At 47.8% G+C, this 57,671-nt stretch carries 43 protein-coding genes (1 of these 43 only partly in view); 31 read left to right on the top strand and 12 right to left on the bottom strand.

Annotation, left to right across the window (positions count from 1 at the left end; genetic code table 11):
- Window positions 1-367: 367 nt before the first annotated feature.
- Window positions 368-1,078 (bottom strand): choice-of-anchor E domain-containing protein, encoded by a 711-nt coding sequence (locus QL234_RS12095; RefSeq protein WP_281558097.1) that lies wholly within the window; start codon window positions 1,076-1,078, stop codon window positions 368-370.
- Window positions 1,079-2,468: 1,390 nt separating this feature from the next.
- Window positions 2,469-3,767, bottom strand: coding sequence for a DUF5690 family protein (locus QL234_RS12090; protein ID WP_281558096.1), 1,299 nt, complete (start codon window positions 3,765-3,767; stop codon window positions 2,469-2,471).
- Between the two features lie 212 nt (window positions 3,768-3,979).
- On the opposite strand from QL234_RS12090, the gene QL234_RS12085 reads away from it, so the two are divergent.
- From QL234_RS12085 to QL234_RS12040, 10 genes are all read left to right on the top strand, one after another.
- Window positions 3,980-4,534: an HD domain-containing protein gene (locus tag QL234_RS12085; protein WP_281558095.1), complete on the top strand. Its 555-nt coding sequence runs from the start codon at window positions 3,980-3,982 to the stop codon at window positions 4,532-4,534.
- 434 nt (window positions 4,535-4,968) lie between these two features.
- Complete coding sequence (locus QL234_RS12080; protein WP_281558094.1) at window positions 4,969-5,529, top strand: PEP-CTERM sorting domain-containing protein; 561 nt, start codon at window positions 4,969-4,971, stop codon at window positions 5,527-5,529.
- 226 nt (window positions 5,530-5,755) lie between these two features.
- Window positions 5,756-10,321: an Ig-like domain-containing protein gene (locus tag QL234_RS12075; RefSeq protein WP_281558093.1), complete on the top strand. Its 4,566-nt coding sequence runs from the start codon at window positions 5,756-5,758 to the stop codon at window positions 10,319-10,321.
- 47 nt (window positions 10,322-10,368) lie between these two features.
- Entirely contained in the window at window positions 10,369-12,528 is a 2,160-nt protein-coding gene (locus tag QL234_RS12070) for a type I secretion system permease/ATPase (protein WP_281558092.1), read from the top strand.
- The gene (locus QL234_RS12065; protein ID WP_281558091.1) at window positions 12,525-13,898 is read left to right on the top strand and encodes an HlyD family type I secretion periplasmic adaptor subunit; all 1,374 of its coding nucleotides are present in this window, start codon (window positions 12,525-12,527) and stop codon (window positions 13,896-13,898) included. Before QL234_RS12070 ends, QL234_RS12065 begins: the two co-directional genes overlap by 4 nt.
- Window positions 13,899-13,956: 58 nt before the next feature.
- On the top strand, window positions 13,957-15,354 hold the full coding sequence (locus tag QL234_RS12060) for a TolC family outer membrane protein (RefSeq protein WP_281558090.1): 1,398 nt from the start codon (window positions 13,957-13,959) through the stop codon (window positions 15,352-15,354).
- Window positions 15,347-15,997, top strand: a complete 651-nt coding sequence (locus QL234_RS12055) for an OmpA family protein (protein WP_281558089.1) — start codon at window positions 15,347-15,349, stop codon at window positions 15,995-15,997. Before QL234_RS12060 ends, QL234_RS12055 begins: the two co-directional genes overlap by 8 nt.
- Before the next feature lie 93 nt (window positions 15,998-16,090).
- Window positions 16,091-16,720 carry a transglutaminase-like cysteine peptidase gene (locus tag QL234_RS12050; RefSeq protein ID WP_281558240.1) on the top strand — a complete coding sequence of 210 codons (630 nt, stop codon included), beginning with the start codon at window positions 16,091-16,093 and terminating at the stop codon, window positions 16,718-16,720.
- Window positions 16,721-16,724: 4 nt separating this feature from the next.
- Complete coding sequence (locus QL234_RS12045; RefSeq protein ID WP_281558088.1) at window positions 16,725-18,671, top strand: EAL domain-containing protein; 1,947 nt, start codon at window positions 16,725-16,727, stop codon at window positions 18,669-18,671.
- A gap of 148 nt (window positions 18,672-18,819) precedes the next feature.
- Window positions 18,820-19,095 carry a hypothetical protein gene (locus tag QL234_RS12040; protein WP_281558087.1) on the top strand — a complete coding sequence of 92 codons (276 nt, stop codon included), beginning with the start codon at window positions 18,820-18,822 and terminating at the stop codon, window positions 19,093-19,095.
- Between the two features lie 231 nt (window positions 19,096-19,326).
- Here QL234_RS12040 and QL234_RS12035 read toward each other — a convergent pair whose 3' ends face one another.
- Window positions 19,327-20,139: an SDR family NAD(P)-dependent oxidoreductase gene (locus tag QL234_RS12035; protein ID WP_281558086.1), complete on the bottom strand. Its 813-nt coding sequence runs from the start codon at window positions 20,137-20,139 to the stop codon at window positions 19,327-19,329.
- Window positions 20,140-20,217: 78 nt separating this feature from the next.
- Window positions 20,218-21,216, bottom strand: a complete 999-nt coding sequence (locus QL234_RS12030; RefSeq protein ID WP_281558085.1) for a zinc-dependent alcohol dehydrogenase family protein — start codon at window positions 21,214-21,216, stop codon at window positions 20,218-20,220.
- A gap of 101 nt (window positions 21,217-21,317) precedes the next feature.
- On the opposite strand from QL234_RS12030, the gene QL234_RS12025 reads away from it, so the two are divergent.
- Window positions 21,318-22,211, top strand: coding sequence for a LysR family transcriptional regulator (locus QL234_RS12025; RefSeq protein WP_281558084.1), 894 nt, complete (start codon window positions 21,318-21,320; stop codon window positions 22,209-22,211).
- Between the two features lie 51 nt (window positions 22,212-22,262).
- Here QL234_RS12025 and QL234_RS12020 read toward each other — a convergent pair whose 3' ends face one another.
- The 5 genes from QL234_RS12020 to chrA all read right to left on the bottom strand — a co-directional run bounded on the left by QL234_RS12020 (window position 22,263) and on the right by chrA (window position 28,091).
- Window positions 22,263-22,709 (bottom strand): STAS/SEC14 domain-containing protein, encoded by a 447-nt coding sequence (locus tag QL234_RS12020; protein ID WP_281558083.1) that lies wholly within the window; start codon window positions 22,707-22,709, stop codon window positions 22,263-22,265.
- Between the two features lie 81 nt (window positions 22,710-22,790).
- Complete coding sequence (locus QL234_RS12015; protein WP_281558082.1) at window positions 22,791-23,078, bottom strand: hypothetical protein; 288 nt, start codon at window positions 23,076-23,078, stop codon at window positions 22,791-22,793.
- Window positions 23,079-23,292: 214 nt separating this feature from the next.
- The gene (locus QL234_RS12010; protein WP_281558081.1) at window positions 23,293-23,997 is read right to left on the bottom strand and encodes a hypothetical protein; all 705 of its coding nucleotides are present in this window, start codon (window positions 23,995-23,997) and stop codon (window positions 23,293-23,295) included.
- A gap of 504 nt (window positions 23,998-24,501) precedes the next feature.
- Window positions 24,502-26,142 (bottom strand): methyl-accepting chemotaxis protein, encoded by a 1,641-nt coding sequence (locus QL234_RS12005; RefSeq protein ID WP_281558080.1) that lies wholly within the window; start codon window positions 26,140-26,142, stop codon window positions 24,502-24,504.
- Between the two features lie 818 nt (window positions 26,143-26,960).
- Window positions 26,961-28,091 carry a chromate efflux transporter gene (gene chrA, locus QL234_RS12000; protein ID WP_281558079.1) on the bottom strand — a complete coding sequence of 377 codons (1,131 nt, stop codon included), beginning with the start codon at window positions 28,089-28,091 and terminating at the stop codon, window positions 26,961-26,963.
- 104 nt (window positions 28,092-28,195) lie between these two features.
- Between chrA and QL234_RS11995 the strand changes: the two genes are divergently transcribed.
- The 10 genes from QL234_RS11995 to hisC all read left to right on the top strand — a co-directional run bounded on the left by QL234_RS11995 (window position 28,196) and on the right by hisC (window position 41,826).
- A complete protein-coding gene (locus QL234_RS11995) occupies window positions 28,196-29,131 on the top strand; it encodes a LysR family transcriptional regulator (RefSeq protein WP_281558078.1) in 936 nt (311 codons plus the stop codon).
- A gap of 804 nt (window positions 29,132-29,935) precedes the next feature.
- A complete protein-coding gene (locus QL234_RS11990; protein WP_281558077.1) occupies window positions 29,936-32,044 on the top strand; it encodes a TonB-dependent siderophore receptor in 2,109 nt (702 codons plus the stop codon).
- Between the two features lie 125 nt (window positions 32,045-32,169).
- Entirely contained in the window at window positions 32,170-32,907 is a 738-nt protein-coding gene (locus QL234_RS11985) for an ABC transporter ATP-binding protein (protein WP_281558076.1), read from the top strand.
- Window positions 32,901-34,301: a DUF3526 domain-containing protein gene (locus QL234_RS11980; protein ID WP_281558075.1), complete on the top strand. Its 1,401-nt coding sequence runs from the start codon at window positions 32,901-32,903 to the stop codon at window positions 34,299-34,301. Before QL234_RS11985 ends, QL234_RS11980 begins: the two co-directional genes overlap by 7 nt.
- Window positions 34,298-35,770 carry a DUF3526 domain-containing protein gene (locus QL234_RS11975; protein ID WP_281558074.1) on the top strand — a complete coding sequence of 491 codons (1,473 nt, stop codon included), beginning with the start codon at window positions 34,298-34,300 and terminating at the stop codon, window positions 35,768-35,770. Before QL234_RS11980 ends, QL234_RS11975 begins: the two co-directional genes overlap by 4 nt.
- The gene (locus QL234_RS11970) at window positions 35,767-37,131 is read left to right on the top strand and encodes a lysine/ornithine decarboxylase (RefSeq protein WP_281558073.1); all 1,365 of its coding nucleotides are present in this window, start codon (window positions 35,767-35,769) and stop codon (window positions 37,129-37,131) included. Before QL234_RS11975 ends, QL234_RS11970 begins: the two co-directional genes overlap by 4 nt.
- A gap of 85 nt (window positions 37,132-37,216) precedes the next feature.
- Window positions 37,217-38,260, top strand: a complete 1,044-nt coding sequence (locus tag QL234_RS11965) for a cysteine synthase family protein (protein ID WP_281558072.1) — start codon at window positions 37,217-37,219, stop codon at window positions 38,258-38,260.
- Window position 38,261: 1 nt separating this feature from the next.
- A complete protein-coding gene (locus tag QL234_RS11960; protein ID WP_281558071.1) occupies window positions 38,262-39,269 on the top strand; it encodes an ornithine cyclodeaminase in 1,008 nt (335 codons plus the stop codon).
- The gene (locus QL234_RS11955; protein WP_281558070.1) at window positions 39,263-40,654 is read left to right on the top strand and encodes an MATE family efflux transporter; all 1,392 of its coding nucleotides are present in this window, start codon (window positions 39,263-39,265) and stop codon (window positions 40,652-40,654) included. Before QL234_RS11960 ends, QL234_RS11955 begins: the two co-directional genes overlap by 7 nt.
- Window positions 40,654-41,826 carry a histidinol-phosphate transaminase gene (gene hisC / locus QL234_RS11950; protein ID WP_281558069.1) on the top strand — a complete coding sequence of 391 codons (1,173 nt, stop codon included), beginning with the start codon at window positions 40,654-40,656 and terminating at the stop codon, window positions 41,824-41,826. The genes QL234_RS11955 and hisC overlap by 1 nt, the downstream gene beginning before the upstream one ends.
- A 55-nt stretch (window positions 41,827-41,881) precedes the next feature.
- On the opposite strand, the gene QL234_RS11945 is transcribed toward hisC, so the two are convergent.
- Together QL234_RS11945 and QL234_RS11940 are read right to left on the bottom strand one after the other, a co-directional pair.
- Window positions 41,882-42,805: a DUF1015 family protein gene (locus QL234_RS11945; RefSeq protein ID WP_281558068.1), complete on the bottom strand. Its 924-nt coding sequence runs from the start codon at window positions 42,803-42,805 to the stop codon at window positions 41,882-41,884.
- A 246-nt stretch (window positions 42,806-43,051) separates the two neighbouring features.
- Window positions 43,052-44,287 carry an aspartyl protease family protein gene (locus QL234_RS11940; RefSeq protein WP_281558067.1) on the bottom strand — a complete coding sequence of 412 codons (1,236 nt, stop codon included), beginning with the start codon at window positions 44,285-44,287 and terminating at the stop codon, window positions 43,052-43,054.
- Between the two features lie 447 nt (window positions 44,288-44,734).
- On the opposite strand from QL234_RS11940, the gene QL234_RS11935 reads away from it, so the two are divergent.
- Window positions 44,735-45,046 (top strand): hypothetical protein, encoded by a 312-nt coding sequence (locus QL234_RS11935; RefSeq protein ID WP_281558066.1) that lies wholly within the window; start codon window positions 44,735-44,737, stop codon window positions 45,044-45,046.
- 480 nt (window positions 45,047-45,526) lie between these two features.
- Entirely contained in the window at window positions 45,527-48,334 is a 2,808-nt protein-coding gene (locus QL234_RS11930) for a ricin-type beta-trefoil lectin domain protein (protein WP_281558065.1), read from the top strand.
- Between the two features lie 313 nt (window positions 48,335-48,647).
- On the opposite strand, the gene QL234_RS11925 is transcribed toward QL234_RS11930, so the two are convergent.
- Entirely contained in the window at window positions 48,648-50,153 is a 1,506-nt protein-coding gene (locus tag QL234_RS11925) for a membrane dipeptidase (RefSeq protein WP_281558064.1), read from the bottom strand.
- A 122-nt stretch (window positions 50,154-50,275) separates the two neighbouring features.
- Between QL234_RS11925 and QL234_RS11920 the strand changes: the two genes are divergently transcribed.
- The 8 genes from QL234_RS11920 to QL234_RS11885 all read left to right on the top strand — a co-directional run.
- The gene (locus QL234_RS11920) at window positions 50,276-50,479 is read left to right on the top strand and encodes a hypothetical protein (protein WP_281558063.1); all 204 of its coding nucleotides are present in this window, start codon (window positions 50,276-50,278) and stop codon (window positions 50,477-50,479) included.
- Between the two features lie 137 nt (window positions 50,480-50,616).
- Window positions 50,617-51,330, top strand: coding sequence for a glutathione S-transferase family protein (locus QL234_RS11915; RefSeq protein WP_281558062.1), 714 nt, complete (start codon window positions 50,617-50,619; stop codon window positions 51,328-51,330).
- Window positions 51,331-51,625: 295 nt separating this feature from the next.
- Window positions 51,626-52,993: a glutathione-disulfide reductase gene (gorA, locus tag QL234_RS11910; RefSeq protein ID WP_281558061.1), complete on the top strand. Its 1,368-nt coding sequence runs from the start codon at window positions 51,626-51,628 to the stop codon at window positions 52,991-52,993.
- Window positions 52,994-53,025: 32 nt separating this feature from the next.
- The gene (locus QL234_RS11905) at window positions 53,026-54,072 is read left to right on the top strand and encodes a PLP-dependent cysteine synthase family protein (RefSeq protein WP_281558060.1); all 1,047 of its coding nucleotides are present in this window, start codon (window positions 53,026-53,028) and stop codon (window positions 54,070-54,072) included.
- Between the two features lie 50 nt (window positions 54,073-54,122).
- A complete protein-coding gene (gene soxC, locus QL234_RS11900; protein ID WP_281558059.1) occupies window positions 54,123-55,370 on the top strand; it encodes a sulfite dehydrogenase in 1,248 nt (415 codons plus the stop codon).
- Window positions 55,360-55,929 carry a cytochrome c gene (locus tag QL234_RS11895; RefSeq protein ID WP_281558058.1) on the top strand — a complete coding sequence of 190 codons (570 nt, stop codon included), beginning with the start codon at window positions 55,360-55,362 and terminating at the stop codon, window positions 55,927-55,929. The genes soxC and QL234_RS11895 overlap by 11 nt, the downstream gene beginning before the upstream one ends.
- Window positions 55,930-56,093: 164 nt before the next feature.
- Window positions 56,094-56,801: a glutathione S-transferase family protein gene (locus QL234_RS11890; protein WP_281558057.1), complete on the top strand. Its 708-nt coding sequence runs from the start codon at window positions 56,094-56,096 to the stop codon at window positions 56,799-56,801.
- A 179-nt stretch (window positions 56,802-56,980) separates the two neighbouring features.
- Window positions 56,981-57,671, top strand: partial view of a hypothetical protein gene (locus tag QL234_RS11885; protein ID WP_281558056.1) — the start only. The gene runs 1,475 nt beyond the window's last position; only the first 691 of its 2,166 coding nucleotides appear in the window; the start codon lies at window positions 56,981-56,983; the stop codon falls past the right edge of the window.

Here is a 57,671-nt window from a genome sequence, read left to right as displayed (position 1 = left end):
GACAGGCATGAAAAGAAGGGCATAATTCATGCCTGCTTAATAAAAACAAACAAGCCCAACATGTTAAAGCCCTGTCCAGACTTTTCTGACCGCATGATTGTAAAATATTTCAACAATAGCCTTATTTATCGAGACAGGGAGATTCCGGCGACGCATATCAAAATTAGCGTTAAAGAAGGAGAGCCCTTTCAGAAGATAGCTTTTAAATGCAAGCCGCACTTGAGTAACATTTTTCAAATGCATACAAAAGCACCCTAGGGTGCTTTTGTAATAACAATTTTGACCAACCAACAAAATTGGCCGAGAACGATAACAGTGTTTATTCAGTTTTGACCTTGTTAAAGACGTAGCAATTAACTAAAAAGTACTACCTCTGCTTACGACGTAAACCCAAACCTAACAAACCAGCAGTCAACAGAATCAAAGCCCCAGGCTCCGGCACTGGTGCTGCATCATAGGTATAAGTTGCCACTATTTTCCCCCAGGCACCGGTATTGGAGGTATTTGCAAAAGTTTCTCTACCTGCATCAGTAAAGTTGCGGATAACCGTCTCAGCTCTAAAATTAAATCTAAAATCAATCATCCCATCGGTAGTGAAGGCTGAATAATCAATGATCGACATATCACCACTTCTTTCACTGCCCATATCGAAGCTAAAAAGATCTCCCGGAGCCATATCATAATCTCCTGAGGAGGAGCTTTCGGCAGCATCAAGAAAGCTAGAACCTCGCGCAAAAACAAAATCATGGGTGACGCCCGAAACGACCCCCCAACTTCCTAATGTCCCTAAGGTAGCAACGGTATTGCCATTCTCTGAAGTATTATTTTGTGAAGTTCCGGTAGCATTAATTTGACCAAACGCAGTAAGAGTAACCCCTGTTAAGGTTCCTAAGCTGGAATTAAAGCCAGCAATTGACAAAATCGCTGATTCCTGGCCAACATCCACTGCCGTGCTACTGCCCATAACCCCAAAACTATCTTCAACCGTTATCATAGCTGCCAACGCGTTGGAGCTAGCCAGACACAATGCGGTCGCGGCGATTGCTCCTTTAATAGACATCCCTTTTAATTTTTTCATTTTTATTCCTCTAGATAGTTAAAAACATAAATATTGTTTTAAAACAACAAGAGAAACCCACGTAAGCAGATGATATTTAAGGGCTTCCTTGCTGTAACAACCTGATTAGCAATACGCACACCAAGCATTTAACATACTGATTTTAAATACTTTTTATATTTTCTGGTTTGTCATATTATAAAATTGCAAATAAAGCTGACACTCTGCCCATCTGTACAAAAATTTATCAATTTGTTATTCCCTCAATCGAAAAATTCGCCATGACAGGAAATATGTAACAAATATGCAAATAAATAATGTCAAATTTGTTTTATGCGAGAAGAAATATAACTTATGGACTAATAAATAGTATTACCCGATATTACATCGCCTGATGAAGATGCTTATGAGGCGTCATCAACCTATTTGCATCGCAACATTGTCGGTTTTCAAAAAACCAGTAAGGCTGGAGCGATATTGTTAAATGCATGCTTAAAATGGCGCGTTAATAACCCATGGGGATAAATAGAGTTGGATGAAGAGGTGCCTTGATATATGTCCAGCACAACTTGCTCATCCTGGAACAGGATAATTAACTGCAGACTCCGACAGCAAAAAATAAAAGAAATTCTCTAATAACGTAAAATCTCTTCCCGAATAACGAATAATAAGGTGGCTTTCATCTATGCCTAAAAGTCACCTTACGATGTAAGAGATATCTCACAAAGAGGTGCGAGATAAAGGTATTTTTTGCCAATCCATCTTGGGGTTAACAAGATAAGCAGCTGATAATAAACAACAAAATATTAGATGAGAAAATATAGCTAATCAGAATTCAAAAAAATTTAACAACACCTACCTAATAATAAAGTTACATTCGCGTAATATTACCTTTGTCAGGACGGCACAGGGCAGGAAGCTCTACAAGGAAGACTTTAGGATAAAGTCAGGTGGCAGGAAGTCACAAAGGAAGTAATACACGGAAGTATGTCGGTCAGGGAGACCGATAAGCACAGGATAGCTTGGAACCCGCAGCAATGTGGGTATGCATCGGGAAGATGCTGACCCGGGAAGGGATATGGAAGTGACAGGAGTCACGAAAATGAACTAGGGACAGGCTGTTCAAGGAAATTCAGGATAGAATGCGGACACTAAATAAGTGCAGGATGCGCTAAGCTAGTTAAGAAAATGCGACTCTTTTGAGTTGCATTTTTGCTTTCTGGCCTTTGAAAAATCTTCAATATTTTATTAGAGACTGATAAGCCAGCAAAGAATACTTCCCGTAAATGAATCATAGGTAACGGTTTGTTACCCTGGCAGGTTAATTTTCATCTCACAACGCCGTTATTATCACCGACCACCAAGTTACTGCTAACTGTCCTGTGATCACAACATCAATTAATTTAACGCCCTAGCCGGGTTGCGGGTGCAAGCTCAAAGGTTTCATCACTTTAACATGAAAATACCAGGCCGAGATTAATACCAGAGTGCAACCGGTTATGCTGATCAAATATGAACTGCTGATCATAAAATTTAGCCAGCTAAGCTCAACATCAAAAAAGCTTTTATAAAGCAAAATACCAACACTACCTGCATAACCCATGGCGTCAGCGAGATAAATCAAAAAACCGGCATTGCCTTTATCCTTGATCACCGACAGCATGCGATCAAACAACAGGCAATTAAAGGGGATATAGGCAAGGTAAATGCCGGTAGAGTGGGCGATCATCCATGCCTGACCGGACAAATAACCGCCCTGATAAACCAGGGTACTTAACCCTATCATCGCAATGCCGATAAAGATAAAAGCATGGTTGGCCATAAAAGCGCGCATATTGTTTTTCACAAACATCAACAGGCTTAAAGTCAGTAAAATAAAAAGTGAGGTATAAAGGGCCGCGCTAGAAAATATTGCCGGTGTATTACCAAAACCCAAACTTGACCACAGCTCAGCGGCAAAGTTATCAGTGTAATCACGGATCCCGGTTAATAACATGTAGGTGAGGATCAAAGCGATTAACCCCGGAGCATATTTAATAAAAAATGCCATACGGGCTTTGCCGTCCATGGGTTTTCGTTCATGGCGTGCGGCAATGTCCTGCGGCGAAGGTTTAGGTATTTGCATTAAAAAGAATACCGAGACAAACAGGGGCAGGGTGAATACCGCTCCTGTGATGGCGGGCATCCAAAACTCGCTGATCCCGTGGCTGAGCATCAACCATTGACCTACGCTTTTGACCACCCCGGAAGAAACAATAAAACTGACGCTTAAACCGGCGCCTAAAATTTCAGAAACCCGCCGACCTTCCAAAAAGCTGAACACCAGGCCCCAGATCATGCCAAGGGGCAGGCCGTTTAAAAACAAGGTCAACAGCTTCCAGTTTGGCGGTGCAAGAGCAAACAGTATCAGGGCAAGTTCAGCAAACATCACTAAGGTTAAAATAGCCAGCGCCCGGCGACCTGCGTTCATTTCAGATATTACCTTAATGCCGATAAATTTCGACAGGGCATAACCGAGTACTTGCGAAAGAATCAAGGCGGTTTTGAAATCAATGCCGTAAGAAAAGTCCGCCATACCCTCATAATTGCTGACGGTAAAAGGTTTGCGAAAGGCATACATGCAAAAGTAGGTCATAAAGGCGGCCATAGTTGCATAAACCGTGAACCACAGCGTGCTGCATTGGCTTAACCACAGGGAAATTCGCTTCATATTCTGCTCATGTCATTTCTAAATAGCCGCTAGCTTAGCGAAACTTTATGACAGAAATATTGTGGTATATACCAGGCTGATTATGAAGTTTTTATGACCATGCTTGCTCACTGCTTGTGCCTGGAAATCAAGTTAAATAGACTACATTAAAACCTGGTATATACCAAAAACATCAATCTGACCAGAACCTGACCAAGGATATAGAAGTTGTTATGAATCAAACCATTAAAGAAGTTGAAGCGCTTTATCTGGATTATGGCAGCCAGACATATGAAGAAAAATGCAGTCAGCTGCAACATGCGCAGCAATGCGGCACCCTGGCAATTGAACAGGGCTTTGATAATGAGCTGGCATTAGCAGCATTTTTACATGACATAGGGCACTTCGTTGCCCAGCGCGACAATACCGGAGGTTTCACCGACTTTGGCCACCCGGCGCATGATGACATCGGCGCCGCCTTTTTGGCAAAGCACGGTTTTTCCAACCGTATTGTCATGCTGGTAAAAGAACATGTGAAGGTCAAACGCTATTTAGCCGCCAGCCGACCGGGATATCTCGAGCAGTTATCCCATGCCAGCACAGTAACCCTGGCGCAGCAGGGAGGGGCTATGACAGCACAAGAGGTGGAAAACTACCAGAAGATTAAGCACTTAAAGGATATCATCACCTTACGCACGCTCGATGACAGCGGCAAACTCCCCCAAATGACCTGTAAACCGTTGAGTTACTGGCTTATACAAATAGCTGAAAATTTACACTGCAAGTAGTGCAAGTCGGGGTTACTGCATATTTTCTATGCTAGCTCTCCTCAAAATCATCACATCAATCCAGACTGTAATCAATGAATGTTTAGGGTGCTTTACCCTTATATCGACCATGCCTGAGCATTAATAGCGCTCCTGTACAAGCATTTAGCCAGCCCGGGCCAAGAAGGCAACACTTTCTGGAAAGAAGACTAAATTTAATATTGTCAAAGGCTTATATAGTAACACTCTCGTAGTTTTACCATCACTGCCGAGTAATAAAGCGTAATATTTTTTTATAATAATTCTGCTAAAGTAGTCTAGAAGGAGTTGCTACTTCTCCATGGATTTGGACCGTCGTTCAGTGCCCGCCTCTTGTTGTATGGATATCGCCGTAACTCTGTTACAACACATATAAAATCTAATAAATATTCAATGCTTTCAACGGAAGGAAAAGTATGATGAATGCTAAATGTTTAAAATCTGCTTTAGTGGTATTTATTTTCTCTGTTACCTGTTTGGCGGGTAAAGCCAATGCAGGGTTAATTGTCGGTGAACTTTATACCGACGCCTCCGGCATTGCCTGGGAGTACGTGGGATCTTTTGATTTGGCGGCGGGCCCCAACTGGCAGGAAGTCAACCAGAGCACTGAGCATAAACCTTATAACGGCATAGAAGCCGCTGAGCTGCTTTTCGGCGAGTTGGCCCCGGGGAGTGAATACGCCCTCAGCTCCAATGTCTTTCAAACAACCGAAACCTATCAAATCAACCATATGGCCTGGTACGACGGCATAATCTCCTATATTCACGAAAAGAGCGAGTCCCTGGCGGCTGATAAATATAATGACGGCCTTTACCGTGATCAAGGAGACTTTTCCGCCTATATCTCAGACCGCGGCGTGCTAGGGGAGAATATCAACCATGTCTTTAAAACAGCAAACGTTCCAGAGCCATCCACCTTAGTGCTGTTAACGTTTGTTTTAACGGGATTGGCATTTCGTCGTTTAAAATACCGCTAAAAAACATAATATTTACTGCTTTGCTTATTCAGATGAGAAAAGCTGAAAACTCCTAGCTTCGCGTATAGGGTTTAATATTTACTATACTGAGTAGGTACCTGAAAAACGTGTAAGCCTGAGTAATTACGGGTTGAAAGCAATCTGAATAATACGCATAGCAAACTGTTCAAGTTGGCTGTAATCGCTAAGTTAGCAGGGAGTTGCAAATGATTAGGGATCTTGTTTCATGGAAGAGAACAGCACGTCAAAAAATGTCCAGAAAATAACTCATTTTGGTGAGAACAGCTCCCGGTCGGGTGAAAAAGTAATACAGCAAGCCGGTGATGTTATTGAAGCCGGCCATTTACCGGACCCGGAAAAAAACAATGAAACAACTTTTGCATTTGCTGATGCCAGCGGCCAACAAGACTCCAGCCTTGCAGAGCCCGAAGAGAGTGCTGTTCCTGAAGCAGCACCGGCACTTGCCACAGATACGCTTTCGGCTGATGAAACAGCAAATAGTGTTATCGATGACATTGCGGCGCTGCAAGATCTTATTGAATCCGGTGACGATATTGAGTTGCCTGACACAGCTGCCGGGGGCCTGACCGGCAATGAAGGCACCAGTTTTGTTACCCTAAACAGAACCGGTGACGAAACCCTTGCCCAAGCAGGTTATGACACTACAGAGCAAGAAAATACCCTGCTGCCCAGGGATAACCCCCAGCCAGATTCAGCGCAGCCCACCATCACCCAAAGCGATGAAAATATTGCCGAGGAAGATCAAGCCGTCACCGGGAATGTGCTTGATAACGACAGCGATGGCGATGATATCTTAACCGTGCAGTCTTTTACCGTGAACGGTGATGCCAATGTTTATGCCAGCGGCCAAACGGCAATGGTCGAAGGAGGCAGCTTAACAATAAATAGCAACGGCAGTTACAGCTTTATTCCTGCCGCAAACTGGAACGGTGTTTTGCCTGTTGTCAGCTATACCACCAATACCAATGCAAGCGATACCCTAACCATCACCCTGACTCCGGTTTCTGATCTCAGCGATAATGATGAATCGGCCAGCACCAATGAAGATACCGCGCTAAACGGCAATATCCTGGTTAATGCCGCCAGCAGCGACGGTACTCCCGAAGTGCTCAGTTTTACCGTAGCGGGCACCAGCTTTGAAGCCGGCGCAACAGCCATCCTTGAACAGGGGGAATTAACCCTTAACAGTGACGGCAGTTATACCTTCATTCCCGGGGATAATTTCAACGGTGATGTGCCGGTTGTCACTTATAGCGTCTCTGACGGGCTAAATACCGATACCTCCACCCTGACCATAGAGGTGCTGCCGGTTTCAGACCTGAGCGACGATGATGAAACAGTTAGTACCGATGAAGACACTCCAGTAAATGGCAATATTCTGGCTGATGCCGCCAGTAGCGATGGCATACCTGAAATCACGGGCTTTTTTGTCAACAACAGCAACTTTGAAGCCGGTTCAACCGCAGCTCTAGAGCAGGGCCTGTTAACCATCAACAGTGACGGCAGTTATAACTTTATCCCCGGTGAAAACTTTAACGGTGATGTGCCTGTGGTCACTTACACCGTCTTTGACGGGATTAATACCGAGACTTCCACCTTAACCATTGAGGTGCTCCCGGTTTCAGACTTAAGCGACGGGAATGAAACGGTCACCACAGATGAAGATACGCCAATAAATGGCAATATTCTGATTAATGCCGCCAGCGCAGACGGCATACCTGAAGTTACCAACTATTCCGTCGCAGGCAGCAGCTTTGCAGCAGGTACAACAGCAACGCTGGAGCAGGGCACTTTAGCCGTTAACAGTGACGGCAGTTATAGCTTTATTCCCGCTGAAAACTTTAACGGTGACGTACCTGTGGTCACTTATACCGTGTCTGACGGGATAAATAACGAAACTTCCACCTTGACCATTAAGGTACTGCCGGTCTCAGACTTAAGGGACGAAGATGAAGCGGTCAGCACCAATGAAGATACAAGCGTAAACGGTAATGTTTTGGTCAATGCCGCCAGCACAGACGGTATACCTAAAATCACCGGTTTTACTGTCAACAACAGCAACTTTGAAGCTGGCTCCCAGGCAATACTGGCAGAAGGGGTGCTCACCCTTAACAGTGACGGCAGCTATTCTTTTATTCCCAGTGATAACTTTAACGGCAATGTGCCGGTTATCACCTATACCGTCTCTGACGGCACAAATAGCGACACCTCCACCTTAACCATTAACGTCATCCCGGTTTCCGATTTAAGGGACGGCAATGAGTCGGTAACCACCAGTGAGAACAGCCCTGTCACCGGTAGTGTCCTGGCAAATGCCAGCAGCAGCGACGGCACGCCACAGGTAACCGGCTTTTCTGCCGCCAATACCAGTTATGCCATAGGCGCTACCGCATCACTCGAGCAAGGCTTATTAACCCTAAACAGTAACGGCAGTTTTAGCTTTATTCCCAATAATAACTTTCACGGCAATGTGCCGGCCGTAACCTATACCGTCTTTGACGGTATCAATACAGACACCTCTACCTTAACCATTAACGTGGTCGAGGTGAATACCAGACCTGTGGCGGCCGATGACAGCTTTAGCGTTACCCAGGGAAGTAGTGTGGAGGGCAACATCATCAGCCATGATGACGGTGATGGCATCACCGACAGCGATATTGACGGCGACAGCTTGAGTATTATCCGGATCAACGATACTGACCTGGTTTTTGACAGCCAGGGTTATGCCCAGCTTGATGTCGAAGGCGGCATATTAACCATTAATCGCCAGGGTGATTTCAGCTATACCAATAGCGGTTTTATCCTGGGTTCGGACATGCCAACGTTTGACTATACCTTAAGCGACGGCCAAGATAGCGATACCGCCACGGTAACCGTTAACGTGCTTGATTCGGCGCCGGTCGCCAATGATGATCAGAATTTTATCTTACTGCAAGGCACCGATGACGGCAAAGCAAGTGGCAACAGCATTCGAGGCAATATTATCGGTGATAACCTGGCAAGTTCAGGGGATCGGGCCGATACCTCACCCGACGGCACAGTGATCTTCACCCGGATTCATTTTGACGGCAGCTGGTATACCTTTGATGCCGCCGATAATGATATCGTCATAGAAACTGACTACGGCAACTTGACCATTGCCATTTCCGGTGAATACCAGTTCGAACCAAAAGATGGCATGGAGATGCCAGGAGCACGGCAAGAGCTTGTTTTCGATTACGAGATCAAAGACGGGGATAGCAATCATTTCGAAACAGATTCAGCGACACTCACCCTAGTGATCATACCGGATTTAACGGACGCCAATGAATCGGTAACTACCCGGGAAGATGAGCCGGTAGATGGCAATGTCCTAGCCAATGCAGTTAGCCCCCATGGCACGCCACACGTGACAAGTTTTACTGTCGCAGGCACAGACTATGCCCCGGGAACTGGGGCAGGTATTGAACAAGGAACTTTGACGATTAACAGTGACGGTAGCTATACCTTTGTACCGACAGAAAACTTTCACGGTGATGTCGCGGTAGTCACCTACACGGTATCAGACGACTTAAATACCGATACCTCCACTTTAACCATCAGCGTCTTGCCCGTGAATGACAAGCCTATTGCGACCGATGACAGCTTTAGCATTTTTCAGGGAGAAATAGCCTTTGGCAATGTGATTACCCATGATGACGGTGACGGCATAACAGACGGCGATATCGACAACGACAGCCTGACCGTCACCCACATCAACGGCATTGCTCTTGATTTTGGCGCCGATGGTTATGCACAAAGGAATATCGACGAGGGGACCTTACACATTAATGCCCTGGGCGAATTTAGGTATGAAAATGACGGTTTTGACTCTAACACAAATCCACCGAGTTTTGATTATACTCTAAGTGATGGCAGTGCCAGCGATACCGCCACAGTTACTATCAACGTTGATGATACCGCGCCGGAGGCTAATTATGACATTAACTACATCATGCTTCAGGCAGCAGGGGGAGGGAAAGCCATTGGGCACAGTGTCCAGGGGAATATCATCGGCAGTAACCAGGCAAGCTCCGGAGACAACGCCGATACCTCGCCTGACGGCACAGTGATCTTCAGTAAAATCAGTTTCAATGGTACCTCGTATATCTTTGATGCCGACAATACCAGTTTTGAAATTCCAACCGAGTACGGCACCTTAAATATCTTAAACTCTGGAGAATATGTCTTTGAGACCATAGGAATCATCGATATGCCAACTCAAAATCAGTTGCTTGTTTTTGACTATGAGATCGTGGACGGGGATGCCATGTACCCGGAAAAAGATGCCGCAACCCTGACCATAGATATCAGGATCCCGACGACATTGACTTTTGCGAGCCAGGATGAAAATGAACTATTAATCCAGGAAAGTAACGAGCAGCCCTTGTTGCAAGATACCTTGTCCGATGGTGCGCTGATCGATGTTTATAGCGGTGAAACAGATGATCCCGCTACCCTCCAGTCCCAACTGGAAAATTCTCCCCCGGAGAATGTCCCTGAGTTAACAGATGTGTTAACAACAAAGCAGGACGAGAGCCTGGATCAATATTTCCCGGCAATAACTGAAGGGGAAAATGAAAACCCCGAACAGACGCCAGGCCTGGAAAATGATGAAGAGAGCGATGCTGAAGAAACCAATGCTGGAGGGAGCAATGATAATTTAGTGTTTGATGGTGCCCAGGCGGGCAGTGAAAGTTTACCGGCTGCAGCTCCGCTTGACGACTTAAACACGCCGGATGTTTTGTCTTAACAAACAACGCGGTTTTTAATGGATTTTTTAAAGGGACTTAATACATAGTGCAACAGACCAGCCAATGGGCCATTAATGCATCACAGCCTTTATCAGCAGCCCCCTTGCTCGATAGCTTAGTCCTGCTTTGTCAGCACTTTGGCAATCCCTGTTCGGCGGAAGCCTTATCCGCCGGTCTGCCGGCAAACGGTAACGATTTAGCTCCCGAGCTATTGCCACAAGCCGCCGCCCGCGGAGGATTAAGCGCCAAACTTGTCCGCAAAGGCTTAGATGAATTACCCGCAATGCTGCTGCCTTGTATTTTACTGCTTAAAGATAAAGATGCCTGCGTATTACAAGAGCTGAACCTGGCAGAAAACAAAGCTGTCATCTCCCGACCGGAAACCGGCGGAGAGCAGCGGATTACGGTTGCCGAGCTCGAAGCGAATTTTGTCGGTTATCTGTTTTTAGTCAAACAAATCTACCGGGGCGACCGGCACTTTGATGTCCATATTCATGACTCAGCCGAGCACTGGCTGTGGCAACACCTAAAAGGCGCAACCCCTATCTACCGTGATGTACTTATCGCCTCAGTCATGGTCAACATTTTTGCCCTGGTGTCGCCGCTTTTTGTCATGAACATTTATGACAAGGTGGTGCCCAACCTGGCGTTCGAATCCCTGTGGGTGCTGGCGATAGGGGCGGGCATCGCCTTTATCTTTGACTTTGTGCTCAAGCAGTTACGCGGTTATTTAATCGATGTCGCCGGGAAAAAAATAGATCTCGATATCTCGTCGAAATTATTTGCCAAGGCCATCGGCATACCGCTGGAAAAGCGCGCCGCCAGTGTCGGCGGCATGGCAAAGCAGCTCACGGAATTTGACAGCATCAGGGAGTTCCTATCCTCGGCAACCATCACCGCCCTGGTAGATTTACCCTTCGCCGTATTGTTTATGCTCTGCATTTACCTGGTCGCCGGCGATCTAGTGTTATTTCCCCTGGTCGCCTGCGTGCTGATTATCGGCTATACCGTCTTTTGTCAGCCGAAACTGCGCGCGGCGATCGAACAGAGTAATAAATTCTCCGGTTTGCGCCACGGCCATTTAGTCGAATGCTTAAGCGCACTGGAGCCGATTAAAGCCAACGGTGCAGAAGGGGTGGTGCAAAATAGCTGGCAACAAATGACCGGCCACAGCGCCAGCTGGTTGCTAAAAGCCAAAATGATCACCAATTCAGTGATCAACTTTGCCGGCTTTATCGTACAAGTGTCCATTGTCGGCGTGGTTGTGCTGGGGGTTTACCGGGTTTCCGATAACCTGATCTCTATGGGGGGCATTATCGCCTCCGTAATGTTAACCGCCCGGGCAATCGCACCGATTGCCAAACTTGCCGGACTGATGACCCGCTCCAATCAGGCCGTCAGCGCCCTAAAACAGCTCGATGCGCTCATGGGACAGGAGGGGGAATTTGAAGATAAAGCCCATTTGCCCAGCCGGAGCAAACTGAGCGGCAATATCACCCTGGATAACCTTAGTTTTACTTACCCGGGTGCCGGTAGCGCCAGTTTGCAGCAAGTCTCCTTGAGCATCAAACAGGGAGAAAAAATAGCCATAGTCGGCAGCAACGGGTCGGGAAAAAGCACCCTGGCCAAACTGTTGTGCTCCCTGCTGCAACCAAGTAACGGCAGCCTGCAATTTGACGGCATCAATCATCAGCAAATCCATCCCGGCGATCTACGGCGCAATTTAGGTTATTTGCCCCAGGACATCACCTTATTTCACGGCACCATACGCGATAATATTCTCTTCGGCACCCGGCAAATCACCGAATATCAACTGATCCGGGCGGTGCAGCTTTCCGGCGTACATGCCTTCACCGATCAGCAAACCTCGGGCTTAGATCAGCAGGTCGGGGAAAACGGCCGCGCCTTATCCCGGGGGCAGCGCCAGTCGGTCGCCCTGGCCCGGGCCATTTTGAACAGTCCGCCCATTTTATTATTGGACGAGCCTACCGCCAGTTTAGATGCCCGCGCAGAAAAACAATTTATGCAATCTATCAGCGCCACCGCCAAAGACCGCACCTTGTTGCTGATCACCCATAAAATGGAGTTATTACATCTGGTGAACCGCATCCTGGTATTAGATAAAGGCAAGTTAGTGATGGACGGCCCCAAAGAGCTGGTTTTACAAAAGCTCGGCGAACAGGCAAAACAAAAGGTGAGCCTATGAAAATCAGCCAGCAAGATTTATCCATGGCGGACGATGTGTATGGCGCCATGTTGATACAGGCGCCGGGCTTGCACAAGTTAACCATTTGGGCCATGGCAGCCCTGGTATTGAGTTTTCTTATCTGGTCGCATTTCTCCGCCTTAGAGCAGTTTACCTCGGGCACGGGCAAAGTGATCCCTTCCTCCCAGGTACAGATTATTCAAAGCCTGGACGGCGGTATCTTACAGAAGCTGTTTGTCCAGGAAGGCATGCAGGTGAGCAAAGGCCAGGCCATTGCCAGCATAGATGACACCCGGTTTCGCTCGGATGTCGCCGAGCAAAAACAGGAGCTGAACAGTCTACGGGCCAATATCATCCGCTTAAGAGCCGAGCTTGCCAGTATTTTTATCGGCGTGGATGACAACTGGCAGCAGCAAATCAAGATCACTAAAAAAGTGCCTGAGTATCCGCAAGATCTCAATACCCAGGCGCCGTTAATGGTGAAACAGCAACAGCAGGAATACTCGGGGCGGCTGGACAATCTGATCAACCAACTCGCCATTCAAAACCAGCAGATACAGCAGAGAAAACAGGAAATCGCCGAGCAGAGCTCAAAAATCAAAACCCTGGAAGTCAGTTACCGCTTGGCCAGTAAAGAACTGGAGTTGACCCGGCCGCTGGCACAAAAAAATATCGTCTCGAAAATCGAATTATACAAACTCGAGCGCAGCGTCAACGAACTGCAGGGAGAGCTAAGCGCCATCCGGTTATTAACCCCTAAACTGAACTCCGCCTTTGAAGAAGCGGTGTTAACACGTCGCGACAGCGCCTTAACCTACCGCAGGGAAGCCCGGGCCGAGCTTAATGAATTGCAAAACAAACTATCAAAAATGAATGAAGCCCAGGTCGGTACCCAGGACAAGGTCACCAAAGCGCTGATTCTCTCTCCCGTGGTTGGCACCATTAAAACCATACATATTAATACTTTAGGTGGGGTGGTAAAACCCGGGGAAACCATAGCCGAAATTGTGCCGACACAAGACAGGTTAATGGTGGAAGCAAAAATCAAACCCAGGGACATAGGGTTTATTTATCCCGGCCTGCCCGCGGTGGTCAAAATTACCGCCTATGACTTTGCCCGTTACGGCGGTTTAACCGGCAAGGTCGAGCATATCAGCGCCGATACCACCCAAGATGATGAAGGCAACAGCTTTTACCTGATCCGGGTGCGCACCGACGCATCCAGCATTAAAAATAAAGACAATGAAGAAATGCCGATCATTCCGGGCATGATGACAAATGTCGACGTGATCACCGGAGAGCGTACCATCTTAGAGTATATTTTAACCCCTATTTTAAGGGCCAATAAAGCCGCGCTCAGGGAAGGTTAAACCCGGGGCCTGCTAAAACAGTTAACGACAACCAATAACACTAAAAAATGGAATTGTTATGAATAAGGTTATTTTTACACTCAACAAAAGCGCGGTGACTTGTCTATTGGCGTTATCTGCTTTGTATTCAGCAAATATCAAGGCACAAAGCCTGGAGCAGGCAGTTGCCCAGGCACTGGACAGCCATCCCCAGATACGCCAGGCTTTTGCCCGCTTTAAATCCAAAGAAGAAGATGTCAACCGGGCCAGGGCTAACTATTTGCCGACGATAGATTTAACCGCGGGTTATGGTTATGAATATACCGATTATCCGGGCAACCGCAGAAGCGCAGGTAACCATGACGACGGGAAAACCGAACTGCAACGGGGGGAGTTTGGTATCAGTCTGCGGCAGATGATTTTTGACGGTTTGTTTTCCCCCAATGAAATTGACCGTACCCTGTATGAAGCCAGTGCCGAGCAGTGGACGCTGATGAGCACGGCGGAAGATCTCGCCCTTGAAGTCAGCAAGGTCTATTTAACTTATTTAAAAACCCGGGAACTGGTCACCCTGGCGGAAAAGAACATCGCTTCGCACCAGGAAATTCATGCGCAAATCAAAGAGCGTACCGACTCGGGGTTGGGCAGTATTGCCGACTTGTCCCAGGCATCCGGCCGCCTGGCCCGTGCCCAGTCTAATTTGATCGCCGCCCGCAATAATGCCCTCGATGCCAGAACACAGTTTTTCCGTTTAACCAATACCCCGCCAAAAGATTTGGTGCGGCCGGTGCCGGATGCCGATATGCTGCCCAAAAACAGCAACAGCGGTTTAACCCTGGCCATAACGCGCCACCCGGTGATTAAGTCGGCACAACAGGATATCAACGCCGCCCGCTCATTTAAGCAGACGGTAAAGGCCAATTACTACCCGACCCTTAGTTTTGAACTCAGTGCCAATGCCGATAACGATATCGGCGGTGAAAAAGGCTTCAGCTCAGATGACGGCGGACACCGCAATGATGTCACCGCCATGCTGCGCCTGAGATATAACCTGTTTTCCGGCGGCAAAGATAGCGCACAGGAGCGCAGCGCCGCTTATAAGGTTTCAGAGGCACAAGAAATCAACTATAGCGCCCATCGCCAGGTCACCGAGAGTTTTGGCCTGGCCTGGAATGCTTTTGAAATGCTGGCGCGGCAGAAAAAATACATCAAGCAGCATATTATCGCATCCAAAGAAACCCAGCTAACCTATAAAGAACAATTTAGCCTGGGGCAACGGAGCTTGCTCGATTTACTCGATACCGAAAATGAACTGTTTCAGGCTCGCCAGGATTACCTTGAAGCCGATTTTGATGAGCTGAGCGCGAGATACCGGTTATTAAATGTCACCGGCCAGTTACTCGACTCCCTGCGGATCACCCGTTCGGCCACCTGGCAGGGAGAGCATAACTACACTCAAGGAGCTAACAATGAATAACCGGCAAGTTGTGCACCTTCACTCAAGTAACGGCCCAAGTAGCCGTTTGTTTGCCTTAACCCTGCTGGCATTGCTCATAAGTGCTTGCGCCCGGCCGCCGATAGTCGTCATGGAAACTAATGTCGCCCAGGTAAACAATTTACATGACTTTGACAGTGACGGCGTGATCAAAGCACGTGATAAATGCAAAGCAACGGTATTGGGCGCCAGCATAGACAATAACGGCTGCGGCACACAAACCGCCAATATTCAGCCCCTGAACATCAATATCAAGTTTGCCAATAATTCCTATGAGATCCCGGGTACCGGCTATGCCGAGATTAAAAAACTGGCAGATTTTCTCAATAAACATCAAACCTTAGACGTGGTTATTGAAGGGCACACCAGTAAAACCGGCAGCGCAGGATTGAATCAAGCCTTGTCGGATAATCGTGCCAATGCCGTGGCCGAGGTTCTGGTCAACAGCTTTAATATTCCCAAGTACCGGGTATCTTCGGTTGGTTTTGGTTTTAAGCGCCCCGAGCAAGTGGGAGACAGTGAAGCGGTTCATGCGGTTAACCGCCGTATCATGGCAGAGCTGGCCTATACCGATCACCAGGATGAGATGATGTGGACCATTTATACCGTAGATCAAACAGAGTAGTGGTTAGCGCATAAGATGAGGCTCAGTTGTATCTTAACAGCAAAACTATCCGGGGCGGTGCAAGTCTTGATACTGACGCTCGGCTTGTTGGGCATGCTCTATGCCAAATCCGAGCCTGAATTAGACGGGCAAAGCATATTGGCTTCACTGGAGAAAAGCTATGGTAAAAGGGCACAAAAACGTGGTAAAGCCTGGCTGAAATTAATGAAAAGTGAGGGTGAAAACACCGAACTGGAGAAACTGAATAAGGTGAACCGCTTTTTTAACCTGTTTCATTTTATTGATGATATCAAGCTCTGGGGAAGCGAGAATTACTGGGCAAGTCCGCTGGAGTTTATCGGGGTCAATGGCGGCGATTGTGAAGACTTTGCCATTGCCAAGTACTTTACCCTCAGGGAGCTGGGCATAGCCGATGAAAAAATGCGCATTACCATGGTCAAGGCCGCCAGCATCAGAAAATATCATATGGTGCTCGCCTATTACCAGACCCCGGGGGCGGTGCCGCTCATTTTAGACAACCTGGACGGTGCAGTGAAAACAGCAGATAAACGTAAAGACCTGATTCCCGTCTACAGCTTTAACGCCAGTCAGTTATGGCTGAACAAAGAAAAGGGCAAGGGTTTGCTTTCCGGAAAGGCTTCCCGGTTAACCCTATGGCGAGATCTGCGCCAGCGTATCAGCGCTGCCACCCTAAAACAACCTAAGCTAAAACTGGAGTTTTAACGCGATGACCCTGTTTAAAGAAATAAACTCATTACTGTTTGGACTGTTTTTGTTGGTAATGACAAGTCTAGTTTATTTTCAGTTTACCCAGGCCCGTGATTTTATGAGCCAGCAAATGGAGTCCGATCTCAATAACACCATGACCTCATTGGGGCTCATGCTGAAGCCACACCTGGAAACCGGCGATATCGCCAGCGCCGAAACCCTGGTCAATGTGATCTTCGAGGGCGGATTTTATCAGAAGGTAACGCTCAAATGGCTGGTAGACAACAAGGAGCAAACCTGGAGCAATCCCGTGGTGATTAAAGGGGTGCCGCAATGGTTTATCGACCTGGATTTGTTTGAGGTACAAAAGAAAGAAAGTTTAATCACCTCGGGCTGGATGCAACTGGCCACCCTTGAAATAGAAGGACATCCGGCACTGGGTTACCGGGAGTTGTGGCGGGTCATGAACGATACCCTGATGATCTTATCCCTGATGTTTATCCTGTGTATCCTCATCGTGAGGGTAAGGCTTAACCGCATCCTTAAACCTTTGCATCAAATCGCCCGCCAGGCAAAAACCATCGCACAATGCAAGTTCGGCCAGGATATTGATGTCCCGAAAACCCGGGAATTAAAAGATGTCGTTAACGCCATTAATTCCATGTCGGGCCAGCTAAAGCACGTATTTTCAACATTGGACGGCGAAATTGACGCCCTCAAAGCGGACAAGCTGCTTGACCGGGTGGCGGGTTTACCCAACCGCCAATACCTGTCGGCGCAAATGCATAACTGGTTAAATGAACCCGGCTACGGCGGGCTGATTTTAGCCAAGTTTGACTGCCTGGAAGAGGTTTATGCCAAATATGGCTACCAGGGGCGGGATGAAATTATCAAAGCGCTTGCCGGGCGCATGCGTCTTGAGTTGCCGGAGATCACCGACAGTATCATTGCCCGCATTGCCAATACTGAGTTTGCCTTTTTGCTGACCAGGGCAGAGCGACATCAAATGGAGCTTTATCTGCAAACCCTGATCCGGCTGATCAACCAGGAAATCAGCAAAGCCGGTTGTCCCCCCAACAGCCAGTTTGCCTTGGGAGTCAGCCAGCGCGTCGCCAATATGACGGTGGCCGATCTCATGTCACAATCGGATAATGCCCTGCAACAGGCCCGCAGAGACAATAAAGTCAGCCAATGGCTCGATACCGGGCAGACACAAAAATATAGCCGCGAGCAATGGCGCACTAAACTGCTCGAGGCGATCAACAACAAGCAATTTAGTTTCCAATGGCAGGCAATATCCGGGGTAAACAGGCAAGAGATTATTCAGCGGGAAATGTACTGCCGCTTAACCATAGACGGCCAGGCGGTCAGGGCCTTTGAATTTATGCCTTTTGTTGAACTCCTGTCATTAGGCAGCCGGCTTGACCGCTGTTTACTGGAGTCGATTGAACAACAGAAACTGTTAAAATCAGCAGATCAGCCCGTGGCGATTAACCTCACCCACGACAGTCTGCTTGATGCCGACTTTGTCCTGTGGCTGAGCCGGTTTCTGAAAAAATCACCGGATGTCGGCCAGATGCTGTTTGAAATACCTGAATCGGCGGTACTGGCCGCATTCGGCCGTTGCCGCTATCTGGCGGAAACCGTCAGGAGCGTGGGGGCAAAAGTCGGGATTGACCAGTGCGGACGCCAGCTCGGCTCCCTTGACTATTTGCAGAAGTTGCAACCGGATTATATCAAACTGGATCAGTCTTTTGTCTTTTATGAAAAGTCCAACCAAAGCCTGGAATTGTGCCGTGCCTTAATCAATGTCGCCCGGGGCTTAAACATCAAAGTGATCATTACCGGCATTGAAGACCAGCTGCAAATGGAGCACTTTGCCAGTTTAAAAGCCGACGGTTATCAGGGATATATTTCGACCCCTGAAGATGTGCTGCCCCAAACAGAGGCCGATAAGGTGCTCTAGTGTACTTTTGACTCTCCTTGGGCTATACATTTGCTAATGTACGCGGCAACTATCTTTGACAGCTGCGGGCACTGTGGAATAAGCGGATGTTAACTCTTTGCCTGGCTGGGGGAGCCAGGGGAAATTGATAAAATGGAGGAAACGCGAGATGAAAACCATTAATGTAGCCGATAACATGTATAAGTATGCAGCTGAACTTTTGCAGAAAAACAAACTTGAAGGGCATGTTATTGAGGAAATCCAGGAAGGGGATTATGTCTATAAAGCAAGTTTAACCTTTAATCCGATCTCTATAACCGCCAACAAAGAAAAAAAATATCAGGTCACCGCGATTGAACGCAACAAGGGGGAATACGGGCAAGATATTTATCATATCGGTAAAACCCAGCGGCTTGACCGTTTGACGGCACTTAAGGCAGATTAACTTTATTCTGCTTTTTTACGTTAAGAATAAAAATAACTAACAGAGCACTCTTTGCGTAATATTATGCGATTGCGGCCAATTCCTGAATTCACCTAAATAATCAAGTGCGGTTTTATCAAATCAGGTCTATTTGTCGGTTACACAAATAGGGCGATCGCTGATAACTTTTCATAGGCCACGGCTTCACTTTTCAATTCATTCAGGCATTAATCGGGCATTTTTCTGACATACCTAATGTCGATTGATATCCGCCACTAGGGTATCAATGGCCCTTACAATGGCTTCGGATTTTTGTCTATCGAGCACATCCGGATGCGGTGAAGCAAACCGGCCGTGATCATTATCGAAATACAGTCCGCCGGCATCGGAAAATTGATCATCAACCGCCGCAAGCGCCAGAATTTTTGCGCCAATTTGAATATCACCGCCGGTAACAGAAAATGCCTGTTTTACCATTTTACTGCCCAGCATAGAGCCGGGATTAACGGCGATAATTGCCGGACCTTGCCCTTGTTGCGATATTGCCATAGTGCGAGACCAGGCCGTCAGGGCCAATTTGCTTTGCGCATAGGCCGCTGCGTCTGACAGCTTAACTGTCCCGGCTAACGCTTCCAGGTTAACCGGAGCCTGGGCAGCAGAGGAGAGATTGATCACCCTGGCACTCTTGCCCAGCAGCGGCATCAGATCTTTTGTCAGCAGATAGGGAGCAAGTGTATTAACAGCAAACCTGATATCAAGCCCATCCTGGGTGATCACTGCCGGAGCCTGATAAACACCGGCATTATTTATCAGTACATCTAATTTTCGATGCTTTTCTGTAACCGCTTTGGCCAGCGCCTCAACATCGGACATCAGCGATAGATCCGCCAGGTAGCTTTCCAGCCGCCCGTTGCCGGCTATTTCAGAGAGTGTTTTTTTCACCTGTTCAAGCTTGTTAGGATTTCGCCCATGAAGCAGTACCTGATGCCCTTGCAAGACCAGCATTTTAGCGGTTGCCAGCCCTATACCATCGGTTGCGCCGGTAATAAGAATCGATTTTTTCATCTCTTAACCTCGTTTCATCAGTGAAATGCAGCAATATGTCAATATCGGTATCCTGTGCGTACAGGGCTAGTTAACCGTTTATTTTTCGACCTCTATTTCGACGACTACCTTACCCATGGCTGCTCCGCTGGATAAACGGGCATGTGCCTGGCCAACTTCTGTCAATGAAAAGCGTTTTTCATCCAGCACCGGGCGTAAACCACCGGCTTCGATAATTTCACTCAGCTTGCTAAGTATTTGGCCGTGTTGTTCGCGCCGGTGATCATGGAGCATAGGGATGAGCATAAATACCACATGCAGTGACAGCCCTTTAAAGTGTGCCTTTGATAGGTCCAGTTCAACCATAGCAACTGTGGTCGCAATCTGGCCGTTTAAAGCGGCAGCCTCAAAAGAGTTGGCCATATTAGCACCGCCAACCGAATCAAAGACAAGGTCAAAACCGGCTCCCCGGGTGTGCTGTGCAACATAGTCGGCAACGGTTTCTGTGTGATAATTGATGCTTTTGCCGCCCAGGTTTCGGATCAAAGCAAGCTGCTTATCCCCTCCGCCCGTGGCATACACATCCGCCCCCATATAACGCGCCAGCTGTAAGGCTACATGGCCAACGCCACCGGAACCGCCATGGACTAACACCTTTTGCCCTTTACTGATCCCCGCCCTGAACAAGCCTTCATAGGCCGTAATTGCCACCAGAGGCAAGGCTGCGGCTTCACGCATCGACAAGTTTTCAGGTTTACGGGCAATTAACCGGACATCGGCTAGCATATATTCTGCTAATGCCCCCGGCAAATCCGCTAATCCACCGGCACAACCATAGACTTCATCGCCTGCTTTATACCCGGTGACCCCCTCGCCAACGGCTTCAACGGTACCGGCGAAGTCCATGCCTAAAACCGCCGGAAGTGCAGGGGAAATAGGCAAATCTTTCCCCATTTGACGTATCATGGTATCGACGGTATTCACGCTATTTGCTGCAACACGCACCAATACATGTCCCGCTTTAACTTCCGGTTTAGCCAACTCGGCACCTTCAAAGACTTCTGGGCCACCAAAACTTTTAATGATCATTGCTTTCATAACAATATCTCGTTGCTTGATTGATGGTTTTAAGTATATTTACCAAAGTTAATTTTGATAATATAGTGTTCTGCACAATCAGTTTATAGTTTTCGTTGATAATGAATATTGAACACCTCAAACTCTTTGTGCGCCTGGCAGCAACCAATAACATCAGCGCTGCCGGCCAGGAATTAGCTTTGTCCCCGGCAGTCGCCAGTGCCCATATCAATAAACTGGAGCAGGGACTTAAAGTACGCCTGGTACATCGCACCACCCGGAAAGTTTCACTGACGGAGGAGGGGCTCGCTTTTTTACCGCATGCAGAAGAAATACTTGCTCAAGTTGAAGCGGCCCGCGCATCCGTTGGCGTTGGAAACAGTTCACCCGGCGGTACCTTAAGGGTCGCAGCACCGGCTTCTTTTGGCCGCATGCATTTAGTGCCGGCATTGAAAGAGTTTTTATCATGCTACCCCGATCTCAAGTTAGACTTCCGCCTTTCAGATACTATGGTCGATCTGGTCGAGGGAGGTTTTGATATCGCCATTCGTAATGCCGAATTAAGTGATTCAACCTTGGTTGCCCGAAAATTAGCAGCCGATAAACGGATTGTTTGCGCATCGCCCGATTACCTCGAAAAGTTTGGTGAGCCCCGGACCCCGGATGATTTGCCAAACCATCAATGTATTCATTTAAGCGGTCTGGAAAGCTGGCTATTTGCTGGCACCAATGGCCCCTTGACAATTAAAACAAAGGCATGTTTTCGAACCGATAACGGTGAAGCGGTCAGGGACGCAGCCGCTGCCGGCCTGGGGATCACCATTGGCTCAACCTGGAGCCTGTATCAACATCTTCAGCGGGGTAAACTGGTACAGATACTTAAAGAGTATCCCTTGCTTTCCGATACCGCAATTTGGGCCGTTTATCCCAGCTCCCGGTTATTGGCGCCAAAAGTAAGAGCCTTTATCGACTTTTTTGCCGAGCGTTACGGCAATATACCTTACTGGGATCAATAACCTCCTTGCAGGGAAGCTTAAGTCGTTTTTAAGAGACAAGTGATTTTTCTCTCAGGATGCGGAAAGGGCTGACTTTGAAAAAGTTTGCCATGCCTGGCTCTCAATAACAAAACCCAAACTTTCCAGCCATTGCTTCGCATCATCAAATGAGTCAAAGAATTGAACATTAAAATCCGGGCTTCCCTGGTATAACTTGTTTATTTGCTGACGGGTAATGGCAATGTAATCCGACTCCTTTATAACAAACGCTATTGTTTTCAAGCCAAGAGCAATACGGCTGGCTAAGGACTTTTGAAAGCTGGTAAAGACTTCTGGCGTCATAATATTTTCGCCCTCCAGCATCACTAAGATGGCATATTTTTTATGCTCTTTTTTCTCAAGTAATTTATTAAGCCCGGCATTATAGCGATCAAATGTTTCTTTATTGCCCGGACCTTTCAACCACAAGAAGATAACATTCTTCGAGTGCGCCAGCTTAAAGTATCCATGTTCATTCATTAGAAGTTCTGCCTAAAGTAGCATATGTGATGGCTTAGCCATTTTGAAATGGTAACCACTATCCCTGCTATGAAAAAATCTTTAATTCCCTGCGCCGCTTTCTTTCTCAAGCAATTGCCAGGATGCAAACTCTTTCTTTTTTGCTCCCTCGGACAATTCCCGCCCAACCAGCCGACAGCCTTTCTTCTGGGGGTGAGTCTTGATAGCAACGTAGGCCCGAACCAGGTTCGCCACCGTAGCCTCTTGCAGGATCAGCTCTTCCCCCGAATGGAGTTTTATCGTGGCACGCAGGTGCAGATGTCCTCGCGGAGCCCCCAGGACTATTTCAGCAATATCAGTATTGGCCAGGATACGCCGCTTCTCTCTCATAGCTACTTCCCCCTGATGTATCTAACAACTTCCGACTCTGGCGACAAGGATCACTAAAAGAATAGCATACGAGGGCACTTAGGATTTATGAAGGAGAGCTGGTCTTGCTTTGCCTCTGCTCAAGATAAAACGGCGGCACAAAATAGCCCCTTATTGGCGGCCAAACTTCTTATCTGCACCTGAGTTTCTTCATTTATCCGACAAACTCACCTGGTTACTTAGCATTGCGTAAGTAATAATGCGCTTTAGCCTGTTGATTATAGGCATCTAAAAGTGACTTATTACCGTTAGCCTCTGCCAGGTCGACTAAATTGATTTTCAGTTGTCCTTTATCATCAAACTGACTGGCGAAGGTTCCCATGTTTGGCATATCAATACGCCAGTCAATAAGCAAACCAATAACATGGTTAGCAAATTGAAACGCTTCATATTCATTAAGCAAAGTCAGAAAATCACTAAAGGAATAGCCGCTTAACCCGGCTTGGGCGGTAAATGCCGCTTTATAACCTTTTGCCAGTAATGACTGTTGAGAAAAGCCCAGTTGAAATTGGTAAGCATGCCGGGTTTCATGAATTAAAAAGGCAAGCGGTGCATAAACTGCCATATCCTTGAGCTTATCAGGATTAAGAAAAACCAAACCTGAACCGGGAAAACGTACGTCAAAAACAAAGTTTACTGCTCGTGTCGGGTATAAGCTGTTATTTATCACCAGCTCAGGACAAACCATGTCCAGTATCTGGCATTCAACCTTAAACACTAAAGGCAATAGCGCCATTCTTTGTTCAAATGACAAGCTTTGCCATTTTTGCAGCGAGTTAAATAACTTCTCTTCATTTTTCAGTGCATTAAAAAAGCGTTGCGCATCTTGCTCTCTTTGATGATGAGCGTCTTTCAACCATAACTGGTTTGACTCAGTCAAAGCGAATGCGGCAGGTGACTTTGCCTGCAAATCAGGGGTTGCATAAAACTTATCGGGATTTGCTTGTGACAAAGGTAAGTAGCTTATAAGGGCAGCAACCAGGCAAGACTTTACCAAGGTTACTTTCTTGTTCAGAAAAGCATGTTTGTTCATTACACAGCCAGGGGTAGTGGATTTAACTCATCCTGAAATTCTACGTTAGTTTCTTTTAATTAAAAACCAATAAAAAGCTATTCTCAGGTTAGCTGTTGTTGAGGGATCAGCGGTCTGCAATCTCCCATTTCCGGTTAAGCCCGAGCCAGGCAAGCATTTTTGTTGTACTTTTATTTTTTATTTTTTATTTTTTATTTTTCATGTGGTTACGTTTTCATGCAGCAGCACGCACTGTCTTGTGAGTATCTTTCTACAGCCGGTTAAATCCTTTTCTGACCTGATACTTTTGGCTGCTTCCTCGGCCTGTGTTGCTAAGAGGTGGAGAGCCACCTCTATACTTCGCCACTGCATTTAGAGTTTAAAATAACTGACATTGTCTTTAAGCTCATCCGAAAGGGCATTTAATGCATCCATAGCGACCTTATTGTTATCTAACGAGGTAATGGTTGAGTTCGACATCTGGGAGATATCTTCCATTGCCTTGTTAATGTCGCCGATGGCCGAAACCTGCTCGCTGGCAGCCCGGGCCACTTCCTGTACCCTGGACAGGGAGTCCATGGCGTGCTGTTCGATGTTTTCCAGGAATTCGCTGCCTTTTAACGTCAATGCCCGGCCATTTTCAACCTGGGGCTGGGTTTTCTCTATCGCTGCCACCGATGCCGCCGTTTCTCCCTGTATCTGCTTTATCATGGCTTCAATTTCAGCGGTGGCCTCACCGGTACGCTGTGCCAGCTGGCGTACCTCGTCAGCAACCACGGCAAAGCCCCTGCCGCTTTCCCCGGCCCGGGCAGCTTCTATCGCGGCGTTCAGTGCCAGTAAATTGGTTTGTTCGGAAATACCGCTGATGACACTGACGATACCGCCGATTTGTTTGGTATCTTCTTCCAGGCTACGGATTTGCTCGACCATACCACTGACGCTTTGTGACACTCGGTCCATTTCCGCTGCACTTTCACTGATGGCATCCCGCCCCTGCTTGGCATAACTTACCGTCATGCTGGAATTTTCTTCGGTATGGCTGGCTATCCGGGAAACTTCATCAATATTGCTGCGCATGGAATCAAGCTGGCTCGCGGTTTCTTGAGTCAGGGCTGCCTGCTGACTGGCAGCATCCAGTACGCCTACCGAGCCATTAGAGACTTCCCCCACCTGCAAGGACACTTGCTTTGAAGCCTCGACAATATTCGAGACCGTTGAGCTGATCTGGCTTTTCATGGTATCAAGGGAGCCGAGCATACTGCCGGGATGCCGGGTTTGGATCTCAACATTGAGGTTACCGCCGGCAATGGCGGTCAGGGCATTTTCCGCTTCAAAGGGTTCTCCTCCCAAAGACTGGCGCAAACTACGTTCAATCAATAAGCCGACAAAGACACTGATCACCACCGCAATACCGCTGAGGGTAAGCATCAGCCCCTCGAAACTGCCGGCAACGGCCCGGGCTTCCGGGGTGGCTTTTTGATTTGCGCTTTCCTGGTAATCGATAAACTCATTGATGGCATTTAACCAGGCAATAATCGCCGGACGAGCCTGGGTTAACACCATTTGATTAACGTTTTCGTTTTGTTTCTTGCCCTGTATGATGCGCTCAAGTATCGGCAGGGTACGCTCCTGAATATTATCTATTTCCGATAATATCTGTCTTTCTTGCGCGGTAAAGTCATAACCGGACGAGAGCATCTGCTGGAGTTTAATTTCCGAGTCGGCATAAAAGGCGGCAAGTTCTTTGATTTCTTGTTCAAAAGCGGCCACTTCAGCAGCGCTGCCGGCAATAGCAACATCCCTGATAGCAATGCCCCTGTCATGTACGCTGCCGCGATAATTAATGGCATACCTTTGTTTAACCGAATTAATATCGGTGATCTCAGACAGGGTTTGATCGATAAAATTGACTTTCTGGATCCCCATCACCGTGAGAATAATCATCAACAACAAAATAATGCCAAAACCTACGGAGAGTCTACTTTTGATGGTAAGACGGGTCAAAAAATTCATTACGGACCTTTTCAGTAAATAATATTAATTAAAAGCATCAGACCCCGAAAGTCAGCATAAAATTACATCGCTGTATTTTACGCCTGGTCAGGAAATCTGATTTAACAAGTCGTGTAGTACTTGCAACTCAGGGACTCAGCTGTCTACAGAGAGTGTATATTACTTTTTTACTTTCGCTATATCGCTGCCGTCCTTAGCTGTAATATCAATAAAAACGCTACCGAAAGTCTTAATCTTGCTGATTGTGAAGCTATATCTTATTCCGGGTTTGTTTTGGGTAAATGCCATACAATGAATCCGGTACAGGCATTTGTTAAGCACATGCCAAAAAGTTAGCCGGTAAAACAACAGGTGATCGTAATAAACAGGCTGCTTTGTTCATGAATAGTCGAAGGGGATGAATAATTTAGCAAAGTGTTTCTATTGCCGACCTGACCCGGGAGCTTAACCTTACCGAAATAACCTTACCGAGAGGTTTTGTCAAAGCGATCCGGTTGAAACCTAACCAGTACTTGCAAAAATTACCTATCCAAAAGGCTGGCGAGTTACTGGAAACCAACAAGTATTCTTTTGAGTGGATTGCCCCACCAGGTCGGTTATGAAGATGTCAGTGCCTGTCGAAAATTATTCCTGCGTATTATGGAGTTAATCCCCGGCGCTTTTCGTCAACGCTTTGTTGGTTAAGTTATCATTTTCTGGCACAAAGCAGCAGGAGAGGGCAGTCCGCTCTTCATTTAATGCCAGGCTGAAAAGTCTAAGCTAAAGGCAATATATAAAAGCGGATTAAGTGGTCGTCGTATAATTTCCATGATCATGGCTTAAATGACCAAAGCGCATGATATAAAAAAGACAATCATCCATAACACTGAAAGATTAAGTGTTCTCATCAAATAGACACCGATAATAACCAGGGCGATGTCGGTGGGAGAGGATACAGCGCTGCTAAATACTGGCTGGTAAAGTGCAGCAAGCAAGAGACCGACTACCGAAGCGTTGACACCTAGCATCGCCCCCGAGATACAGGGCTTTTCCGCCAGGGTCTGCCAGTTTCTCAAAACAGCCAGCAGAAGCAGGAAACCAGGAAGAAAAATGCCCAGTGTCGCAACCAGGGCGCCGAAGATCGGCGTTGCCGACACTTCATAGCCGATATAGGTTGCCAAAGTAAACATAGGACCGGGAACTGCCTGCGCTGCAACATAACCGGTCAGGAAGGAATCTCTGCTTATCTGGTTACCCAGCAACTCTTGCAACAGTGGCAGTACCACATGACCACCGCCGAATACCAGGCTGCCCGCATAAAAAAAGTCGCTGAACAGGGCCAGCATAGGCACATGATGCGCGATAAGAGGCAAAGCAAACAGAAGCAGTACAAAAATCACCAACGGCGCAAGCGATGGTTTAAAGGCCTGGCCAGCAATCACTGGCTTCCCTTTCAGATAGCAACAGCCAATTCCCCCGGCCAGAGCCAGCACCAGCATCTGAGTGCCGACACCCGGCATTAGCAAGACTATCGTGGCGGTAACAACGCATAAGCCCGCCGTCAGTTCGCTTTGGCAGAAATTTTTATACATGCCCCAGGTCGCATCGGCCACGACAACCACAGCCAGAAGTTTTAATCCGCGCACTATGCTCGCATAAAGATCAGAGTCGGCAATCTGGTTGCTGATAACCGCAAACATCAGCATGAGTAAAACCGAAGGCAGTGTAAATCCGAGAAACGCCGAGCAGGCCCCGCCAAGACCGCCGCGTTTGTAACCCAGTGCAAAACCCACCTGGCTGGAGCCTGGCCCGGGCAGAAACTGACTCAAGGCAACAAGCTGTGCGTATTCACTATCATTTAACCATTTGAGTTTCTCGACAAAGTTTTTTCGGAAATATCCAATATGGGCAGCAGGACCACCAAAGCTAATCCAGCCCAAAAAGAAAAAAGTTTTAAAAATTGACCACATCTTTTAATTGTTCATAAAAATTTTCCGCACACTATAAAAAAATCAGTAAAATGACTCAAATTGATAGTTATAATACACTCTATGAATAAAATAGGATTAGCGCTGTGAGCCCCTTTAAATGGAAAGATATAGACCTGAATCTGCTTGTTGCATTTCAGGCCATTTACCAGACACACAGCGTAAGCCTGGCAGCAGAGCAGTGCTACGTGAGCCAATCGGCAATGAGCCATACCCTGCAGCGTATGCGTACCCTGTTTGATGATCCCTTGTTTATCCGATCAGGCATTCGTATGGAGCCTACCGCGCGAGCCAAGGATATTGCTCCGCAGATTGACCGTCTGCTGGCTTCGATCAAAAATGAACTGCTGACCAAGCCGGTTTTCTCGGCCAGGCAATACAGCGGGATCTGGAAGATAGGTCTGACCGACTACGCCGAACAGCTATTTGCCCCGTCGCTTTATGATGCCATTAACAGGCAATCCCCCCATTCGCAGATCAGTTTTTATAATGTTAACCGGGGAAATTATCGTCAGATGGTCGAAAATGAGCAGATAGATGTGGTCATCGGCAGTATCGACAACTTAGATCAACGTTTTATCTCACAAAGGCTCTACACCGAGCAACACCTGTGCCTGTTTGATCCCGAGTCTGTTCCCTTTCACTCAGCAATCAGCATTGAAGAATTCACCTCAATCGAGCACGCCCTGGTCAGCCCTGACGGTCACCTGCAAACCAAAGTAGACAAAGAGTTATCCCGCTTTGGTTACCAACGAAGGGTGAGTGTGGCTTCGAGAAATTTTTTAACCGTTCGGCGCCTGCTACTGGGCAGAAAGCTTATCTGTATCGTACCCAAACGTTTTGCGCAAAGCCAGATGTACAGCCACGGACTTAAGGCACTTCCCGCTCCTATCAAAGTGGCGGATTTCGACATTAAGCTGCTCTTTCGAAAAGCACTTGAGCAAGACGATCATAACCGCTGGTTACGGGATCTCGTTGCAGATATCATCCTTAACGCTCCCCCGGAGCAAATGGAATACTGACCACGAACCAGACAAGCCTTACCTCCCCCAACCATACGCATACCATCTTCGAGTCAATAACTTGCTATAACCTAAAAAGAAAGCTTTTATCGGATTGTTATAGTTTATTCCATTCCAGGTAGTCACCAATTGGTTATATCGATGTTCAGGGAGAGCCTGCCAAGAAAAAAATTAAATGTATGTTGTATGCAAATGCTCCAGAAGTGCTACCGTTAAAAGTGCTTTCCGGTCACGATATCATCATTGGCTATAAAGCCTGATAAACAGGCAATGCCATAGCCGGCGAGTGTCAATTGAGCACCGTTTTGCGGTTAGCGCTCATTAGCTCCGCTTCCGATCCTGTAAGTTTTAAGCAAGTAAAAGTGACGGCAGCGTAGAAATGTAAAATTAAAGTTTCAATCCAAGCTGATTTTTTGCTGTTTTAGAGCATTTATACAATATCCATCAAATCATCCCTCACAACAAAAACGTTATCTTATCACACTAAAAGAGACAACTCACCAAACTTTATCAAGCTGTTCAACTCAAACGACATCACCTTCACGCCATTATGACTCACTAACCAAAACAACAGCAACACCCCCTGCTTTCTTTATCCACTTAAATTATCAGGTTATTACCGCAGCTCTAAAAACCAATCGGTAGAAATGGCCGTAATCAAAATAATTTACATTTCACTATTGCTGAAAAAAGACAAATCGTGATAATGTGATATTATCACACTTTAGAGATGTATTATTTACTGGGAACTATCAGGGGTGAGTACTTAAGTCATCCCTGAAAATTTATAACGTGGAATTAACAATGAATAAAAGATTAGCTTTTAGCGGTGTCTTGATACCTTTACTGTCAATGAGCCAACCGCTTGCAGCCCAAGTTTCAGCACAACAAGAAATAGAAAAAATAAAAGTTACCGGCACGCGTACGCCTTTGTATGATGCACGGGATGTTAATGCCGCGGCATTAGGGATCAAAGATCCCTTTACCTTGCCGATCTCAGTGCAATCCTTTTCTGAAGAGTTAATCCTGAATCAGCGGGCGCGCACACTGGGTGAGGTATTAGCCAATGATGCATCCGTGCAAAACAACGCCATCGGCAGTGTCTTTGATTTCGTCAGTTTACGGGGCTTTCAGCTGGACTGGACCAATGGCCTGCGCCGAGACGGCTTGGCAGTAGCACCTTTTCAAGATGTACCGCTGGAAAACATTCAACGATTAGACGTACTTAAAGGGCCATCGGGCCTGGTCTCAGGGTTTAACAACCCCGGGGGAACGGTGAACTATGTCACCAAAAGACCCACCCGGGACGACTTTGTTGAAGTCACCACCGAGTTACGCAGCCGTGATGGTAAATACCTGCACCTGGATACCGGGGGCAAGCTGGCCTCAACCTTAGGCTATCGCTTTAATGCCGCCGTTGAAGATACCGGTGATTTTAACGGCGGCGATGATCTTGAAAGGTATTTCGCCAGCGCGGCATTCGACTGGCAGGCTTTGGATGATTTATTGGTGCGTATCGATCTTGATTATCAGGATAAGTCCATGGTTTCTCAGCCATTGATTGGCTTGGCTTCAGATCCTGACCAGCCAGGTAAAAAGGTGCTGCCGCCTTATGTCGATACCAGTAAAGTACTGCTTGGCCAACCCTGGGCTTTATATGAAACACAGACCTTCAACCTGGCAACAAGAGCCGATTATTGGCTAAACGAAAACTGGCAGTGGGTGACACAGCTTGCTTATGCCACCAACGATCGTTTTACGATCTTTCCCGATATTTATGCAGTGAACCAGCAAGGGGATGTATTGTCTTCGGGGATCCTGGTAACCCCGGATGAAAGCTACCGTACCCTGTCGGGACATAGCTTTATCAGCGGCGCTTTAACCACAGGGGCGATTGAACATGAGCTGGTTACCGGCATCAGCTTTCGCGATTACGTATCACATGATGGTCGCTGGTTTAACCTGGATAATCAGGTAGGCAATATTTTTAACCCGATTCACACGGATAAACCCGAATTTCCCCAATACCCGCAAGCAACCCGTACCGACACCACAGAAAGTTCGGTCTTTATCACAGATCAAATCAATTTTACCGATCAGTTCTCGGCAACGGTCGGCCTGCGCCACATTCAATATAAAAAGCGCCAGCGCCCTACAAAAGTCACCTTGGATGACGAAAGCTTTAATACGCCGATCTTGGGACTCAATTATAACCCGGGGGATGATCTGTCTTTTTATCTGAGTTATTCCGAAGGTGCGGGCGAGGGCGGTGTTGCCGTGATCGGCAGCGGCGCAATAAACGAAGGCCAGTCATTAGGCGCACAGGAAAGCGAACAGCTTGAAGCGGGCATCAAATACCGCCTGGGTAAGGCCACCTATACCCTTGCCGTTTTTGAAATAGAAAAAATGCTTGAATACCATAACAAGATCACAAATTACTTTGTACAGGACGGTGTCCAGTCACATCGCGGTCTTGAACTGAATATCAATGGCGAAATCACCGAACACTTATCAGTAGTAGCTTCACTGACGGCAATGAACGCCAAGTTAACCGGGCTTGAGGGTGAAGCGGTTTTAAACGGTAACCGTCCCGCCAACGTCCCGAAAAAGCAGGCCAGTTTATTTTTAGATTATCGCCTGCCGATGATGCAGGAGTTAAGTGCCAACCTGGGCATTTATTACGTTGGCGAGCGCCAGCAAGATGTGCAAAACACGCTCTCAGTACCCGGTTACACCCGTTTTGATGCCGGTGCCCGCTACGATCTGGCCGCCCTCAATACCACCTTGCGCTTAAAAGTAGAAAACCTGTTTGCCAAAGAATATTGGTTATCGGCAGGTGCCAAGGGCATTGATTGGGGGGTCGCTCCGGGTCGCGGACGTACCGTTTCTTTATCTGCCAGCGTTGCATTTTAACAATAAGGATTAATACCCGCCGCTGATCATAGTCCTAGCTGATGGTGGCCGTATCTAGTGATACTGGCTCCAGGACACGGCTATTTCAGGGGCAGGGTGTTGGCATTGTCCTTAAGGATCGAGTCATGAATGAAAATAATCAAAAAAAGGTAATACAGGTTACCAATCTCAGTAAACATTTCGCACAGTATCAGGCGGTGCGCGATATCTCCTTTACGGTAAAACAAGGGGAAATCCTGGCGCTGTTAGGACCCAATGGCGCCGGTAAAACCACTACCATCAACTGCCTGCTCGGTTTTTTAAAACCTGACGGCGGTGAAGTCAGCATAGGCGGCATCAATCCCGTCACAGATGTTGTCAAAGCGCGTCAGCAACTGGCCTATATCCCGGAGCAGGTCGCCCTTTACCCTAAATTGAGCGGCTTAGAAAACCTGGTTTATATGAGCAAAATTGCCGGCGTCAATAAAAGCCCGCAGCAATTTCAGCAACTGCTTGAAAAAGTGAACTTACCCGGACATGCCATTCATAAGGCCATTGCCGGCTATTCCAAAGGCATGCGCCAGAAAGTCGGCATTGCCATAGCGCTGGCCAAAAATGCCAAAGCACTGGTGTTAGACGAACCTACCTCAGGTTTAGATCCCTCGGCCAGCCATGAATTTAGCCAGCTGATCCAGTCGCTGGCCCAAGGCGGCGTGGCCATTTTAATGGCAACCCATGATTTATACCGCGCCCAGGAAGACGCCCATTCGGTGGCGATTATGAATCAGGGACAGCTGGTACATAAGCTTACCGGAAATAATATTCAAGACGTACAGCTGGAATCTTTATATTTAGAGCATGTCAGGGTGGCAAGCACATGTTGATGATAACCCTGAAAAAAGAATGGCTTGAAAGCAAACGCGAAGGACGCACCATGTGGCTGGGGGCCATCGTCTTATTGCTGCTCGCCGGTGCGCTGTTTTCCAGCTGGCACGGTTATCAGCAGCTGCAAAGCCAGAAACAGCAGGTCAGCCAGTCAGAGCGGGAGCGCTGGTTAAACCAGGGCGCCAAGGGGCCGCATGCCGCAGCCCATTACGGGGTGTACATTATCAAACCCGATCCGCCGCTGGCGGTGTTAGATCCCGGCTTGTCCGATTATCAAGGCTCGGTACTGCGTTTAGAAGCCCACAAAAAAAACGATACCCTGTTTCGCCCGATCCAGGATGCGATCCCCATGCAACGCTTTGGCAATTTAAACCCGGCATTTATTATCCAGGTGCTGTTGCCGTTATTAATCGTTTTGTTTGGTTTTCACAGCATAGCCGCAGAGCGCGAATCCGGCACCTTAAAGCAGTTATTGGCCAATGGTGTCAGCGCTAAAAAATTGTTTATGGCTAAGGTGGCGTCATTAACCGGGTTAGGTTTATTATTTCTGCTTCCTGTCGCACTTTACCTGCTGGTTTCCCTGCTGTTAACTGACAGCTTAGATCCGGGTCGCAGTGTTTTGTTTGCCGTAAGCTACGGCCTCTATATCCTGCTCTGGTCATTATTAACCATTATCGTGTCAAGTTATGCCTGGACCACACGCAATGCCCTGATAGCCCTGTTAGTGATTTGGTGTGCGGTATGTTTATTAATTCCTAAATTTACCATTGAAGATGCTGTTCATCGCTACCCGACCGAGTCGGCACAGGTCTTTCAGTCTAAATTGGAATCCGAGGTCTATACCCCACAGCGCCAACAAGCCATTGCCCGTTTTAAGCAAGAGACCCTGGCAGAATATGGCGTAGATGATGTCGCCGATTTACCTTTTGCCTGGTCGGGTGCGCAATTACAGTTTGGCGAGCAGTATTCGGACAAGGTGTTTGACCGCTTATTTGGCCAAAGGCAAAGCCAGCTGGAAGCACAAAGCCAGCATTATCAGGTGGGTGCACTGTTTAGCCCCTTCATTGCTTTGCAAACCCTGTCGATGGCGGCAGCCGGAACCGACTTGCTGCATCATCAGCTATTTAACCAGGCCGGGGAAAAACACCGTCGCCTGATGCAAAAAACCCTTAATAACGATTTAAAAGATAACGGCGCCGATAATGCGCACGGTTACCAGGGGGATCACCACCTTTGGCAAAAAATTCCGGCTTTTCATTATCAGTATCCACACATAACAAGTCTGATGGCCAATTATGCCTGGGCGGCATTGAGCTTATTGCAATGGTTGGTGACACTTGCGGTGGCGACTTATCTGGCAATGCGGCGCATTGAGAAGGAAGGGCAGCAATGAATAATCTAATTTGTCTAAATGAACTTAAAAACCTGGTACGCGAGCGCTTGTTATGGCTCATGGTCGCGGTGACGGTATGTTTTACGGCTTTGGCCTGTTATAACGGTTACCAATGGGCGGCGCTGCAAAGCGAAGTTATCAGCAATGCCGGGCAAGAGCAGCAGCAAGCCATCAGCCATGCACAACAAACATTAGCCGCACGTGAAGCATTAACATCGCCGGTTAACTGGTGGGATGATATCCATGACTTACGCGGCCAGGCCTTTTATCTCATGGTGAATTATGCCACTAAACCCCCTTTGCCCACGGCCTTGACGGCAATTGGCCAAAGTGATGTCCAGCCCTATTTCTTTCGGATGCTGGTCAGTGAAAAACAGGCTTTTATCAACCAGTATGACTATGTCCATCCGCTGGGGCTGTTGATAGGTAAATTTGATCTGGCATTTTTTGCCATCTATATCTTGCCTTTACTGCTGATAAGCTCAGGTTTTAATGCCCTGGCGCAGGAAAAACAGTCAGGCCAGCTGCAGTTGTTGATGCTGCAGGGATTATCACCGCTGCGCCTGTTGTTTAATCAGTTATGCATCCGCTCGTGTGTGATCTTAGTGCCGTTTTTTGCCGTCAGCCTGGCGGCGCTGATGTTTTTTTCCGAGGGCATAACGGCATTGTCACTGACTGTTTTTATCGCTTTAGTGCTGGGCTATGCCGCATTTTGGCTGGCCTTATCGGCTTTAGTGATCAGTTTGGGAAACACATCGGCTTATAACGCAGCTGTGCTGACCATTGCCTGGTTAGGCTTTGTCATAATATTTCCGTCGGTACTAAATACCGCCATAGTCACGGCCAATACCGCGCCGTCACGTATCGAATACGTTGACACCTTGCGCGATAAATCCGATGACGCGGACAAAGCGTCAAGCCAGGTATTGGCGCAGTTTTTCCAGGATCACCCGGAGCTGGCAAAAAATAACGATCCGGTAAAACCTGTTGATTATGCAAGCAAAAAAATAGCAAAAATCACCGCTATCGAAACGGCAATGCAGCCCTATGATGATGCGTTTCAAGCGGTGCTGATGGCACAGCAAAACCGGGTTGAACAATTTAAATTTATCTCACCGGCAACCTTGTTGCAGCAGGCATTATTTGATTTATCCGGCAACGGTTTAAAGCGTCACCAGGATTTTATCGAACAGGTATTGCAGCATCACCAGGCCTTACGCACTTTTTTCCAACGGCGGATAGTCAGTGCACACCAGCAGGGAGACTTTACCCCTTGCAGCGGTTGTAATGCCGATATTACTTTGCCGGATTTAACCCCTATCCCTGAGTTTCACTACCGGGAGCAAGCCGTAGTTCCCCCCTGGAGCAGCCTTTTAAGCTTATGGGCCCTGGCGGGATTGTTTATCTTTTTGGCGGTTTTTCGGCTGACAAAAATGAACCGCGGTCAAATAAACGGAGCCCTGGTATGAAACAAGCCTCGTTTGACGCCATTTGCCATCCGCAAATCCAATCCCTGATGCAAGTAAATAAGGATAAATTGCAGGAGTGGATCAATGGACTAGGCTCACCGCTGCACCTGCTGTTTCCCGAGATATTTAAGCAAAACATCTTTGCCTTCAAGCAGGTGCTCGACCGGCATAACATCAATCACAAGTTGTTGTTTGCTAAAAAAGCCAATAAGGCGCAATGCTTTGCCGCCGCGTGCGCCCAACAGCAAATCGGCATCGACGTTGCCAGTATTGCCGAATTTGAACTGGCCTTGGCGGCGGGCATTAAAGGTGATGACATCGGCCTTTCCGGGCCGCATAAATGCGACCGGCTATTAAGCCTGGCCATCGCCCATAATGCATTAATTGCCATCGACTCCCTCAATGAATTAAAAGATCTGGTTTGCCTGGCCCGTTTGGCCAAGCAAACCCGCGGGGTGCGAATTTTGTTGAGGATACGCCCGCAAAGCCAGAAGAAAAGCCGCTTCGGTTTAGCGACAGCTGAATTGGATCAGGCATTTTCCCTGTGTTTTCAGTGGCGCGAGCATATTTATTTGCAAGGTTTCAGCTGCCATTTATCGGGATATTCTACCGCGCAACGGGGCGAAGCAGGCCATCAACTCATTGATTATATTGTCCAGGCACAGCAATTAGGGTTTAAATGCAACCACATCAATATTGGCGGCGGCTTTGCGGTATCCTACCTGGCTGACGATAGCTGGCAACAGTCGCTGGACTATGAGGCTTTTCACGGCAGTAAAACCTTTGCCGGTTTTTATCCCTATCACAACCCCTGTACCGGGCCCGATGCGCTTGAGCAAGTCTTGCAGCAAAAAAACGAACAGCAGCAGATGCTTGGTCAGCGCCTTCGGGAGCTATCTCTGTGCTTGATGCTGGAGCCCGGGCGTGCCTTGCTCGATCAGGCGGGTATCAGTTTATTTTCGGTGCAGGGTTGCAAACCCGTCGCGGGCACCTCTGATTGTCATATAGCAACCGTTAAAGGCATGAGTTTTTCACTGTCGGAGCAGTGGTTTAACAGTGAATTCCTGCCTTCGCCGCTGTTAATCCCATCCAGGGAGAACATACCGCTCGCAGATACCGGCGCAGAGTCCCTGTATAAAGTCGCCATCGGCGGTAACACTTGCCTGGACGATGACATGCTCAGCTGGCGTTTTATTTCCTTTGAGCAATATCCGAAAAAGCAGGATCTCATCGCCTATATCAATACCGCCGGTTACCAGATGGACTCCAATGAGTCGGCTTTTCATTCAACCAGTCCCCCCCGGAAAATAGCGGTCAGTTTGGCCGGAGAGACCATTACCTGGCAATTAGATAATCAATAAATAGCTGGCAATTAGATAATCAATAAATAGCTGGCAGCCAAAGCCAGCAGCTAATACTACAACTTAACACTTACGGAGCGCATATATGACAATAGATGCACAGGCTTTTTGCGGCCAAAATTCACCCAAACTGTCGCAAAACATAGGAAATACCCCCTTAGTGGAACTGATAAAAACCACGGATGGCAGCCGCCTGCTGCTGAAACTGGAGCAATTCAACCCTACCGGCAGCGCCAAAATACGCATGGCGAAAGCCATGCTGGATGAAGCGCAAGAGCAGGGCCTGCTTAAACCCGGAGGCTGGGTGGTTGAATCAACGTCCGGTAACACCGGTACCGGCTTGGCAATGCTGTGTGCCGAGCGCGGCTACCGCTTTACCGCCCTGGTTGATAACCACGCTGCCAAGGAGAAAATCAGCAACATGAAAGCCTTTGGCGCCGAAGTCATTTGTGTCAGCGAGCAGGGCTGTGATGAGTTATCCACCCATGTGCGCGATGACATGGCACAAACCTTAGCCGAAGATCAAGGCGCCTTTTGGACCGCACAACATAGAAACTTTGCCAACAGCCGGGGTTATATCGACCTTGCCCGGGAACTGGTTACAGATCTCGGCAAGGATATCAGCCATTTAGTTGCCGCTGTCGGCACCGGCGGCTCTATTTGCGGCACAACCCGGGAATTGCGCGACTTGGGCTGCCATCAGCTTGAGGTTACCGGGGTTGAGCCCGAGGGGTCGGTAATTTTTGGCGGCCCGGGTAAACCTTACCACCAGTCTGGCACAGGCACGCCGGAAGGGGCAGAAATAGGCCCGGTGATTGAATATGGCCTAATCGATAACGGTTTAAAAGTTTCCGATCAGCAAGCCTTTAATACCGCCCGTTACCTGGCAAAAAAATACGCCTTAATGGTGGGGGGCTCGGCCGGTGGCGTTATTTATCAAGCGCTGCAACAGCTTAAAAAGGCGCCTGCCAACAGCACTATGGTCGCCCTGGTATGTGACGGCGGGGAAAAATATTTAGACACGGTTTTCAACGATGACTGGATGCAAAACCACCAACTGATAGCGCCCGCCATCGATAACGAATTAGACGCACTTTTTCAGCAGTTAACAACTAAACAAGGAGAATAAGATGAACGCAGAGAACACAGGCAACAAAGAGCCAATGCAGCATTTACCGATTTTAAATGCCGACACCCTGGCACAATTAAACTTTCCCTATTCGCGGGTGCTCGAGGTGGTTGAGCAGGCTTTTAGAGCCATAGACCACCCGGATTCTAATAATCCGCTAAAAGTGATCATGACCCCACAAGACGGCCATTCCATTGCCTACAGCATGGCGGGCAGGGATGCCGGCAGCCAGACAGTGGGCTTTAAAGTGGTCTATGAATTTGATCCCGACCGCAGCCGGGGGTCATATCAATTCTACTCCTTTATCTTTTTATGCGATGACCTGACCGGCCAGCCGCTGGCCTTAATGGATGTCAAGCAACTGGGACCGATGCGCACCTCGGCAACCTCGGCATTGTTTGCCAAAGCCGCGGCCACCCCGGATGCCAAAACCGCCCTGGTTGTCGGCAGCGGCGAACAGGGGCAGATCGCCTTACCTATGCTGGTAACGGCCATGCCGCAATTATCCCGTTTAATTGTCCACGGCAGCTACCAGGCCGGCGTAGCGGCGGTGCAGGAGAATGTAACCAGCCGTTTTCCCGAGCGCGAAGTGGAAGTATCAAGCGATTTAGAAGCCGCGGTGCGCGATGCCGACATTATTTTAGCGGTTACAGGATTATCGGCAAAAGAGAATATTCGCCATGAATGGTTAAAACCCGGCGCTGTGGTTATTTTGGTGGGTTACGGCATAGAAAAAGACGTGCTGCATAAAGCCGATCGGGTGATAACCACAGATGAAGGGCAAATGAAAGTCACCGGCGATGACCTGTTAGATGAACAGGGTCAATTGCCGCAAGTCGCCGCCACCTTAACTGAAATCATCCAGCAGCAGAAACCGGCCCGTAGCCACAAAGATGAAATAATTTTTGCCTATAACAGCGGCATGATCATCACAGATGTTGCCCTGGGCCGCGCTGTTGCTGAATTTGCCAAAGGAGAAGATAAAATGCAGGCGGCAAAACTATGGTAACGGCCGGTAACTTTTCAGATCTCAAACATATCGGCCGCCTTGCCGGACCGCTGGTGTTAACCAACTTATTGTATGTGGCGATAGCCACAATAGACCTGGCGATGTTGGGCATGCTCAGTCCGCTCGATTTAGCCGCAGGCGGCTTGGCCATTGCCATTTTCAATCAATTTGTCACCGTAGGAAAGGGGCTGACCACAGCGACCGGTAACCTGGTGTCTTATGCCGTAGGTAAAAATGAACCTGAGCGCATCACTCCTTTACTCAATGCCAGTTTACTCTTGGGCACATTGATCGGGGTATTGTTTTCAGTGCTGATGTTACTGAGTGAGCCGCTGTTATTGCTCTTGGGTACTGTGCCTGAAGTCGCGGAAAAGACAACCGCTTATTTATCCGTGGTTGCCATCGGCGTTTTACCCTGTTTTTGGTTTCAGAGTGTGCGCCACTTCAGTGTCGGCCTTAAAGCGCCCGGGCCCTTGCTGATGATCACGGGTATTTCGGTATTACTGACCTTGATCCTTAACTATGGCTTTATTTTTGGCGCCTTTGGCTTGCCTGCCTTAGGTTTTATCGGCATCGCCGTTGCCACCTGTATTGTCTTGTTTTTATCATTTTTACTGTTCCTGTTTTTTATCAGGCGTCATCCCCAGCTAAAACGCTATTTTACCTGGAAGATATGGCAAACCGATAAACAGGCTTTGTCGGCTACCTGGAAAATGGGCTTGCCGGTGGCAGCCACCTACGGCTCTGAGGCGGGATTTTTCACCGTCTTATCCTTGTTTGTCGCCACCTTAGGGGTCAGCGAACTCGCCGCCCACATGGTGGTGATGCAAATCGTCTACATCGTCTTTATGGTGGCGGCGGGCATTTCCTCGGCAGCCTCGATTTATATCAGTGAAGCCCATGCCAGGGAAAACTTTGCCCATGCCCGGCGTATTGCCCACCTGGCGATAGGCAGTGCCGTGAGCATTATGCTGATGATCATGGCGGTTTATTTCATGGCCCCGCACTGGGTACTGTACGGTTTTTTAAGCGCCGACGAATTACAAAACTCCCAGGTGGTAGAAATTGCCACCCAATTATTATTTATTGCCGCTTTTTTGCAAATTTTCGATGCCGGGCAAAATATCGGGGTCGGTATTTTACGGGGAGTCGGTGATGTCAAAAGCGCCTTTTCCCTGTCTGTAATTGGCTACTGGTGCATTGGACTGCCCCTTGCCTGGCTGATGAGTGTTGAAGTTAAGTTAGGCATTGAAGGGGTTTGGTATGGATTGATGCTGGGATTAAGTGTGACCGCAATATCGCAATTTTGGTGCTTCAACCGCCACATTAACAGGCTCAGCAATATGCCGGAGCTTTCAACTGACCCGCAAGGAGGAAACGTTTAATGGTTACCAAGATTAGCAATAACGAAAGCGAACACTCAGTTCATGTCCTGGTCAGGCCCGAAGTGGCCGAGTTGCCGCCTTACGGCGCAGGGCAAACATTGCAGCAGGCAAAAGCCAACCGGCCAGATGTCGAGATGATCAACTTATCGGTGAATGAAAACCCGTTCGGCGTCAGCCCCCGGGTCACCCGGGCGCTGGACGAATCCCTTAAAACATCGGCTTGTTATCCCGACAGCCAGTGCCGCCAGTTACGTCAAGCACTGGCACAGCAGTTAAGCTTCCCCTGTGATAGTCTTGTGGTCGGTAACGGCTCGGAGGATATTTTGGCCATGTTGTGCAAAGCCTTTATCAAGCCCGGGGATAAGGTCTTGGTTGCCAGGCCAACCTTCAGTTTGCATCCTATCTACGCCAATATGATGGGGGCAGATGTGACTGCCGTTTCCATGACCGCCAATATGCAATACGATGTCGATAGCTGGCTGACTCATATTTCGCAGATGCCGGATCTGAAAGTATTAATGCTGGCAAATCCGTCAAATCCTGTGGGATGTACTTTAGATCACAAAAGTTTAACCGCCTGTGTTGCCGCCTGCCCTGAAGACACCCTTATTGTGTTGGATGAAGCCTATTTTGAATTTGCACAAGACGAAAACGCATTTGCCGACAGCCTGGCAATCTTATCCGCGCAATCCCGTCCCTGGATAATACTGCGGACATTTTCAAAAGCTTATGGTTTAGCGGGCTTAAGGGTAGGCTATGGCCTGGTCTCAGATAGTCAAATGGTTGATTATCTCGACCGGGTGCGCACCCCTTATAATGTCAACAGCCTGGCACAAACAGCGGCATTAGCCGTACTGGATGACCCCGGTTATTTGCAACAAACCGTCGATTTGGTCAGGCAGGAGCGCATGCGCCTGATTCCTGTACTGCAGGACATGGGATTGTTTGTTGCGCCATCGCTGGCCAATTTTTTGTTTATCGATTGCCAAAGAAATGCATCCGAGGTTGCCGGATTATTGCTTGGTTACGGCATTATGGTCAAGCCATGGCAAGAGCCGGGATACGAGCATTATATTCGCATGACCATAGGACTGGAGCAGCAAAATAATCGCTTTGTTCAGGCGCTGGCGGAAATATTAAAAGACAACAAGTTAAAAACGGGGAATTTATAAAGAAAAAGGCCTGCCACATCTAGCGGCAGGCCTTTAACTGCCAAAAAGGTTAAGGTTAAGCGTTAAGTAAAGCCAGCGCTTTCGCCGAGGTTTTATGCGGGAAGTAAGTTGATTTTTCAGGGAAATAATGACCTTGTTTGGCCGCACTTATGATGTCGGTTATTTTCGGCGCCGTCAGCCTGATCAATATCGTCTGCTGCTCCTCTGGCAATGCTTTCCCTTGCCCACCGATCAGGGGTTCTTGTTTTACTGAGTTTTTCCGTACCGGCGTTAAATTCAACAAACCGTTCATCTTTGCAAGCGCCGTTCGAATTTGGTGCTGTATCTTATAAGAATTGCCGTTCGCCGCGGAATAAGAAAATCCAAACTCCTGTTGCTGATAATAAAAAACATAATCAGCCTCCTCGGGATCACAGGATTTAATATCAAATGTATCAAGGTGGTGCTTCAAGCCGTCAAAATTAACATGGTTTTGAATATCAACACTCAGTGAAAAGCTGTCAACATCAATACAGCTGGAAGTGAGCCATACGGGAAAAGTTGTTAAAGGGGCATGCGGTAAACTGGCGGCAAAAGCACGGTGGTGACCATCGGCAATTAACAGCGACTCTTGTTTGGCTAATTGCGCGGCCAAAAGCTGTGTGCTGTTATCGCAAGTTAATACATATAAAGCGTGCTCACTGTCGCTCTTTTCATTGTGCCAATGTGCTATTTGCTCACTCTTTGCTTGCCAGTTCAAGGCGGTAAAATCCAGATCGGCAATCAACGCACAGGGGGGCAGCTCAGCACTTTGCCTGTGGAGAATTTTTTTGATCTTCATAGCATGTGACATATTGATTTGCTCGTGAGGCAATAACGGTACACTGTCCTTCTGATTTACCGCATACTCAAGTAAAACGCCAACGGCTTCACGGCCTTCGGTGGTGATTTTATACAAATAAAAAGGCTTATTCTGAACATAGCCTAAAGTGTTCAGCATGATAACACTCCATAACAATCAATAATTATTGTGATATTATCACAACAACAAGAGTTTTCTTTATATTGTTTTTATAAGATTTTACAAATAAAGAAAGGAATTAAAAGTGATAAAATCACAGCTCGCTTATTCTGCCGAGTCCTGGTGTTTTTACCCGGCCTGAGCTTGTCGGCGCTAAGAAGAAAACAAGTCCGTGGCCAATACAAGTTGACCACGACAGATACCAAAAAAGCCATGACTTAGTCACTACAAGTTTGAGTATCCCTCGATATGTTTCGCTTCAAGGGTAAAACACTGGTTTTGTCGCTCAATACATATTTGATGTTCGCCGGCTTCAGACGCAATATCATTGTATTCGCTTAACGAAATATCAGCGGAATTTTGACTGTTTATTCGAGTAACAAGATCACCAACCTTAAAGTCTAACTTGCTCGCGGCCAGTTGGGGAAAAACATAACGCACCACAAATTCACCGCTACGAATTTTTCGTAACTCCAAGCCAAATAAGTTGTGATCGGTCACAAATTCTTGCTGCGGAATTAGATAGAAAGCTTCATGTTTATAATCAATCACGGTTTTAAATTGATTCATCAACGCGTTGCCTAAAACCCACCAATCGTCTTCATCACCACCCGGGATTAAATTAACTTTGACCTTGTCTAATTTTATATCGCCAAGCGCCAAGGACGGCAGAATAACCCGGTCATGCTCCACTTTGCCGCTGACACCAAAGTCTGCTGCCCGCACGCGGCTTGATGCTATTTTAATGTTATGATTTTTTGGATATGCGCTGCTGAGTTTAACGTAATGTCGGCTGCCGGTATCGATAATAAACTCACCATCGGCGACATGTTCGTTATTAAATGCCAAATCACCTTTGATACTGATTTTATTAAAAAACTCATCTAATTCGAAATACCGGGCATTCGCTTCGGGTTGATATTTGGCTTGAGAGATATAGATTTCATTATTAGCGGCATCAATCTCCCAGGTAAAATGTTTCATGATGTCATGTCCTATGACGCCATCATCAATGGCTTCATCGGCTCGTAAGTAATAAGGACTTTTCGACACGGGAATAACAGCGGCCTTGATATCATCAAAATATACACCGCCAAGATCGATACGGCCAATATCCGTTTGAAAAGCCTGACTATCCTCTTGCTCGCCCCATCCGCCAAGAGATAAATCAAAGCCGCGCTTTAAAGCAAGCTTACGTACTTTTGGCGTATCCATTAAAATAAAAAAACTTGCACCGGTATCAAGCAGAAACAGCAATTCTTCACCATCCACAGTGGCATATATATAGGGTTTCTCCCCCATAAATTTAGATTTTAATCTAATGCGCTCTTTACTCGACAACACTGGCTCGGCGTCTGAATTTATTTGCATCATACGGATAGAGTTAATGACTTCACAGCCGCCTAAACTTAGGCTAGAGACAAGCACACTAGTAAAAAGTAATAATGTTTTTTTGAACATCTTTCATCATCATTTGGTTGTATACACTGGGGTAAGACTAATCAACGATGTGTGAAATGAATGTGAAAATAAGCACTGGGCATCGATAACCCAGGCTAAACCTTTATAACTGCTTTATTAGCTTCACCCTATAAGAAGCGGGCGATGCCAGCAGAAACGCTCAAATTTCACTTATCGATAACGGTTATTTCCTTCCCTGATAAAAACTCAAACAAGAAACTTTATCGCCATTTGGATAAATATTCGCCACAAAATTGCAATTCCAACAAAACAAGAGTATAAAATATACAAAATACACTTTTAGGTTGTTGTATATCTCCATAAGGTAACAATTTCAGTATCGCCGCCTGCGACAAACTGAACTAAAAACACCTTATTGACTGCTCCAGCCTGATCTGCTGGTTATAAATTCGCATAGCGATGCAAAGCCAAACAGGCCTCTGTTGCTTGTTTGATACCCAAGAATTCACTGTTAAAGGTGAGTTTTTATTTAATAAAATAAAAGGAATGACAATGTTAAATATCAAAAAATCAGCGTTAGCCCTGGGCTTCGGTATTGGATTAACCTCTTTATATACTGTTTCAGCACCACAGTGCGGCAGCGATGCAAGATGTTATTATCAAAACGACAGAGATATTGCCGGTTGCATGCAAACAGGCCATTCTCGCGCTGACTGTGAAGCGGGATATGCAGACGATTTACAGCAATGCCTGGCGGGTAATTATGACGGCCCAGGCAGACCTGCATTTTGCGATTAACAAAGGCTTTTTTTAGCCGGTAAACTTTATCGCTTTACCGGTGATCATAAAATGCTATCGCCCGGATCGACAAACCAGCCGGGCTTTAGCATTTATAATGAAAAAATGACCTTTGCCTTCTTAACAGCTGATGTGCAGGGCGCGACAATAACCACTTAAGCCAACGATAGCTCCACCAATATTTCAGCATCCATTTTACTCAGAGCAGCGATGCTCCTATAAATTCGTGATAAATACTCAGCAGTGTTAAGGTCAAACGCATGGCCTTTTACCTGACTGATATCGGCGTGAACCTAACTCGGCACTTCCGCCGCTAAGCCTGAAGTGCTCCCCCCCTTGAATAGACAGGAAAAAAGCAGCCAATTTAGTGCTTGTTGAAGACATTAACCATTGAAAAACAATAAAGAAATAGCAAAGCGGAGCAATATGCCGTAAAAATTTCAGCAGACCATTAAAAGGAAATTTTAATAAGGACAACTCATGGACAGAAAAGCTGAAAGAAACCAAAGAGTACCCGGTGGCATACTGTTGGCCGGCATCATACTGCTTACCCCGGCCTTTGCCGGCCAGCACAGTATTGATTATGCCGACAGTGCCGCTGCCAGCGAAATCAGCATAGGCATCAAACAGTATAACGGCCAGCAGGACAAAATATTCAAAGACGGCTTGGGCCGTGAACGAAGCTTTCGCGGCTTTAACGTTTCCGGACAAGTGAAACTGGCACAATTTGGCTTTCAGCCTTTTAAAAATGTCGAAGACGCCCGCACCAGTTTGTCGCTGCTGGGACAAAAAACCGGCAGCAATATCGTGCGCTACACCGTTGCCTGGGAAGGCATACACACTGGCGCCAACACCATAAACTACCAGTATCTTGACCAGGCCATTGCCTATATGAAAGAGGCGATGCGCAATGATATCTATGTATTAGTGGATTACCACTCAGATCTGTATAGCCGCCATACCTTCACCCCAGATTCCGACGATACCGGCAATGGCGCGCCTAAATGGGCGGTATCGGATATTAACGGCAAAGACGATTGCGGTTTACCCTGCAAGGTGACCTGGTCGGCGCATAAACTCTCAGACAGCGCGGTACGCAATGCCATGCGTTCTTTTTGGTATGATCATTGGGTGATGGATCAAAACCTGGCCAGCGCCGAATTATATCTGCCCGCAAAAAATAGCTGCGCCGATATCAAGGAAGGGAGTACAGCCAATTCTACCACGGTATTAACGGCAAGCTGCAGCGGCCAGCCCCGCCAGCAATGGCATTATCAACAAGACGGCAGCCTGCATTTGGCACAGGATCAAAGCAAATGCCTGGATGTTGCCGGCGCCAGAATCGCCGATAATACCGATATTCAGATTTACCGCTGTAATGGCACTAAGGCGCAACAGTTTATTCTCGATCAGCGCGGACGCTTGCACAGTGCCATGGATTTCAATAAATGTGTTCAGGAGCAAAACGGTAATTTAAAACTTCATGAGTGCAGCAGCGACAGCAGCAGCCAGCGCCTGGTCTTAAGGGAGACAGCGACAGGTGTTGACCTGGGGGAAAACCTGACCTATGTGCAAACGGCGTTTGTCTGGCAAATAGGGCAGGTGGCCCGTTACATCAAATCTAAACTCACCCCGGAGGAGTTTGCGAAAATTATCGGCATTGAACCGCTTAATGAGCCTTTCGACGGCGGTATCGGGCAAATGAGTTATAAAGACTTTGATAATCAAATCTTATGGCCTTTTTATCAGCGGGTCCGGGCAGAATTAAATCAGCAGGGCTGGCAGCAAAAGGAAGTGTTTGCCGAACCTATGGTGTTCTGGAGTTCCATCGCCGGCATTACGGCCCCGGCAACCGGCGGCCATTATCTTGATTATCAGCCCGGTGACGGTTTTGTCTTTACCCCGCATTTTTATGATCAGGCGCGTATGGGGGTGGAAGATCTGTCCATTGCCCGCAACGGCAGTTATTTCGCCAATTTAGATCAGATCCGGGATGAAGCCCGTTACTTAAATTTAGCGCCGTTTTTATCCGAATTTGGCATGTGGCTGGAAGGTTATGGTCACACCGATACCGGGCGTGTGGTTAACGGTACCTATCAGGCCATGGAATCTTCAGACCGGGGTCATGGTAAAGACCGTTTTGTGGATTTTTATACCCCCCTGGTCAGCGGCACCCAATGGGGCTGGGATTATTATTATGACAACCATTATGAGTTACAAAACGGCAATCCCGATAAAATCAAAACCCGGGACGATGCCTGGAATAACGAAAACTTCTCGGTGATCGGCCATTACGGCGCCGATTATAATGTACGCCAGGAGCTGGTAGAGCGTGCTTACCCGCGAGCGATACAGGGAGACTTGATGCACTTTGCCTATGAAGGCAAGGTCAGGGACGAAGGCTCAGAGACCATGAATTACCACAGCATACGGGCCTCGCTGACAGGCAGTTTTATTAACAAGGAGTTTTTCCGCAATACCCGCTTTGCCTTTGCCGCCTGGCGGGGGCGAAACTCTGACGCCCCCACGGAAATTTATCTGCCGCGATTAATGGCGGCTGATAACCTGGTGATCGTTACCGACAAGGGGGTACATCAAAACCTGCCGCTAGCCGCCAGCCCCAACCATAGCAACAACGAAGTCATGCTCAGTGTTGATCCCCACAAACAAGCCGGTGCCGGCCAACTGCTGCGAATCTGGGATGATGTCGATAGCGGAGAAAATGCCCACTCGCTGCATTTTGCGCTGATCATCGACGGCAATGCCGGCTTGACTGACAGCGATTTACTTGAGCTGCAATCGGCCATTAATCAAATGCTGGCCCGGGGAAAAAGCCCGGTATATCTGACCACAGACATGACCCATGGCGGATATCCTGACGATAAAGGCAGCAAAGACGGCTACTTTTCACTGATCAATAAAAACAGCGGCAAGTGCCTGGATGTCGCCGGGGGACGAACTTTCAACGGCACTAATGTGCAATCGTACCAGTGCAACAATACCCGGGCACAGCAGTGGTTTTATCAGCCATCCACCGGCTTTATGCGCAGCCGCCTGAACTGGAATAAATGCCTGGACAACGGCGGTCAGTTCCGCAACAACGGTAAATTGGTGCTCTGGAATTGCCAGGACTCCGACAATATGCGCTGGGATCTGACAGGGAATAGCCTGCGTCCCCGAGCAGCCCATCAAGTCGCCGTACATGCTTTTGGCAGCGGCGACAGCAGCAATGTCGGCTTGTGGTCTTATCAAGGGGGAGCTAATCAACAATGGATCAGCGCCTACTAATATACAAGCCAAGCTATTTTTACTGGCCGGCTTATCATTGTTGGTGCTCAGGAAAGAAGGGGGTTGTCAATTAACCAAGGCAGAGCAACCCCTCTTAAGGCTTTCACCTGGGAATTCGCTTATTTATTCTTTGCATAAACTAAGCTTCATAATGATGAAGCTGCCAAGGCATTTAGTACTGTGAGCCAAATTAACAGACATGCACTTATTAATGCTGAAATGATCGAATATTTTATGACAACAAGACGCGATATAGATTAAGACTTCTGACTATACGCGTCTGTCACTTTTGCATAAAATGCATATTTGCAGGTTACTCTATGCCGCCGGTGTCCATATCTGAAATATCCAAAGGCCCCGTCCTGTTGCTATCATAACCACGCTGCCACATGCGGATAAAGTTTTCCGCCGAATTTTCAATGGCAGTGGTATCGACCCCTAAATTTTTTAATTCACTGATAATGTCGCCCTCGACACCGATATGGGCAAAACCGTCATAGTCAAGGGCAGTACCGGAAGGGTTTTGCTGTTTGGCAATTTGCTCCTTAACAATGGCATTTTTCCCCGACGCGCCGCAGGCCTCTTTGTTGTCGCCGAACCTGGGCCTGAGCTGCTGGATAAAACCGTTCATATCACTGGCAAAAGCCAGATCCACCTTTAAACCACGGCTGGCGTATTCATAGGCCTGGGCAAACGATTTAACCGAGCCGTCGCAATCATTGGCTACAACCGAGGGGCCATAGCTTTTCACTTGCTCGGCACCGGTTCTTAAACCAAAAATACCACCGGTTTCCCGGATCATGGCAACGATATTATCCGGGGTGGTTTTTTCTTCTTTTTGCTTTTCATCGAGCATAATAGAGCGCAGGTGGCCATGGGAAATCATCAAAGGGTAATATTGGTTTTCCCTGGCCATAACATAAGTGTCGGCCACCGAACGTTCCGACATATGGGCCAGGTCGATGAGCATATTTTTCTCCATCATGGCCACTATCATGGCCTTACCTTCCTCGGTGAGGCCTTTGATATTTTTTCCCTGTTCATCCAGGATAAAGCCCAATTCACCGATAGGGGTATTGCCTATATCTTCTAAAAATTGAAACAGTTTAAAAATAAAATGATGGGGAGCCGCGCCGCCGAAGCGGTTATCGCTTTGATGTACCGGCTGGAGCACCCTGACGCCTTTGTTATAGAAGTGATCCAGGCTAGATTGCCAGTCCTGATCCGCAAACAGATGGGAAGCTTCTATCGCCATCACCGCCGCCAACTTGCCCTGGTGAATGATAGTGCGGGCCTGCTCCGGGCTAGTGGCAATTTCAACCCAGTCCCGGGTGGCGGTAAAATTAACTAACGCATCAAGCTGCTTATCAACGCTGAGCATTTCATCACAAGACAAGCCCGCTTTTTTATTGCGATTGGGCATAATGTCGCATAACTGCTTATAGTCTACCGCCGACATCACATACAGGCTTAACCCGGCATCATGGGCCTGTTTTAAATGCCCCTCCCATACCTGCTGGTGGGCTATGCTGTCCCAGCGCGGCCAGCCGCTATACTCGGGAAAGCCCTGCTTTTTATATTTATGCAAACCGGTATCGCCCTCAGTGCCCGGAACTCTGCCCAGGGTTTCATTGACTATGCCGGTTAATACCGTTCTGGCATGATCGCCGCCAAAAAAATTACCGCCGCTGCACGCAGCAAGCGCATGGGCTTCTTCTCCCTGGTGAGAGCCGTGAAACCAGGCACCGGCATAAGCAAGTTCTGCCATTTGATGCACATGCAAATCGGCAAAACCTGTGACAGCAGCTGTGTTTATCATGTTTGCTTGCTCTGGCTTATGCTCGCTTGGCACTTGGGCATAAACCAGGCCTGTACAGAAAAAACACAGTGAAAGCATAAGACTAAATAAGCGCTTGCTTGCTGAAAGTATTCGGCGAATGAGTGCGGGTAATATTTGGCGGGACAACTTTTTTTCCATCCTTGTCTTCTTTTTCATCAAAAGCTCCTTTTTTATTGTTTGACAAACCAAGCTTAGCTGAAATAAGAGAAGCTGCTGTAAATAAAGAAAATTTTAACTATCACTTGCTGATTATTATCCCTCGACTGCAATTGTTTTCAGGTAGTGAAAGTAAACCGAAGAAATAAAAACTCATCACATTCTTGTCAAAAAACGATTTTCTCCGCCAGGCAAACAGACAATAAAACCACAAATTAAAAAAATTTCGTCTTTCTGCAGTCTGCCTCGTCTTAACTAGGAACCTAAAAATAGAGGAGTCTCTAACATGATCAAAATTATCAGCTTTACCATTTGCCCCTTTGTTCAACGCGTAACAGCTTTATTGGCAGCCAAAAAAGTACCTTATGAAATTGACTTTATCAGCCTGAAAGATAAACCCCAGTGGTTTTTAGATCTTTCGCCTACCGGGCAGGTACCGATGCTGGTCACAGCATCAGGCGAGGCCCTGTTTGAGTCCGACGCCATTGTTGAGTACATAGATGAAATCAGCGCACCGCTAGAAGCTGATCTTTCCCCCGAGCAAAGGGCAAAAGACCGCGCCTGGAGTTATCAGGCTTCCAAACATTACCTGGTGCAATGTCCGGCCATGAGAAGCGCAGACGCAGAAACCCTGAAGGAGCGCAGCGAAAAACTGGCAAAGGCCTTTGAAAAGGCAGAAAAGGTGCTGGGGCAGGGGCCTTATTTTAAAGGCCAGCATCTAAGTAATGTCGATATCGCCTGGTTACCTTTACTGCACCGCGCCGCCATTATTGAAGAAAACACCGGCTATGACTTTATTGAAGGTTTTACAAAAGTAAAAGCCTGGCAAAAAGCCATTTTGGCCTCAGGTTTACCGCAACTGTCTGTTGCCGAAGATTTCGACGAAAAATTTAAAGGCTTCTACCTTTCTGAAGAAACCTATTTAGGCAATATGATGCTGGCTAAGGCTTCATCGGAACAAGGGCAAGACCAGACGCAAAAATCAGGCTGCTGCGGTTAACAGGCTGCAAAGCACGCCCCGGGTAAGCTCCCACGTTTCACACGCGGGGGCTTTTTTATAAGGGCGAAGGCAAAAGCCATAAAAAATCTTGTTAAGCCTGCCGTCCTTCAAGGCAGTTCATAGTTTAGCTGAAATCTTTTTAAAATTATTTTGCCTTTATATCGTCTTTTTTCTTTGCCCTTCGTCTTTTATATAACACGTATTTTTAACCTTGTGCCGGTGGGAGCTTCTTATGCCCGTATAAGTACTTTCACCGGCCAACCTTAACCTTTAGCTCATACCTGATGAGAGATTTATGACAGCAAGTAAACATTTTGATTATTTAGTAATAGGCGCTGGCAGCGGCGGCATTGCCACCGCCAACCGGGCGGCCATGCACGGTGCCAAAGTCGGCTTGATAGAGGCCAATGTCTTGGGCGGCACCTGTGTCAATGTCGGCTGCGTACCGAAAAAAACCATGTGGTATGCCGGGCAAGTGGCGGATGCGCTCAAATATGCCCCCGACTATGGCTTTGATATCGACCTGCATGAAAAACTTGGCAGCTTTAACTGGCAAAACCTTATCCAGAACAGGCAAGCCTATATAGATCGCATACATAACTCATATGAAAAAGTTCTGGGCAATAATCAGGTCGAAGTGATTGCCGGTTTTGCCAAATTTATCGATGCCAATACCCTCAGTGTCAATGACCAGGAGTATTCCGCCAAACATATAGTGATTGCCACCGGCGGCGAGCCGGTCATTCCAAAGATTCCCGGTGCCGATCTCGGCATAGACTCCAACGGTTTTTTCGCGTTACAGCACAGGCCCAAACGGGTTGCGGTGATCGGGGCCGGTTATATTGCCGTAGAAATCGCCGGTGTGCTGCATGCCCTGGGCAGCGAAGTTAAGCTGCTGGTCAGAAAAAGTAAACCGCTGAGGCAGTTTGACGATCTCTTGTCCAATACCCTGGTTGAGGTGATGGCAAGCGACGGTCCGGCATTGGTGCAATGTGCGGTGCCAACGGCCATTGAAAAATCCCCCGGCGGTGCCTTGACCGTTTACCTGGCACCCGGCGATGCCATCGAAGTCGATACCGTAATTTGGGCGGTAGGGCGGAAACCTAAAACCAGCGATCTAAACTTATCTTCTGCCGGGGTTGAAGTGGATGAAAAGGGTTATATCAAGGTCGACAAATATCAAAACACCTCGGTCGCCGGCATCTATGCCGTGGGCGATAACACGGGCAAGGTAGAGCTGACGCCGGTCGCCGTTGCCGCAGGCCGCCGCCTGGCAGAGCGCTTATTCAACGGCAAAACAAACGAGCATTTAGATTATGAAAATGTCGCTACCGTGGTTTTTAGCCATCCCCCCATAGGCACAGTTGGCCTTAGTGAAAAAGAGGCGGTGAAGAAGTTCGGCGCCGACCAGGTAAAAGTATATACCAGTGAGTTTACCGCCATGTACAGCGCCACAACCCTGCACCGCCAGCCAACGCGTATGAAGCTGGTTACCCGGGGAGCACAGGAAAAAATTGTCGGTATTCATGTCATCGGCTTTGGCGCCGACGAAATGCTGCAGGGTTTTGCCGTTGCCCTGAAAATGGGCGCCACCAAGGCCGATTTTGACAATACCGTCGCCATACATCCCACCAGCGCCGAAGAGTTTGTCACTATGCGTTAGGGCTTTATCTGTTAATAAAATGAAGGTTTATTATGAAAAACTGGATCAGAGAAAGTATTTGTCGTATCGAAGCGGATCAAAACCGATCCGCCGATACCCATTTGTTCAAAATAGATATTCCCAAATATCCCGATGTACACCTGTATTTAAAGGATGAAAGTACCCACCCGACCTGCAGTTTAAAACACCGCCTGGCCAGGTCGCTTTTTTTATATGCGCTGTGTAACGGCAAGATCGATAAAAATACCAGCATTATCGAAGCCTCTTCCGGCAGTACCGCAGTCTCTGAAGCCTATTTTGCCAAAATGATAGGCGTGCCTTTTATTGCGGTCATGCCCAAATCAACCGCACAAAGCAAAATCAGGCAAATCGAGTTTTACGGCGGCAAATGTCATTTCGTCGATGCCGCCCCCGATATGCACCCGGAGGCGGTGGCGCTGGCGAAAAAACTTAACGGCCATTTCATGGATCAGTTTCAAAATGCCGAAAGGGCGACCGACTGGCGCGGCAACAACAATATTGCCGAAAGCATCTATAAACAAATGGCAAAAGAGCCTTTTAGCATTCCCAGTGCCATTGTTATGTCGGCCGGTACCGGGGGGACCTCGGCCACCATAGGCAGATATATCTTGTATAAAGGTTTTGACACCGAACTTATGGTTGTTGACCCGGAAAACTCGGTTTTTTACGACAGCTATATCAGCGGCGATAACACCCTGACCAACAACCGCTCCAGCCGGATTGAAGGCATAGGCAGACCTAAAGTGGAAAGCTCGTTCCAGCCGGACGTGATCGACCGGATGATGCAAGTGCCCGATGTCGCCAGTGTCGCCACCATTTTATGGCTGGAAAAGCTTATCGGACGAAAAGCCGGGGCTTCAACCGGCACCAACTTGTGGGGGGCTTTGTGCCTTGCCGAGCAGATGCATGCCAAAGGGCAGTCAGGTTCAATCGTAACCCTGATGTGCGACAGCGGTAACCGCTATTTAGACACTTATTATGATGCCAGCTGGGTTGCCAGGCATATCGGCGATATCCAGGCCAGCAGTGACAGGCTCAACGCCTGGTTTTGCAAATAGCTTGCCCACTATATCGGCAAGCGGCTTTGACAAGAAAATGAGAGGATATAATGAAAAAAAACAACAGCAAATCATCAGGCGGTTTTCTCGATCGCAGAAGTTTTATTAAAACCGGGGCGAGCTTGCTAACCGCCCTGGCGGCGCCATCGGTACTGGCCGGCGGCGATAAAGGCATTAAAGTACCCGATGCCATGCTTATCCCGGGTGCCTTCGATGACGAATACGGCAAACCTTCCGGCTATGAAAAAGCAGTAAAAAGGCTGGTGATGCCCAACGGCAACGCGGCATTTACCCCACTGGACCGGCAAAGAGGCATCATCACGCCTCCCGGTCTGCATTTTGGCGCCCATCACTCGGGCATTCCCACCATCAACCCCGAAGAGCATGAACTTTATATTCATGGCCTTACCGAAAAAGCACTCAGATTTACCTTAGAGGATTTAGCCCGCTATCCCCATGAAGGCGGGGTGATGTTTTTGGAATGCAGCGGTAATACCTGGTTGCAGGCCACCAGCGGCGAGCAGGCACCGGATAAAAGCTGCGCCGAATTATATGGCCTGGTATCAGGTTCAGAATGGCTCGGAGTGCCGGTCAGGCTGTTACTCGAAGAAGCCGGGATAAAACCCGGGGGTAAATGGGTCATTGTAGAAGGCAGCGATGCCGGTACGCACGCGAGAAGCATTCCCATCGAAAAGTTACTCGACGATGCCATTATTGCCCTCTATCAAAACGGCGAGCGGCTGCGACCGGCGCAGGGCTACCCGATGAGGTTGTTCCTGCCCGGCTGGGAAGGCAATATGAATGTGAAATGGGTGAGGAGAATGGAAGTGGTTGAAGCGCCGGCTTTTACCAAAGATGAGTCCCGCGCCTATACCGAAACCTTACCCGATGGTTCCATTGAACAATTCAGTTTTTATATGGGGGTAAAGTCCGTGATCACCACCCCTTCAGGACAACAAAAACTACCGGCAAAAGGCTTTTACGAACTCAATGGCCTGGCCTGGTCGGGGTTTGGCAAAATCAGCTATGTCGAAGTATCAGACGATGACGGTAAAACCTGGCACAAGGCCCAGATACACGGGCCTGTGCTCACCAAGTCGTTAACGCGTTTTACCTTGCCCTGGCAATGGTCTGGTAACATCGCCAGGTTGCAAAGCCGGGCCGTTGATGAATTTGGCAACCGCCAGCCAAGCCATCAGGAATGGAAAAGCAAATACCTTGACGGCTCTTATAACCATTACAACGCCATTCAAACCTGGGAAGTCGCTAAAGACGGAGGCATCAGCAATGTTTTTTAAAGGTAAAAATTTCAGCGCTAAACTCCCGCTTGCCTTGCTGTTCACGGGCGCCTTTTCCGGGAAATTAACCGCCGGTGAAACTCCCCTGCTGGGCAAAGCATTAACGGTGAACGAGATAAAGTCTATCAGCACCACAGTGTTCCCCGACGGGAAAGGCTTGCCGCATGGCAGCGGCACGGCTGCCGACGGCGAAAAAATTTACGCTCAGCAATGTGCTGCCTGCCACGCACAAGACGGCTCTGGGGGCGTAGGACCGAAACTGGTGAGTAAGCCGGAAAAGGGTCCCTATTGGTCCACCGGTGGCGCCTGGCCTTACGCTACTTCCATCTTTGACTATGTCAGAAGGGCAATGCCGCCGGCAAACGTCAAACAGCTTAGCAGCGATGAAGTGTATGCCCTGACCGCCTATCTGCTCTACCTGAACGGACTGGTTGAACATAACCAGGTCCTCAACAACGAGACACTGGCTTTAATTAAAATGCCAGCCAGGGATTATGTCAGCAGTAAATGGCAAAAAGAGGAAAAGGCCCTCTTTAAAAAAGAGCTTAAAAAACGCTGACTCCGCTGGCGCCAGACCGCCCGGCAACCCGAGTGATCAGGTTGCCGGGGTTATCTTTAAAACAGCATTTGCCGCAAAAGAAATAATTTAAAAAATATTTCGTCTTTATCAAGCACCACCCGTCTTATAGGTACATTCACAAAGTTAGCAGTAGGATATTTACTATGATTAAAATTATCAGTTTCAAAATTTGCCCATTTGTTCAACGTGTTACCGGCTTGCTTGAAGCTAAAAACATCCCGTACGACATCGAGTTTATCAGCTTAAAAGACAAGCCCGCCTGGTTCCTGGATATTGCGCCTACCGGCCAGGTGCCTGTGCTGGTCACTGAATCGGGGGAAGCATTATTTGAATCCGATGCCATTGTCGAATATATCGAAGAGATCACAGCGCCACTGGAGCAGGGGGTCACCCCGGAGCAGCGTGCCAAAGACAGGGCATGGAGCTATCAGGCCTCCAAACATTACCTGGTGCAATGTACTTCAATGCGCAGCGGCGATGAAGCAACCCTGCTTGAGCGCACGGCCAAACTGGGCAAGGCATTCGACAAAGCGGAAAAGGTATTGGCCGAGGGACCTTACTTTAAAGGTGAACAGCTAAGCAATGTTGATATTGCCTGGTTACCTTTGCTGCACCGCGCCGCCATTATCGAGCAAAAGTCAGGCTATGACTTCCTTGCAGGCTACCCGAAAGTAAAAGCATGGCAGGCAGCCGTACTGGCAACCGGTTTAGCGGAAAAGTCTGTTCCCGCCGATTTTGTTGAACGTTTTTCTGATTTTTATCTGGCAGAAGAAACCCAGCTGGGGAAAAAGATGCGCGGCATTGACAACACCGCCTCATGCGAGCCAAGCAAAGCGAGTTGCTGTGCCTGATCGTATCAAGCAACAAGTGCCGTAACCCGGTTTACGGCACTTTATCTTCCCCCCGCTCATATTATCTCCATCGCGAGACAACTTTCTGTTCTTTTTAGTTACTCATTGTCAAGGAATGAGCAACATTCCTTTGTTTTACCCGGTAAACATTTAACAAACATTCAATAAAGGAAATATTTATGTTTAACTTTACCCGTAAAAACCCATTAGCATCTGCTCTCGCCTTGTCTTTGACAGCCGGCACGTTTTCCGCCGCTGCAGCGCCTGGCTATCAGCTAAGCTCAAGCGATTTGCACGATGCCATGTCACAGACCCTGGCGGCGGCAACATCCCATTCGTTAGCGCGAACCGGCGATACCATCCGCTATCAGCTCGACAGTTTTCAGGCGGATGTCACCTGTTTCAATGGCTGGCTGGATATCTCGGATCAATACAACACCAATAACGCCTATTATCAGTGTCAGGGCTCGGTGCAGTTTGCACCGGTTGCCGGTGATCTTGAAGGGATCCTGGATTTTACTGTCGACAGCTATCAGGTGATAATTTCCGACAATGGCGAGTTCTTCGGTGAATTGCGAGAAATCCCCAACCTGGGCTTTGGCGGCACCAGCTTGCTTACCGACAATATGAGCGGCAGCCGTTTTGCTTTTGCCGTGGCCAAGGGGGCCATATTAAACGACTACGCCAATATTAAAGTGGGTTTGGCCGATAACCGCCTGATGGTCTTTTTCGACTTGTCCTACACCGACGGCGGCAAAATGGCGCTAACCGACTCAATCGAAGCTTCTGCCGGCAGCAATTCCGCCAGCTTTAAGTTTGTATTGGACTGGAAAGATCCCCTCTATTATTTTGAAACGGACTTATTTACCA

Origin of the sequence: Thalassomonas sp. RHCl1 (assembly GCF_947387555.1) — a bacterium.
Classification (GTDB): domain Bacteria; phylum Pseudomonadota; class Gammaproteobacteria; order Enterobacterales; family Alteromonadaceae; genus Thalassomonas.
The sequence above is the reverse complement of the archived record's forward strand: the minus strand, read 5'-3'. Positions and strand labels throughout refer to the sequence as shown.

What these genes read in the sequence shown, in the direction of transcription:
- QL234_RS12095 (WP_281558097.1), bottom strand. Translation starts at nt 1,078, where the DNA reads ATGAAAAAATTAAAAGGGATGTCTATTAAAGGAGCAATCGCCGCGACC.
- QL234_RS12090 (WP_281558096.1), bottom strand. Translation starts at nt 3,767, where the DNA reads ATGAAGCGAATTTCCCTGTGGTTAAGCCAATGCAGCACGCTGTGGTTC.
- QL234_RS12085 (WP_281558095.1), top strand. Translation starts at nt 3,980, where the DNA reads ATGAATCAAACCATTAAAGAAGTTGAAGCGCTTTATCTGGATTATGGC.
- QL234_RS12080 (WP_281558094.1), top strand. Translation starts at nt 4,969, where the DNA reads ATGATGAATGCTAAATGTTTAAAATCTGCTTTAGTGGTATTTATTTTC.
- QL234_RS12075 (WP_281558093.1), top strand. Translation starts at nt 5,756, where the DNA reads ATGGAAGAGAACAGCACGTCAAAAAATGTCCAGAAAATAACTCATTTT.
- QL234_RS12065 (WP_281558091.1), top strand. Translation starts at nt 12,525, where the DNA reads ATGAAAATCAGCCAGCAAGATTTATCCATGGCGGACGATGTGTATGGC.
- QL234_RS12060 (WP_281558090.1), top strand. Translation starts at nt 13,957, where the DNA reads ATGAATAAGGTTATTTTTACACTCAACAAAAGCGCGGTGACTTGTCTA.
- QL234_RS12055 (WP_281558089.1), top strand. Translation starts at nt 15,347, where the DNA reads ATGAATAACCGGCAAGTTGTGCACCTTCACTCAAGTAACGGCCCAAGT.
- QL234_RS12050 (WP_281558240.1), top strand. Translation starts at nt 16,091, where the DNA reads ATGCTCTATGCCAAATCCGAGCCTGAATTAGACGGGCAAAGCATATTG.
- QL234_RS12045 (WP_281558088.1), top strand. Translation starts at nt 16,725, where the DNA reads ATGACCCTGTTTAAAGAAATAAACTCATTACTGTTTGGACTGTTTTTG.
- QL234_RS12040 (WP_281558087.1), top strand. Translation starts at nt 18,820, where the DNA reads ATGAAAACCATTAATGTAGCCGATAACATGTATAAGTATGCAGCTGAA.
- QL234_RS12035 (WP_281558086.1), bottom strand. Translation starts at nt 20,139, where the DNA reads ATGAAAAAATCGATTCTTATTACCGGCGCAACCGATGGTATAGGGCTG.
- QL234_RS12030 (WP_281558085.1), bottom strand. Translation starts at nt 21,216, where the DNA reads ATGAAAGCAATGATCATTAAAAGTTTTGGTGGCCCAGAAGTCTTTGAA.
- QL234_RS12025 (WP_281558084.1), top strand. Translation starts at nt 21,318, where the DNA reads ATGAATATTGAACACCTCAAACTCTTTGTGCGCCTGGCAGCAACCAAT.
- QL234_RS12020 (WP_281558083.1), bottom strand. Translation starts at nt 22,709, where the DNA reads ATGAATGAACATGGATACTTTAAGCTGGCGCACTCGAAGAATGTTATC.
- QL234_RS12015 (WP_281558082.1), bottom strand. Translation starts at nt 23,078, where the DNA reads ATGAGAGAGAAGCGGCGTATCCTGGCCAATACTGATATTGCTGAAATA.
- QL234_RS12005 (WP_281558080.1), bottom strand. Translation starts at nt 26,142, where the DNA reads ATGAATTTTTTGACCCGTCTTACCATCAAAAGTAGACTCTCCGTAGGT.
- chrA (WP_281558079.1), bottom strand. Translation starts at nt 28,091, where the DNA reads ATGTGGTCAATTTTTAAAACTTTTTTCTTTTTGGGCTGGATTAGCTTT.
- QL234_RS11990 (WP_281558077.1), top strand. Translation starts at nt 29,936, where the DNA reads ATGAATAAAAGATTAGCTTTTAGCGGTGTCTTGATACCTTTACTGTCA.
- QL234_RS11985 (WP_281558076.1), top strand. Translation starts at nt 32,170, where the DNA reads ATGAATGAAAATAATCAAAAAAAGGTAATACAGGTTACCAATCTCAGT.
- QL234_RS11980 (WP_281558075.1), top strand. Translation starts at nt 32,901, where the DNA reads ATGTTGATGATAACCCTGAAAAAAGAATGGCTTGAAAGCAAACGCGAA.
- QL234_RS11975 (WP_281558074.1), top strand. Translation starts at nt 34,298, where the DNA reads ATGAATAATCTAATTTGTCTAAATGAACTTAAAAACCTGGTACGCGAG.
- QL234_RS11970 (WP_281558073.1), top strand. Translation starts at nt 35,767, where the DNA reads ATGAAACAAGCCTCGTTTGACGCCATTTGCCATCCGCAAATCCAATCC.
- QL234_RS11965 (WP_281558072.1), top strand. Translation starts at nt 37,217, where the DNA reads ATGACAATAGATGCACAGGCTTTTTGCGGCCAAAATTCACCCAAACTG.
- QL234_RS11960 (WP_281558071.1), top strand. Translation starts at nt 38,262, where the DNA reads ATGAACGCAGAGAACACAGGCAACAAAGAGCCAATGCAGCATTTACCG.
- QL234_RS11955 (WP_281558070.1), top strand. Translation starts at nt 39,263, where the DNA reads ATGGTAACGGCCGGTAACTTTTCAGATCTCAAACATATCGGCCGCCTT.
- hisC (WP_281558069.1), top strand. Translation starts at nt 40,654, where the DNA reads ATGGTTACCAAGATTAGCAATAACGAAAGCGAACACTCAGTTCATGTC.
- QL234_RS11945 (WP_281558068.1), bottom strand. Translation starts at nt 42,805, where the DNA reads ATGCTGAACACTTTAGGCTATGTTCAGAATAAGCCTTTTTATTTGTAT.
- QL234_RS11940 (WP_281558067.1), bottom strand. Translation starts at nt 44,287, where the DNA reads ATGTTCAAAAAAACATTATTACTTTTTACTAGTGTGCTTGTCTCTAGC.
- QL234_RS11930 (WP_281558065.1), top strand. Translation starts at nt 45,527, where the DNA reads ATGGACAGAAAAGCTGAAAGAAACCAAAGAGTACCCGGTGGCATACTG.
- QL234_RS11925 (WP_281558064.1), bottom strand. Translation starts at nt 50,153, where the DNA reads ATGATAAACACAGCTGCTGTCACAGGTTTTGCCGATTTGCATGTGCAT.
- QL234_RS11915 (WP_281558062.1), top strand. Translation starts at nt 50,617, where the DNA reads ATGATCAAAATTATCAGCTTTACCATTTGCCCCTTTGTTCAACGCGTA.
- gorA (WP_281558061.1), top strand. Translation starts at nt 51,626, where the DNA reads ATGACAGCAAGTAAACATTTTGATTATTTAGTAATAGGCGCTGGCAGC.
- QL234_RS11905 (WP_281558060.1), top strand. Translation starts at nt 53,026, where the DNA reads ATGAAAAACTGGATCAGAGAAAGTATTTGTCGTATCGAAGCGGATCAA.
- soxC (WP_281558059.1), top strand. Translation starts at nt 54,123, where the DNA reads ATGAAAAAAAACAACAGCAAATCATCAGGCGGTTTTCTCGATCGCAGA.
- QL234_RS11895 (WP_281558058.1), top strand. Translation starts at nt 55,360, where the DNA reads ATGTTTTTTAAAGGTAAAAATTTCAGCGCTAAACTCCCGCTTGCCTTG.
- QL234_RS11890 (WP_281558057.1), top strand. Translation starts at nt 56,094, where the DNA reads ATGATTAAAATTATCAGTTTCAAAATTTGCCCATTTGTTCAACGTGTT.